Genomic DNA, 56,031 nt, shown 5'->3' with positions numbered 1-56,031 from the left:
GAGTGTCACGATATTTCCTTATCGCATTACCTTATCAGTTTTGACCTGCGCTCAGCGAAGTAGGCCTCAACGGCTTCATTATCAGTGATTTTTCCTTCATTAAGCGCTTTACGGCTCAAGTCCACTTTTTCCTGTAGCCACTGCTCATACTCTTTCTGATGAGTTTGCCGACTGACAAAATCACGCATGAAATCACGCAGCAACTGAGATGCTGTGCGATCGGCTGCTTTGGCAGCGCTGGCAAAGGCGATTTTTAATTCCTCATCCACTCGGATAACCACGGTAGATTCAGACATGATAATTACCTCGTATATACAACGTAAATTTTACTATATCACCGGTGGCTTATTGTTCAAGCAGGCAGAAACTGCTAGTACGAGGATCGGCGGAATCTGAAATTATTGGCTTTGCGGGCGTCTTGATGACGCCCTTTTTGTTTGTCCTTGACGGGGTTACGCCGCGCTTATAGCTTTATTGACATCAACAGGCGCTTTTCGCGCCGGGCCAGCGTCAAAGGAAAAGAAAATGAGTGAAGCACGGATTATCGCCAAAGCGATGAAAGACGGGAAACCGGTGCAGGATCTGGCGATCCTGCCCGCTTTGGCGAACCGCCATGGTCTGATTACCGGCGCGACCGGGACCGGTAAAACCGTGACGCTGCAAAGAATGGCCGAGCAGTTTTCGCGCATCGGCGTCCCGGTGTTCTTGTCGGACGTGAAGGGCGATCTGTCGGGGATTGGCGCGGAAGGCGTGCCCTCCGAAAAGCTGCAAGCGCGTCTGTCGGCGATCGGGGTTAGCGACTGGCAGCCGCAGGCCTGCACCCTCATTCCCTGGGACATCTACGGCGAGAAGGGTCACCCGATCCGCGCTACCGTTTCCGATCTGGGGCCGCTGCTGTTGGGGCGCTTGCTGGATCTGAACGATGTGCAAAGCGGCGTGCTGCAACTGGTATTCAAAATCGCCGACGACAATGCGCTGTTGTTGCTGGACATGAAAGACCTGCGTGCCATGGTGCAATACGTGGGCGACAACGCCAAACAATTCCAGACCCAGTACGGCAATATCTCTTCCGCCTCGGTCGGCGCTATCCAGCGCGGGCTGCTGACGCTGGAGGAGCAGGGCGCCAATCAGTTCTTCGGCGAGCCGATGCTGGACATCAACGACCTGATGAAAACCGACGCCAACGGCCACGGTATCATTAATCTGTTGGCGGCGGACAAGCTGATCAATCAGCCGAAACTCTATTCGGTGTTCCTGCTGTGGTTGCTGGCCGAATTGTTCGAACACCTGCCGGAAGTGGGCGATCCGGAACAGCCGAAGCTGGTGTTCTTCTTCGACGAAGCGCACCTGCTGTTCAATGACGCGCCGGCGGCGCTGCTGACCAAAATCGAGCAGGTGGTGCGCCTGATCCGCTCCAAAGGCGTCGGCATCTATTTTGTCACCCAAAATCCGTTGGATATCCCGGACAGCGTGCTTGGCCAGTTGGGCAACCGCGTGCAACATGCCCTGCGCGCCTTTACTCCTCGCGATCAGAAGGCGGTGAAAGCCGCAGCGCAAACCTTACGCGCCAACCCGGCTTTCGACGCGGAAACGGCGATCACCGAACTGGGCGTGGGCGAGGCGCTGGTGTCATTCCTCGACGAGAAAGGGCGGCCTAACGTGGTGGAGCGTGCGATGGTGATCGCGCCGGAGTCCAAAATGGGCATGCTGGGGGCTGAAGGGCTAAACAGCGCAATTAATAAGTCACCGCTGTATGGCCGCTACGAGGATATGGTCGATCGTGAATCGGCTTATGAGAAGCTGTCGTCGGAAGGGTTCGCCACCGTCGGCAGCCCGCAGCCGGGCCAGCCGGCGCAACAACCGCAGGCGCAGCAGCAGGCGGGCGGTGGCCTGATGGGCGGCTTGAACGAAATTCTGTTCGGATCCACCGGCCCACGCGGCGGCAAGCGCGACGGTATCGTCCAGACCGCCGCCAAGAGCATGGCGCGCGATCTCGGCCGTCAGATCCTGCGCGGCGTGCTGGGCTCGATCATGGGCGGCCGGAAAAAGTAAGCGGAAATTATCGATAGCGGCAGTATTGCAGGGGCGTTGTATACTGCGCCCGTGTAAATCGGGGCGAGATATTTGCCCCCTACGATGATGTCCGTTGGAAACACTATGCTGCTGTTGATCGATAACTACGACTCTTTTACCTATAACCTTTACCAGTACTTCTGCGAATTAGGCGCCGAGGTGCTGGTAAAGCGCAACGACGAGCTGCAACTGGCCGATATCGAACGGCTGGCGCCGCAGCATTTGGTGATCTCCCCTGGCCCCTGTACCCCGAACGAAGCCGGCATCTCGCTGGCCGCGATCCGTCATTTTGCCGGTAAATTGCCGATCCTCGGCGTTTGCCTGGGGCATCAGGCGCTGGGCCAGGCGTTTGGTGCAAAGGTGGTGCGCGCCCGTGAGGTGATGCACGGTAAAACCTCAGCGATCCGTCATCTCGACAGCGGCGTATTTCGCGGGCTGAACAACCCGTTGACCGTTACCCGCTACCACTCGTTGGTGCTGGAAGCCGCCACGCTGCCGGCCTGCTTTGAAGTCACCGCCTGGAGCGAGCGCGACGGCGTTCGTGATGAAATCATGGGTATCCGCCACCGTCAGCTGGCGCTGGAAGGGGTGCAGTTCCATCCGGAGAGCATCCTCAGCGAGCAGGGTCACCAACTGCTGGATAATTTCCTTAAAAGTTAATCAGTTAGTTTTTTTTTGCCGACGAAGACGATTTGCGTTTGCCCTTTATTGGTTTTTTATGCATATTTTGTGATTATATTTTCACTTGATGGCAGTGAAAATACCGAATCACTTTTAGGGCGGACCCCATAATGACCGAAAAATACCCAGTAAGCCGCAGCACTTTTGATCAGGTTATCTTGCCTGTTTATGCACCTGCCCAGTTTGTCCCGGTGAAGGGCAAAGGCAGCCGCGTATGGGACCAGCAGGGGAAAGAGTACATCGATTTCTCCGGCGGCATTGCGGTCACGGCGTTAGGGCACTGCCATCCAGTCTTGGTTGAAGCGCTGAAGCAGCAGGGTGAAACCTTGTGGCATACCAGCAACGTCTTCACCAACGAACCGGCGCTGCGGTTGGCCGGCAAACTGATTGATGCCACCTTCGCCGATCGGGTATTTTTCGCCAACTCAGGCGCGGAAGCCAATGAAGCGGCCTTCAAGCTGGCGCGTCACTACGCCATTAGCCGCCACAGTCCGTATAAAACCAAAATCATCGCGTTTTATAACGCCTTTCACGGCCGTACGCTGTTCACCGTTTCGGTGGGCGGGCAGGCCAAATATTCCGATGGTTTTGGCCCAAAACCGGCGGATATCGTGCACGTGCCGTTCAACGATCTGGCAGCGGTAAAAGCGGTGATGGACGATCACACCTGTGCGGTGGTGATGGAGCCGATCCAGGGCGAAGGCGGGATCACCCCGGTGGACGCCGAATTCCTCAAAGGCGTGCGTGAATTGTGCGATAAGCACCAGGCGCTGCTGGTGTTCGACGAAGTGCAAAGCGGTATGGGCCGCAGCGGCAAGCTGTTCGCCTATATGCATTATGGCGTGACGCCGGATATTCTCACCACCGCCAAAGCGCTGGGCGGCGGTTTCCCGGTCAGCGCCATGTTGACCACCGAAGAAATTGCCTCGGTGATGCAGGTGGGCACGCATGGCACCACTTACGGCGGTAATCCGCTGGCCTGTGCGGTGGCGGAAGCGGCGCTGGACGTGATCAATACCTCGGAAGTGCTGAATGGCATCGAACAACGTCATCATCTGTACGTGCAGGCTTTGCGGAATATCGGCGAGAAATACGGTATTTTCAGCGACATTCGCGGTATGGGCCTGCTGATTGGCGCAGAACTGACTCCACAGTATCAGGGTAAGGCGCGTGATTTCCTCACCGCCGCCGCCGCGCGTGGGCTGATGATCCTCAACGCCGGCCCTAATGTGATCCGCTTTGCGCCTTCTCTGGTTGTGGAGCTGAAAGACATCGACGATGGCATGGCGCTGTTTGAGCTGGCGGTGCAGGACGTGATTAACGCTTAATCTTATCTCGGGATGACAAGGGGCGCCGCAGGACGCCCTTATTGATCGCGCAGTTTACGTTTCAGCCAGATGCCGTGATGCGGGCGCTGGCGCCAGGCCAGCGACGAAATGGTGTGCATGACGCTCAGGTGGGACAGAATGCGGCGCAGGTGGCGCTCCATTTCGGTAACCGGCATTTCCGGGTGCAAATCCGGTGGCTGCATGATGCTGTTGCCGCTGCTTGGCCCGTCATACTCCAGCCGCTGCTGGCAGCTTTGCAGCGCTATCTCGCAGGTTTGCAGATACTCCTGCGCCAGCTTGGGCGTCAGCATATAGTGCTCGCGCGCCAGAATGGTCATCGCGTTCAGGTGTTCGACAATAAACTGACTGTGCGTTACCCACAGGCGCATATCCGCCAGATAGCTGGATTCAAACCCCGGCTCCTGCATTGCCTGATTCAATGAGGTGAACAGCGCGTTGTGCGCTTGGTTCACCTGCATGCGCGCATAGGCCAACGCGCTGGGATCGGGTTCCTGCTCTTCCAGCAGCAGGCGCAGTGCCTGTTGATCTTTCTCCAGCGCCTGATGGGCGTTCTTGCGCAGCAGGCCGCTTTGCCACTGTGGCCACAGCCAGATGGTGCCACCGAACACCAATACGCAGCCGATCAGGGTGTCTATAAGGCGAGGGATCAGGAAATGTGTGCCGTTCAGCGCCAGCAGTTGCAGGGTATAGACCGCCGTCACCGTAAAGCCAATCACCGCCAGCCCGTAGTTTTTACGCGAAACCAGATAGGCCGCCAGCGTAATGACCAGCATCACGCTCAGGGTCGCGCCCTCGGGCATTTGCAACTGCAGCAACCCGGCGGCGATCACCAGCCCGGCCAACGTGCCGAGCGCACGGTGCTGGATGCGAACCCGGGTGGCGTTGTAGCCGTTCTGGCTCACCAGCATGACGGTCAGCAGGATCCAATAAGGTTTTGGCAGATTGAAAATCATCCCCAGGCTGCTGCCTGCCGCCAACATCACTCCTAACCGTGCCGCATTGCGCAGGGCGTTGGATTTGAACGACAGGTAGCTGAACAGCGCCGGCCAGAACGGCAGGCGGTTTTGATTGGCCATCAGGTCGCGACGGTATAACGGATGCTGGGTGCGCAGCAGGCGAGCGATACGGCTGAAGTGGTAGTAACAGAATTGGCCCACCGGATTGTCGGGGTGCTGTGCGGCCACTTTTTCCAGTGCCGCCAGCTCGTTGACCATGCTGAAGCGCTGAGAGTATTGATGATAGAGAATATCGTGCGCCACCGTGCGCAGCCGGCCGGCAATCACCTGCGCATTGCGGCGGATAATCGCTTCGGCCTGGCTCTGCTCCACCAGTTTTTGCACTTCTTCCGGCAGGTGCAGGCTGACGGTAATGTGTTCTTGTAAATCCAGCGCGACCTGAAAGGTTCGCTGCAGGCGTTTTTGCTCGAGATTATTGGCGTGCGGCAAAAAGTTGAGCTGCTGATACAGCAGGCTGATCAGGTCCATCACTTTTTGCTGGCGCACCAGCAGTGGCGGTAACGCGGTTTGCGGATCGGTATGTTGGGTTAACAGGGAATACTTGGCTTCGAAGTAGTCCGCCAGTTCCAGATAAAGCTGGCTCAACGATTCGCGCATCGGCTGTTCTTTCCACAGCTTGAACCAGAACCAGGTGAACAGGCCGTACCAGGCGGTACCCACCACATACAGTAAGGGGGCGTACCACAGCGGCACCGTGCCGGCCATGCTGAGTGAAAAGATGGCGGCGATCAACGCGGCGGGGAGCAGGCGGGCATGTAACGGGCTGATCTCGCCGCTGACGCCGAGCAGCAGAGCCAGGCCGAGCATCAACGCCGGCAGCGGCAATTGCCACAACAACGCCTGCTGCAGCAACAGGCTGCTGAGTGCAAACAGTGAGCCGCCGACGATCAGGCGTTTGAAAAAACGTTTGTGGGGCGTGTCCAGCCCGGCGATGTTACAGCAGGCGGGAACCAGGGAAAACAGCAGGCCGAGTTGCAGGTGGCCGATCAGCAGGCCAAAGAGCACCGGCAGACACAGCACCAGCGTTTGCCGCAGTGCGTAATTGACTTCCGGGTGGTAAATCAGTCGACGCCACATGATCGGTCGGGGCATAAAAAAACGGCGCGAATCATCGCGCCGTTTTTTCAGTGATTAACGTGTGCCGTAAACGACAATGGTTTTGCCGTGGGCGGAGATCAGGTTTTGATCCTCCAGCATTTTCAGAATGCGGCCGACGGTTTCACGTGAACAACCGACGATCTGACCAATTTCCTGGCGGGTGATTTTGATCTGCATGCCGTCTGGGTGGGTCATGGCATCGGGCTGTTTCGCCAGGTTCAGCAGCGTTTGCGCGATGCGACCGGTAACGTCCAGGAAGGCGAGGTTACCCACTTTTTCTGAGGTCACTTGCAGGCGGCTTGCCATCTGCGCTGACAGGCGCATCAGGATATCCGGGTTGACCTGAATCAGTTGGCGGAATTTCTTGTAAGAAATCTCAGCCACTTCACAGGCGGTTTTCGCCCTGACCCAGGCGCTACGCTCCTGGCCTTCTTCAAACAATCCAAGCTCGCCGATGAAATCCCCCTGGTTAAGGTAGGACAGGATCATCTCTTTACCCTCTTCATCTTTAATCAGCACCGCGACGGAGCCTTTTACGATGTAGTAAAGCGTTTCGGCTTTTTCACCTTGGTGAATCAGCGTACTTTTGGATGGATATTTGTGGATATGGCAATGAGACAGGAACCATTCGAGTGTAGGGTCTGTTTGCGGTTTGCCGAGAACCATTCGCTGTTATCCTCTGTTGTTATCGCTGCCTTGTGTCACAGGGGTCAGAGTTCCCTGTAAAACGTGCTGTCGCCGTTGTTTTAAGGGTGGCTGGCAGCAGGTTTTGAGGCGTGTCATAAATATACGCTGTCGCTCTAGCATATTAACTTGCCGGGAGAGCTGCAAGCTACATTCTATTAACATACCGGTAAAGGAGCCTTTCTCTGGGAGTTTCCCTGAAATCAGTGTCCCGGAAAGATTTATTGCGGCTCTGTTTGTAGCACAGAGTGAGGCGGGTGTCTCGTGTTGTCTTGCTCGCACATGACCAGCATCAGGTTCCGTTGCCAGTTTCTATGCGAAAGCGTACTCTGATTTTAAGAAATTAATCGGAGTGACCAATATGCAGGCAAGAGTTAAGTGGGTGGAAGGGTTGACGTTTCTGGGGGAATCCGCGTCTGGCCATCAGGTGTTGATGGACGGCAACGCCGGCGATAAAGCCCCCAGCCCGATGGAAATGGTGCTGATGTCGGTGGGGGGATGCAGCGCTATCGACGTGGTGTCGATCCTGAAAAAAGGGCGTAATGACGTGCGTGATTGCGAGGTGAAATTGACCTCCGAACGGCGTGAAGAAGTGCCGCGCGTCTTTACCCATATCAACCTGCATTTTATCGTGACCGGCAAAGATCTGACCGACAATATCGTTGAACGTGCGGTGAACCTCTCCGCCGAGAAATACTGCTCGGTGTCGTTGATGCTGAACAAGGCTGCCAGCGTGACTCACAGCTTTGAAATCCGCGACGTAGCGTAACGCGTAAGAATAAAGGGGCGCGGCCAACTGCCGCGCTCCGACCCATTACCCGATTTTTTTGCCTTCCAGCAGTTGCTGCACCAGCGGCGCCATGATCAGCTCCATCGCCAGCCCCATTTTGCCGCCCGGCACCACCAGCGTATTGATGTGCGAGATAAAAGAGCCTTGCAGCATCGCCAGCAGGTAAGGGAAATCGATCTGATCCAGCCCGCGGAAGTGAATCACCACGAAGCTTTCATCCAGTGAAGGGATGGCTTTGGCGGCGAACGGGTTGGAGGTATCCACCGTCGGCACGCGCTGGAAGTTGATGTGGGTGCGCGAGAACTGCGGCGTGATGTAGTTGATATAATCCTCCATCGAACGCACCACCGAATCCATCACCGCTTCACGTGAATGCCCGCGCTCGCCGGTATCGCGGATCAGTTTTTGGATCCACTCCAGGTTAACGATCGGTACCACGCCGACCAGCAGATCGACATGTTTGGCCACGTCGGTATGTTCGGTAACCACGCCGCCATGCAACCCTTCATAGAACAGCACGTCGGTCGGCGCCGGCAGCGCTTCCCAAGGCGTAAAGGTGCCGGGGACCTGGTTATAGGGCACCGCTTCGTCGTAGGTATGAAGGTACTTGCGTGACCGTCCGGTGCCGTTCTTGCCGTACTCGATAAAGCTCTGTTGCAGCAGACCGAAGTCGTTGGCCTCAGGCCCGAAATAGCTGATATGACGACCCAGATCGCGCGCTTTGCGGATCGCCGCGTCCATTTCCGGCCGGGTATAGCGGTGGAAGCTGTCGCCTTCCAGCTCCGCCGCACGGATGTTCAACTGCTGGAATATCTTGCGGAACGCCACGCTGGTGGTGGTGGTGCCGGCGCCGCTGGAGCCGGTCACTGCGATAACGGGATGTTTGGCGGACATGGTGGTTGTCACTCCGTGTTAAATGCGCCGGCGTCAGAGTAGGGTTATTGGTCTGTTTGACGCCCTTTTCGCCAAGGGCAAAATTCCGCGCGCGGGTTTGCAATGGTTCATTGTTACCTGATTTTTTCCGTCAGTCATAGAACCGGCAGCCACTAATTTTCTTCCTGCCCGGCACGGAACTGCCCGCGCGGCATGATGTTGACGGTTTCATGCAGTTCTGACCATACCAGCAGGACCTCGCCGTTTTTCAACTGGCGGCGAACGTCTTCCACTTTCTGCTCCAGCGAACGTTCGTGTTCGCCGTAGTCGGTGCCTTCGCGCAGCACAAAGGATTCGATCAGGCTGTTCAGGGTCTCGGTTTCCAGTTCTTTCCAGGGGATAATCACGGTACGGGTTCCAGATAAGGGGAAAGCCAGGATGGAATGCGGTATTCCAGCCACATGTGGGGTTTGTTCAAACTGCCGCCGACAAAGCCGACGTGGCCGCCAAACTCGGTCAGCTGGTATTCAATGTTGCGCGGCAGGCCGGCGATGTCGGGGATCACTTCGTCGGTCATGAAGGGATCGTCTTTGGCATGGATGATCAGCAGCGGCGTCTGAATTGCCGGTAACAGCGGCAGCGCGCTGCAACGGCGGTAGTAATCGGTGGCGTCGCTAAAGCCGTGGACGCGTGAGGTTATGACATCGTCAAAGTCGCGGATACGGCGCAGCGCCAGGAGTTGCGGCAGCTTGAGCGGCAGGGTGTCGGGGTAGTGCAGCAGCTTGCGGGTGGCGTTTTGTTTCAACTGCCCGAGCAGATAGTGCTGATAAACGCGCGAAAACCCTTGATCCATTCGCAACGAACAAGGCTCCAGCATCAAGGGTGCAGACACGATCACCGCCGCCTGCAACAGGCTGTCTGCCCCTTGCTGCGCCAGGTAGCAGGCCAGCATGTTGCCGCCGAGCGAGACGCCAACCGCCGCCGTCGGCACTTCGCCGTGAGTGGCGCGCAGCCACCGCAGAAAAAAGCGTGCATCCTCCGTTTCGCCGGAGTGATAGATGCGCTGTTTGCGGTTCGGTACGCCGCTGCAACCGCGAAAATGCATAACCACCCCCAGCCAGCCTTTTTCACGCCAGGCGTTGAGCAGGCCATGGGCATAAGGGCTGTAGAAGTTGCCTTCCAGCCCATGGAACAGCACCACGCGTGGCTTGCCGGCGGCCTGCGCCGGATCTTCGCTCCAGGCGAGATCGACAAAATCGCCGTCGGGCAATTCCAGCCGCTGCCAGTGCGGTTTCAACCGCACGCGGCGGCGCACCAGCCGTGGCAGCAGCGTTTGCAAATGTGGGTTACTGGCGCCGGTCAAAGGGCGAAAGGATTCATGCATAACCTGAGTAAAAATCTTATTGGCGGCTATTGTCTGATCAATAGCGCACTGTTAGCTTCAATACCATGAGTTAACAATAATACTGCAAAAAACGCCCCGGGTGAGGAGCACCCGCTTCATGGAACCGAGTTTATTTCTTTCGCTGTTAGGCTTCCTGTGGGTTGCTGCGATCACGCCTGGTCCCAACAATATGTTACTGACCACCTCCGGCGCCAATTTTGGCTTTATGCGCTCACTGCTGCTGATGATGGGCATTATGCTCGGCATGCAAAGCATTTTGCTGCTGGTGGCATTCGGCGTCGGCAGCCTGATTTTGGTTTACCCTGCGCTGCACCTGATCCTGAAAGTCCTCGGTAGCCTGTACCTGTTATGGTTGGCGTGGAAAGTCGCTACCGCCGCCTATGAAAAGCTGGAAACCGACGTGGCGCCGCCGCAGCCTATACGGTTGTATCAGGGCTGGCTGTTGCAGTTCCTCAACCCCAAGGCCTGGCTGATGGCATTGGGTGCGGTGGCGAGCTTCAGTCTGGCGGGCGATAAATATAACGCTTCTATTATGGCTATTTCGCTGGGTATTTTCGTGGTGAATGTCGTAGCCGGGGTGATTTGGCTGGGGTTTGGTACGGTGATTGGCCGCTTGCTGCGTAGCAAAAAGGCCTGGATCCTCTTTAACCTTTCCATGGGGCTGTTAACCGCGGCCTGTGTGTTACTTATCTGGCATTAAGGAATTGCGGATGACGGAAAATTATTTCCACGTAGTGGCGTTTACCGGCGAAGGCTTACGCGGCAATCCGGCGGGCGTATGCCTGCTGAAGCAACCCTTGTCGACTGCCGAGATGCAGGTCATTGCCAATGAGTTGTGCCTGCCGGAAACCAGCTTTGTCTGGGACGATGGCGATATGGCGGCTATTCGCTGGTTCACCCCGCAGCGTGAGGTGGATCTCTGCGGCCACGGCACGCTGGCGGCGGCGCATGTGATGTTCAGCGCGGTGAATCCGGCGCTGCAGGATATCCGGTTTCGCTCGGCCGGCGGTGAGCTGTACGTTAAGCGTGATGCCAGCGACGGCGAGCGGTTGATCCTGGATTTCCCTTCACGATTACCGCAAAAGGTGGCAGAGCCGGCTGGGCTGGCAGCGCTGCTCGGCGTGAAACCGCAGGACGTGTGGCAGGCTACCGCGTTGTTGGTGCTGCTGGAAAATGAAGCCCAGGTGCGGGCGTTGCAGCCGGACATCCCGGCGTTAATCGCGCTGGCCGGCCGCGCGGTCATCGTCAGTGCCCCGGGTGAAAAGGTAGATTTTGTCTCGCGTTATTTTACCCTCGACGGCGGCGAAGACCCGGTGACCGGCTCCGCGCACTGCACGCTGGCCCCTTATTGGGCTGCACGCCTGGGGCGCCATAAGCTGCATGCCCGGCAGATTTCCGCCCGCGGCGGTGAGCTGTTTTGCGAATGGAAAGGCGATCGCACTTTGATTGGCGGCTATGCACGGTCGTTTTTACGGGGTGAGTTATCGTTTTGAATGTCATGGCATATTCCTCAAGGTAATAACGAGGTTTTTTTTATTCTTTTATCGCTTGTCGCCGCTCGGATAAAACTGTCAGCAACTGAACAGACTTTTATCAACGGAGCGGATCATGGCGAGCAAACTCTTTTCATTACGCGGCGTAACGCTGCTGGTGTTATCGCTCGGCGCGGCCAGTGCGCAGGCGGTCGACGTTACCGTGGCGTATCAAACCTCGGCGGAACCGGCCAAAGTGGCGCAGGCGGAAAACAGCTTTGCCAAACAGTCCGGTGCCACCGTTGACTGGCGCAAATTCGACAGCGGCTCCAGCGTGTTGCGCGCATTGGCTTCCGGCGACGTGCAGATCGGCAATATCGGCTCCAGCCCTCTGGCGGTAGCCGCCAGCCAGAAACTCCCTATCGAAGTGTTCCTGATCGCCTCGCAGCTCGGCAGTTCCGAAGCGCTGGTGGTGAAAAAGGACATTAAGGGCCCGCAGGATCTGATCGGTAAACGCATTGCGGTGCCCTTTATCTCCACCACCCACTACAGCCTGCTGGCTTCTCTCAAGCATTGGGGCATCAAGCCTGAACAGGTCAAGATCCTAAATCTGCAGCCGCCGGCCATCGCCGCCGCCTGGCAGCGCGGTGATATCGACGGTGCCTACGTCTGGGCGCCGGTGGTCAACGAGCTGGCCAAACAGGGCAAGGTACTGACCGATTCCGCACAGGTTGGGGAGTGGGGGGCGCCGACGCTCGACGTCTGGGTGGTGCGCAAGGACTTCGCCGAAAAACACCCGGAGGTGGTGACCGCCTTTGCCGCCAGCGCGTTGAATGCCCAGAAAGCCTATCTGGCACAGCCGGAGCAGTGGCTGAAGGACAAAAGCAATCTCGGTACGCTGTCCCGTCTGAGTGGCGTGCCCGAGGATCAGGTGCCGGTGCTGGTGAAGGGCAACACCTATCTGCCGGTGGCTGAGCAGATTACCCAACTTGGTCAGCCGGTGGACAAGGCGATTCGCGATACTGCCGAGTTCCTCAAACAGCAGGGCAAAATCCCGCAGGTCGACAGCGATTACAGCGCCTATGTGACCGACCGCTTTGTGAAACAGGTGCAGGCTGCGCCGCAGTCGTAGAGGAGCCGCATGCTAAACGTTAACCACCTTTCAGCAGACTACCAGGGGCGCCCCGCACTGCGCGACGTCTCGTTCCAGATTGCCGCCGGGCAACTGGTGGTGGTGCTCGGCCCGTCGGGCTGCGGCAAAACCACGCTGCTGAATTTGATCGCCGGGTTTATCGAGCCTTCAGCTGGCAGCATCACGCTGGATGGAACGTCCGTTAACGGCCCAGGAGCCGAGCGGGGCGTGGTGTTCCAGCATGAGGGCTTACTTCCGTGGCGCAACGTGGTGGATAACGTCGAGTTTGGCCTGCAGTTGGCGGGTATCGGTAAACAGCAGCGCCGCGAGGTGGCGCAGCAGATGTTGCAACGCGTGGGGTTGGCGGGTTACGAACAGCACTTTATCTGGCAACTTTCCGGCGGCATGCGCCAGCGGGTGGGCATTGCCCGCGCGCTGGCCGCCGATCCGCGCTTGTTGCTGCTGGACGAGCCGTTTGGTGCGCTGGATGCTTTCACCCGCGAGCAGATGCAGGAACTGCTGCTGACCATTTGGCGTGATACCGGCAAGCAGGTATTGCTGATCACCCACGATATTGAAGAGGCGGTTTTCCTCGCCAGCGAACTGTTGCTGTTGTCGCCGGGGCCGGGGCAGGTGGTGGAGCGCCTTTCGCTGAACTTCGGCCAGCGCTACGCCAACGGCGAGGCATGTCGGTCGATCAAATCCGATCCTGAATTTATCGCGCAGCGCGAATATGTGCTGGGCAAAGTGTTCCAACAGCGCGAGGCATTGCTATGAGCCTGCATTCCGCCCTCAAAGGCGTTGCCCAATCGCAGGTTGCGGCGCCGCGTCGTTTTCGCATACCGCGTAACCTCTTGCTGAGCGGTACTACCTTGCTGGTGGCATTGGCTGTCTGGTGGGGCGTGACCGCACTGAACCTGATCAGCCCGCTATTTCTACCGGCGCCGCAGCAGGTGTTGCACCAGTTGCTGGTCATCGCCAGCCCGCAGGGCTTTATGGACGCTACGCTGTGGCAACACCTGGCGGCCAGCCTGGGACGCATTCTGGTGGCGCTGCTGGCGGCGGTGATTATCGGCGTTCCGGTGGGTATCGCCATGGGGCTGAACGACACGGTGCGCGGCATTCTCGACCCGCTGATTGAGATTTACCGCCCGGTGCCGCCGCTGGCCTATCTGCCGCTGATGGTAATTTGGTTCGGCATCGGCGAAACCTCGAAAATTCTGCTTATTTACCTGGCGATCTTCGCCCCGGTTGCGCTGTCTGCCGTCGCCGGCGTACACAGCGTGGCACAGGTACGGGTGCGCGCCGCTCGCGCTTTAGGCGCCAACCGCTGGCAGGTGCTGCGTTTTGTGGTGTTGCCGAGCGCGCTGCCGGAGATTTTGACCGGCATCCGCATTGGGCTGGGCGTCGGTTGGTCGACGCTGGTGGCTGCAGAACTGATCGCCGCTACGCGTGGTCTGGGATTTATGGTGCAATCCGCCGGTGAGTTTCTGGCCACCGATGTGGTGTTGGCCGGGATCGGCGTGATTGCGATTATTGCATTTGGGCTGGAGCTGGGGCTGCGCGCCTTGCAGCGCCGATTGACCCCGTGGCATGGAGTACAGCAATGAACGAACGTCTGAAGATTACCCCGCTGGGGCCCTACATCGGCGCGTTGGTGGAAAACGTCGTACTGGCGCGGCCGTTGGGCGACGGCCAGTTTGAGCAGCTTTACCATGCATTGCTCAAACACCAGGTGCTGTTCTTCCGCAATCAGCCGATCACACCGCTGCAGCAGCGTGATTTGGCCGGGCGCTTCGGCGATCTGCACATCCATCCGGTTTACCCGCACGCCACCGACGTGGAAGAGATCATCGTGCTGGATACTCATGACGATAACCCGCCGGACAACGACAACTGGCATACCGACGTCACCTTTATCGAAAACCCGCCGCAGGGGGCGATACTGGCGGCGAAGACGTTGCCGTCTTTCGGTGGCGATACCTTGTGGGCCAGCGGCATCGCGGCCTATGAAGCGTTGTCTGAACCCTTCCGGCAACTGCTGGCCGGGTTGAAGGCGGAGCATGACTTCACCAAGTCATTCCCGGAGCATAAGCATTTGTCGAGCGAAGAGGAGCACCAGCGCTGGCAGGTGGCGAAGCAGAAAAACCCGCCGCTGCTGCACCCGGTGGTGCGCACCCATCCGGTAAGCGGGCGGCAGGCGCTGTTCGTCAACGAAGGTTTCACTACGCGGATTGTGGATCTGGCGCCGAAGGAGAGCGAGGCATTGCTGAACTTCCTGTTCGCCCACATCACCAAGCCGGAATTCCAGGTGCGCTGGCGCTGGCAGGAGGATGACATCGCGATCTGGGATAACCGCGTGACGCAGCATTACGCCAACGCGGATTACCTGCCGCAGCGGCGCATCATGCACCGTGCGACCATTTTAGGGGATAAACCTTTTTACAAGGCGTGAGGCCGTGGGCGCAGCGCGCTGCGCTCCTACAATTCAAACTCGCTTGTCAGCCGTTCCAACTGCTCCTGCGCATCCAGCCAGGTCATTTCCGTTTCTTCCAGAGCGGATTTGGTCTGGCTTTGTTTTTGCAGGCACTCGGTCAGATCGGCCTTGCGGCTGATGTCATACAGCGCAGAGTCCGCCAGTTTCTCTTCTACCGCCGCCAGTTCGGCGCCCAGTTTTTCCATCTGCTGCTCCAGCTTGGCGATTTGCTTGCGCAGCGGCTGAGTCTGGGTGCGGAATTCGGCTTCGCGACGTTTCTGATCTTTACGCGCCTGTGCGCTGTTGCCGTTGTTTTCTTTCTCCGGCGCATCCTGCTGGTTTTCCTGCCGTTGCAGGTCGCTCAGCCATTGCTGGTAGTCGTCCAGATCGCCTTCGAAAACTTCGACCTGGCCATCGTGCACCAGATAGAGGTCGTCGGTGGTGGAGCGCAGCAGATGGCGGTCGTGCGAGACCACCACCAGTGCGCCTTCGAAATCGATCAGCGCTTCGGTCAACGCCTGGCGCATGTCCAGATCCAGGTGGTTGGTCGGTTCGTCGAGCAGCAGCAGGTTAGGGCGTTGCCAGACGATCAGCGCCAGCACCAGCCGTGCCTTTTCGCCGCCGGAGAAACGCTCGGTGGCCTCGGTGACCTTGTCGCCCTGGAAGCCGAAACCGCCCAGGTAGTCGCGCAGTTGCTGTTCCAGCACCCGGGGAGCGATGCGGCTCAGGTGTTGCAGCGGCGATTCGTCGGCGCGCAAGAACTCCAACTGATGCTGGGCGAAGTAGCCCAGTTTGATGCCCTTCGCCAGGCCAATCTCACCGCTCAGCGGTTCCAGCGTGCCGGCCAGCATTTTGATCAAGGTAGATTTACCGGCGCCATTACGGCCCAGCAGGCCAATGCGCGAACCGGGCACCAGGTTGAGCTTGATCGATTTCAGGATCACTTTTTCGCCGTAGCCGGCGCTGACCTTCTCCATGCGCAGCAACGGGTTCGGCAAGCTTTCCGGCTGGCGGAAGCTGAAGCTGAACGGGTTATCGACGTGGGCCGGGGCGATAAGCTCCATGCGTTCGAGCATTTTAATGCGGCTCTGCGCCTGTTTGGCCTTGGTGGCCTGCGCACGGAAGCGATCGATATAACTTTGCAGGTGCGCCACTTTCTCCTGCTGGTGCTGATACAGCGACTGCTGCTGCGCCAGTTTGGTCGAGCGTTGACGCTCGAACGAGGAGTAGTTGCCGGTATATTCGTTGATGGTCTCTTGTTCGATATGCAGGATTTTATCGACGATCGGATCCAGGAAGTCGCGGTCATGGGAAATCAGCACCAGCGTGCCCGGATAGCCCTTCAGCCAGCGTTCCAGCCAAATCACCGCGTCCAGATCCAGGTGGTTGGTCGGTTCGTCGAGCAGCAGCAGATCAGAACGGCAGACCAGCGCCTGCGCCAGGTTCAAACGCATGCGCCAGCCGCCCGAGAAAGCGCGCACCGGGCTTTGCAGCTGTTCGTTGGAGAAGCCGAGACCGTGCAGCAGGCTGGCGGCGCGGGGGCGGATGGTCCAGGCGTCGATGGCGTCCAGTTTGCCGTGCAGCGTGGCGATGGCGTGGCCGTCGTTTTTCTCGTTCGCCAATTGCAATTCGGCTTCAAGCTGGCGGAATTCGCGGTCGCCGTCGATAACATACTCAATGGCCGGCACGTCCAGCGCCGGCGTTTCCTGGTTGACCCAGGCCAGCGCCCAGTTAGTGGGGAAGGTATGAGTACCACCGTCCGCGGCGATTTCGCCTTTCAGCAACGCCAGCAGCGTGGATTTGCCGCAGCCGTTTTTACCCACCAGGCCGACTTTCTGACCTGGATTAACCGTCGCCGTGGCGTTGTCCAACAGGACGCGGGTGCCGCGTCGGATTTGTAGCGAGGAGAATACAATCATAAAGCGCCGTATGTTCAGAGTATGTTAAATTGAGAGGATTCTAAGTTAACAGGACACAGACTGTCCTATTATTAGTCTTTGCGAAGCATGGTAACGGAAAACCGCTATCCTGACGACGCTTTGGAGGGGAATGATGTCGCAGCCGCCCAAGGTCTTGCTGCTGTATGCCCATCCGGAATCCCATGACTCGGTCGCGAATCGGGTTTTGCTTCGACCGGCGCAGCAGTTGGAACATGTCACCGTGCACGATTTATACGCGCACTATCCTGACTTTTTTATTGATATTCACCACGAACAACAGCTGCTGCGTGAACATCAGGTCATTGTTTTTCAACATCCACTCTATACCTACAGTTGCCCGGCATTGCTGAAAGAATGGCTGGATCGCGTGCTGTCGCGCGGTTTTGCCAGCGGTATGGGCGGCAATGCGTTGGCAGGCAAATACTGGCGTTCGGTGATCACCACCGGAGAACCTGAAGGCGCCTACCGCACCGGCGGTTATAACCGTTATCCGATGGAAGATATCCTGCGCCCGTTCGAACTGACCGCCGCCATGTGCCATATGCACTGGCTGACGCCGATGCTGGTGTATTGGGCGCGTCGGCAGAAGCCGGAAGTGCTGGAAAGCCACGCTACGGCCTATGGCGACTGGCTGCGTAACCCGTTGCCGCAGGGAGGAAGGTGATCATGGAAGGCTCGACGTTACTGACCGCAATTTTACTGTTCCTGTTCGCCGCCGTGGTCACGGTGCCCATCGCCCGCCGTCTGGGGATTGGTGCGGTGCTGGGCTATTTGATCGCCGGCATTGCCATCGGCCCCTGGGGATTGGGCTTTATCCGCGATGTGGATGAGATCCTGCACTTTTCCGAGTTGGGCGTGGTGTTCTTGATGTTCATCATCGGGCTGGAACTGAACCCGACCAAACTTTGGGAACTGCGGCGTTCGATATTCGGCGTGGGTGCCGGGCAGGTATTGATCACCGCCGCGGTGTTGGGGGCGCTGCTTTATCTGACCCATTTCGCCTGGCAGGCCGCCGTTATCGGCGGGATCGGGCTGGCGATGTCATCGACGGCGATGGCGTTGCAGCTGATGCGCGAGAAGGGCATGAACCGCAATGAAGGCGGCCAGTTAGGGTTCTCGGTGCTGCTGTTCCAGGATATGGCGGTGATCCCGGCGCTGGCGCTGATCCCTATCCTGGCCGGCGCCGGTGGCACCAGCGACGACTGGGCGGAAATCGCGATCAAGGTCGCGGCGTTCGGCGGCATGCTGATCGGCGGGCGTTTCCTGCTGCGGCCGTTGTTCCGCTATATCGCCTCTTCCGGGGTGCGCGAAATTTTCACCGCCGCCGCACTGTTGGTGGTCTTGGGGGCGGCGTTGTTTATGGATACGCTCGGCCTGTCGATGGCGCTTGGCACCTTTATCGCCGGTGTGCTGTTGGCGGAGAGCGAATATCGCCATGAGCTGGAGATTGCCATCGAGCCGTTCAAAGGGCTGCTGCTGGGGCTGTTCTTTATCTCGGTGGGGATGGCGCTGAATATCGGCGTGCTCTATACCCATCTGGTCGAAGTGCTGCTGGGTGTGGTGCTGTTGGTGGCGATCAAGTCAGGGGTGCTGTACTCGCTGTCGCGCATCTTTGGCCTGCGCAGTTCGGTGCGTTTGCAGTTCGCCGGCGTGCTCAGCCAGGGCGGAGAGTTTGCCTTCGTGCTGTTTTCCGCCGCGGGGGCGCAGAAGGTGTTGCAGTCTGATCAACTCGCCTTGCTGTTGGTGGTGGTGACCTTGTCGATGATGACCACGCCCCTTCTGATGCAGATTATCGATCGCATCCTGGCCCGCCGTTACAACGCCCGGGATGAAGACGAAGAAACGCCGTATGTGGAGGACGACGATCCGCAGGTGATCATTGTCGGTTTCGGCCGGTTCGGCCAGGTGATCGGCCGCCTGTTGATGGCCAACAAGATGCGTATTACCGTATTGGAGCGCGATGTCAGCGCAGTCGGCGTGCTGCGTCGCTACGGCTACAAAGTGTATTACGGCGATGCCACCGAACTCGAACTGCTGCGTGCGGCCGGCGCGGCGAAGGCCAAGTCGATTGTAATCACCTGCAATGAGCCGGAAGACACCATGGAAATCGTGCGTTTGTGCCAACAGCACTTCCCGGAGTTGAGCATCCTGGCGCGCGCACGCGGCCGCGTGGAGGCGCACGAACTGCTGCAGGCCGGGGTCAAGCAGTTCAGCCGCGAAACCTTCTCCAGCGCACTGGAACTGGGACGCAAGGCGCTGATGGAATTGGGTATGCATCCTCATCAGGCCTATCGCGCGCAGCAGCACTTTCGCCGGCTGGACATGCGCATGCTGCGTGAACTGATGCCGCCGCATCATGGCGATGTGGCGCAGATTTCCCGCGTGAAAGAGGCGCGGCGCGAGCTTGAAGAACTTTTCCATCGCGAAATGCAAAAAGAGAGTCGCCAGTTCGACGGCTGGGATGAATACGAATAATTTGGAGCACAGAAGATGTCCGCAACACGTAAAAGATTTATCGCCGGGGCGGTCTGCCCGAGCTGTAAGGCTATGGATACGCTGGCAGTTTGGCGCGAAGACCAGGTCGAAGTGGTGGAGTGCGTCAAGTGCGGCCATCACCAGCGGCAGACCGAACAACAGGTGGAAAAGCACGTCCGGCCGCAGGAGCAGGTCATCGGTATTTTCCATCCGGAGTAGCGTTATCGGGCGCGTTTTTTTATGCTGAAGGGTACAGCGGGGCAGATTTCCGATACAATCTGTCCGGTAAAGGCGCGGCACCCGATGATGGGCTGCGTCCAAGTGTCCAACGGTAGGAGATATCATGAAAGTAGCAAAAGACTTGGTGGTCAGCCTGGCTTACCAAGTACGTACAGAAGACGGTGTTTTGGTTGATGAGTCTCCGGTGAGCGCGCCGCTGGACTATCTGCACGGGCATGGTTCTCTGATTGCAGGTCTGGAAAAAGCACTCGAAGGCCACGAAGCAGGCGATCGTTTTGACGTTAATGTCGGCGCCAACGATGCGTACGGCAACTACGACGAAAACCTGGTGCAGCGCGTGCCGAAAGACGTCTTTATGGGCGTTGACGAGTTGGAAGTTGGCATGCGTTTCCTGGCTGACACCGATCAGGGCCCGGTTCCGGTCGAAATCACCGAAGTGGACGGCGATCACGTAGTGGTTGACGGTAACCACATGCTGGCGGGTCAGAACCTGAACTTCAACGTGGAAGTTGTCGCGATCCGCGAAGCTACCGCTGAAGAACTGGCGCACGGTCACGTACACGGCGAGCACGATCACCACCACGAGCACGGTGACGGTTGCTGCGGCGGTCATGGCCACGATCACGATCATGACCATGCGCATGACCATGATCAGGCTAAGAAAGGCGGTTGCGGTAACGGCGGTTGCGGCTGCCACTAATCGCGGCGCAGCAACAGCAAGAAAGGGCAGCCCTGGGGCTGCCCTTTTTTATGGGTTATCAATAATGCGGCGGTGGCGTCTCTTCCGACTGCGAGGCAATCATCGACGTTTGGGTCGAGCGCAGTTTATCGGTCAGCACGCGCAGGTGTTCCTGCAATTTCAGCATTTCAAGCTGGTGCTGCACCACGGTTTGGTTGAGCTCTTCAATGGTGACTTCCTGGAAGGCCTGACGGCTTTCCAATTCCTCAAGCCGCAGTAACAGGCTTTGGGTATCGGCGTTGTGCATGATGCTACCTCTGACGCGGTTTAATCCTGAATCTGGCACTATGTTAACAGCTGCCGCCGGCTTTGCGCTGCGCTATTTCGCCCCCCGCAGAGCGAGGGATAACCGCAGGCGGCCGCGCCCTGTGTAAAGTGCTGAAAAATAGAGCGCTTATCGCGGCTGTTTTTGTTACCGTTATCGTATCGGGTGGAAGAATAATCTGATTTATCATGCGGGTAGCACATTAAAGGAAACTTCTCCTTAAACCTGGAGTCACACTTTGACTCGATTGGTTACCTGTGTGACTGTTTTGTTTTCTTTCAGGCAGCTATAGTAGCCCGGTTATCTTACTTAATGACTGTTTGGGGCACAGCTTCAGACACTGGAGAAATGGATGAAATCTTTGTTTAAAGTCACGCTTCTGGCAACCACCATGGCTTTTGCTCTGAATGCGACTCAGGTTATGGCTGCTGATGCGGCTAAACCGGCCGAAGCCGCTAAACCAGCGGACGCTGCAGCGGCACCAAGCACCGGCAAGTTCAAGAACGATGACGAGCAAGCGGCTTACGCACTGGGCGCATCCCTGGGCCGTTACATGGACAACTCGCTGAAAGAGCAAGAAAAGTTGGGTATCAAACTGGACAAAGATCAGTTGATCTCAGGCGTTCAGGATGCTTTTGCCAACAAGAGCAAGTTGAACGATGCGGACATCGAAAAAACTCTGCAGAGCTTTGAAGCGCGCGTGAAGGCTTCTGCTCAGGCGAAGATGGAACAAGACGCTAAAGACAACGAAACGAAAGGCGCCAAGTACCGTGAGACCTTCGCCAAAGAAAAAGGCGTGAAGAAAACCGAATCTGGCCTGCTGTACAAGGTAGAGAAACCGGGTGCGGGTGAAGCGCCTAAAGACAGCGACACCGTGGTAGTGAACTACAAAGGCACCCTGACCGACGGCACCGAGTTTGACAATTCCTATACCCGTGGTGAGCCGCTGTCATTCCGTCTGGACGGCGTGATCCCAGGCTGGACTGAAGGCCTGAAACACCTCAAGAAAGGCGGCAAAATCAAGCTGGTAATTCCACCGGCACTGGCCTACGGTAAAACCGGCGTTCCGGGCATTCCGGCTAACTCCACTCTGGTATTCGACGTTGAGCTGCTGGATGTGAAAGCTGCGCCGAAAGCAGACGCCAAGGCTGAAAAACCGGCTGACGCAGCGGCGGATGCCAAAGCGCAATAAGCCTGTCTGATTGCCATCACCGCCGCGAATCTTCTTCGCGGCGGTGTTCATTTCAGCGTCTCTGATTAATGCCGGATGAGGCGTAACTTTTACTTTCCCTCCCACTGATTGCTTGACGCCTGCCGGGCATCGGGCTTAACGTCAATACCACGCGCAAACGCAAGGACTTTACTCTGGCAGTTTTGCTAGACTAATAATCCGGACTTATGAGTCATGCGCCTGCCCCTTAGGGCGTGTACCTAAAACTGTTCCCGGCCGCGTGTTGGCTTGCGGACGCCCGTCGTGCTGTTTCATGCTGATACCAGCCTGCCTGCCCTGTGGATCCTCAAGGGTATGCCGCCTGTGGAAGAGGGAGCCTGCACGAGCCGTTTTAGCTGCGCCCCCTGGCACAGGCGATCTTTGAGGGTGGTATTTTCGATGTCAAATTCGCTTTTATCCAGCGAAGTCAGCGAACTTGATTTGCTGAATGAACGTCCGTTTAGCCAGACGGATCATGAAATCCTGAAGTCTTATGAAGCCGTGGTCGATGGGCTAGCTATGCTGATCGGCGGTCACTGCGAGATCGTGCTGCACGCGCTGGAAGATTTGAAATGCTCGGCGGTGCGTATTGCCAACGGCGAGCATACCGGGCGGCAGATAGGTTCGCCGATCACCGACCTGGCGCTGCGGATGCTGCATGATATGGCCGGCGATGACAGCAGTGTGTCGAAGGCCTATTTCACACGCGCCAAGAGCGGCGTGCTGATGAAGTCGGTCACTATCGCCATCCGTAATCGCGAGCAGCGGGTGATCGGCCTGTTGTGCATCAACATGAACCTCGATGTGCCGTTCTCCCAGGTAATGCAGACTTTCATGCCGCCGGAAACCCAGGAAGTGGCTCCCTCAGTCAACTTTGCCTCTTCCGTGGACGATCTGGTGGCGCAGACGCTGGAGTTCACCATCGAGGAGGTCAATGCCGATCGCAATGTCTCCAACAATGCCAAAAATCGCCAGGTGGTGCTGAATCTTTACGAAAAAGGCATTTTTGATATCAAAGATGCGATTAATCAGGTGGCGGATCGCCTGAATATTTCCAAGCACACCGTGTATCTGTATATCCGCCAGTTCAAAAGCGGTGACCTGCTGGGAACCGAGCGCTGATGCTGGATTACTGTCTTTTGGTCACCGGCCCGGCGTATGGCACCCAGCAGGCCAGCAGCGCCTATCAGTTCGCACAAGCTCTGCTGGCGAAAGGGCATCGGCTCTCCAGCGTGTTTTTCTACCGTGAAGGGGTGCTGAATGCCAACCAACTGACATCCCCTGCCAGCGATGAGTTCGATCTGGTGCGCGGCTGGGCGCAGCTGGCGCAGCAGCACGGTATTGCGCTCAACGTTTGTGTGGCCGCTGCGTTGCGGCGCGGCGTGACCGATGAACAGGAAGCTGCACAGCAGGGGCTGGAAACGGCTAATCTGCAACCTGGCTTTACCCTTAGCGGGTTGGGTTCGTTGGCTGAGGCGGCGCTAAGTTGTGACCGTCTGGTGCAGTTCTGAGAGAATTTATGAAACGAGTCGCTTTTGTTTTTACCCAAGGCCCGCATGGCGGCACCGGCGGCAGGGAAGGGCTGGATGCGCTGTTGGCGACTTCGGCGCTGAGCGAAGATCTGGGCGTGTTTTTTATCGGCGATGGCGTATTGCAGCTATTGCCGGGGCAGCAGCCGGAAAAAATTCTGGCGCGCAACTATATCGCCACCTTTGGCGTGCTGCCGCTGTATGACGTCGAGCAGTGTTATTTGTGCCAGGCATCTTTGCAGGAGCGCGGTCTGAGTCAGGTGACCGACTGGGTGCTGGAGGCCGAGGTGCTGGCACCGGATGCGCTGCGTCAACAGTTGGCCGGTTATGACGCGGTAATGACTTTTTAGGACATTCGGATGCTGTATACCCTTAGCCACTCTCCCACTCAATGCGATTTGCCGGCATTGTTACGCTTGACCACACAAGGCGACGACCTGCTGCTGATACAGGATGGCGTACTGGCCGGGTTGGCCGGCAGCGCGCACCTTGAATTATTGCTTAATGCCCCCATATCACTTTATGCGCTGCAGGATGACCTGGAAGCCAGAGGTCTGACTGGTCATTTTTCACACAAAATCACTGTCATCGGCTATAATCACTTCGTTGAATTAACCGAAAAACATCGAAGCCAAATGGCTTGGTGATGAGAGTGATGTTGTATATTTCTTGACACCTCTACCGCTCAGCCATAAAATTCTGCGGCCTCGTACTTTGCCAGTAGTGCATACGAGGGGATTTATCACATGTTTACGAAGCAACAAACGAAGCAAAACCAGGAGCTTTTTTAATGGCAACAATTAATCAGCTGGTTCGCAAACCACGCTCTGTGAAGGCTGCTAAAAGCAACGTTCCAGCGCTGGAAGCTTGCCCGCAGAAACGTGGTGTATGTACCCGCGTATATACCACCACCCCGAAAAAACCAAACTCCGCGCTGCGTAAAGTATGCCGTGTGCGTTTGACTAACGGTTTCGAAGTGACTTCCTACATCGGTGGTGAAGGTCACAACCTGCAGGAACACTCCGTGATCCTGATCCGTGGCGGTCGTGTTAAAGACTTGCCAGGTGTGCGTTACCACACCGTCCGTGGTGCACTTGACTGCTCCGGTGTTAAAGACCGTAAGCAAGCTCGTTCCAAGTACGGCGTGAAGAAGCCAAAGGCTTAATGGTTCTCCGTTAAGTAAGGCCAAACATTTTCACTTTAATGTCAAAATAAACTCGTAGAGTTTTGGACAATCCTGAATTAACAACGGAGTATTTCCATGCCACGTCGTCGCGTAATAGGCCAACGTAAAATCCTGCCAGATCCTAAGTTCGGATCCGAGCTGTTGGCCAAATTTGTAAATATCCTGATGGTAGACGGTAAAAAATCTACTGCAGAAGCTATCGTGTATACCGCGCTGGAGACCCTGGCTCAGCGTTCTGGTAAAAATCACCTGGAAGCTTTCGAAGTAGCTCTCGACAACGTTCGCCCGACTGTAGAAGTTAAGTCGCGCCGCGTTGGTGGTTCTACTTATCAGGTACCAGTTGAAGTCCGCCCGGTCCGTCGTAATGCTCTGGCAATGCGTTGGATCGTTGATGCTGCTCGTAAACGCGGTGATAAATCCATGGCTCTGCGCTTGGCGAACGAACTTTCTGATGCAGTTGAGAACAAAGGTTCTGCTGTTAAGAAACGTGAAGACGTTCACCGTATGGCAGAAGCCAACAAGGCGTTCGCCCACTACCGCTGGTAATTGCCACGCAGTAGTTATGCTAACCAAGCGGGCGCTTCAAGAAGCCAACCCGCTTGGGTTAACCGAACTTGAACGCCTAAGGCAATAGAGGAATCAAATGGCTCGTACAACACCCATTGAGCGCTATCGTAACATCGGTATCAGCGCTCACATCGACGCCGGTAAGACGACCACTACCGAACGTATTCTGTTCTACACCGGTGTAAACCACAAAATCGGTGAAGTTCATGACGGCGCTGCCACCATGGACTGGATGGAGCAGGAGCAGGAGCGTGGTATTACCATCACTTCTGCAGCGACTACCGCTTTCTGGTCTGGTATGGCCAAGCAGTTTGAGCCGCACCGCGTAAACATCATCGACACCCCAGGACACGTTGACTTCACCATCGAAGTAGAACGTTCCATGCGTGTTCTTGATGGCGCTGTAATGGTTTACTGTGCTGTTGGTGGTGTTCAGCCACAGTCTGAAACTGTATGGCGTCAGGCTAACAAATATAAAGTTCCACGCATCGCGTTCGTTAACAAAATGGACCGCATGGGTGCTAACTTCCTGAAAGTTGTTGGTCAGATCAAATCCCGTCTGGGCGCGAATCCAGTTCCATTGCAACTGGCCATCGGCGCAGAAGAGAAATTCACCGGTATCGTTGACCTGGTGAAAATGAAAGCAGTCAACTGGAACGATGCTGACCAGGGCGTGACCTTCGAATACGAAGAGATCCCTGCGGACATGCAAGCGCTGGCCGAAGAATGGCACCAGAACCTGGTTGAATCTGCAGCTGAAGCTTCAGACGAGCTGATGGAAAAATACCTGGGCGGCGAAGAGCTGACCGAGGAAGAAATCAAGAAAGCTCTGCGTCAGCGCGTGCTGAACAACGAGATTATTCTGGTTACCTGTGGTTCTGCCTTTAAAAACAAAGGCGTGCAGGCAATGCTGGATGCGGTTATCGAATACCTGCCGGCACCAACTGACGTACCTGCAATCAACGGTATCCTCGACGACGGTAAAGATACGCCGGCTGAGCGTCATGCTAATGATGATGAGCCATTTGCTGCACTGGCGTTCAAAATTGCTACCGACCCATTCGTGGGTAACCTGACATTCTTCCGCGTGTACTCCGGTATCGTTAACTCCGGTGACACCGTGTTGAACTCAGTGAAGGCTGCACGTGAGCGTCTGGGCCGTATCGTTCAGATGCACGCTAACAAGCGTGAAGAGATCAAAGAAGTTCGTGCAGGCGACATCGCTGCAGCGATCGGTCTGAAAGACGTGACTACCGGTGACACTCTGTGTGATCCAAACCACGTGATCATTCTGGAGCGTATGGAGTTCCCTGAGCCGGTAATCTCCGTTGCAGTTGAACCAAAAACCAAAGCTGACCAGGAAAAAATGGGTCTGGCTCTGGGCCGTCTGGCGAAGGAAGATCCATCATTCCGCGTGTGGACTGACGAAGAATCAGGTCAGACTATCATCGCAGGTATGGGTGAACTTCACCTGGACATCCTGGTTGACCGTATGCGTCGTGAATTTAACGTTGAAGCGAACGTGGGTAAACCACAAGTTGCTTACCGTGAAGCCATTCGCGCGAAAGTTACCGACATCGAAGGTAAACACGCCAAGCAGTCTGGTGGTCGTGGTCAGTATGGTCATGTTGTTATCGACATGTACCCACTGGAGCCGGGCTCAAATCCGAAAGGCTACGAGTTCATCAATGACATTAAAGGTGGTGTGATCCCAACGGAATACATCCCTGCCATTGATAAAGGCCTCCAGGAGCAGCTTAAGTCTGGTCCACTGGCCGGTTACCCGGTTGTTGACCTCGGTGTGCGTCTGCATTTCGGTTCTTTCCACGATGTTGACTCCTCCGAATTGGCGTTTAAACTGGCTGCGTCTATCGCCTTTAAAGATGGCTTTAAGAAAGCGAAACCTGTTTTGCTTGAGCCGATTATGAAGGTTGAAGTTGAAACGCCGGAAGAGAACACCGGTGACGTTATCGGTGACCTTAGCCGTCGCCGTGGTCAACTGAAAGGTCAGGAATCCAACGCTACTGGCGTTCAGATTCACGCTGAAGTTCCGTTGTCCGAGATGTTCGGATACGCAACTCAACTGCGTTCTCTGACCAAAGGCCGTGCTTCTTACTCCATGGAGTTCTTGAAGTACGATGATGCGCCGAACAACGTCGCTCAGGCCGTTATCGAAGCCCGTGGTAAATAAGCTTTCGGGTTTAACACATTGATCAGTGCTCTCTCCATGAGGGGAGAGCATAAGAGTAAGGAATATAGCCGTGTCTAAAGAAAAATTTGAACGTTCCAAACCGCACGTTAACGTTGGTACTATCGGCCACGTTGACCACGGTAAAACTACCCTGACTGCAGCAATCACCACCGTTCTGGCTAAAACCTACGGCGGTTCTGCACGTGCTTTCGACCAGATCGATAACGCGCCAGAAGAAAAAGCTCGTGGTATCACCATCAACACTTCTCACGTTGAATATGACACCCCAAGCCGTCACTACGCGCACGTTGACTGCCCAGGGCACGCCGACTACGTTAAAAACATGATCACCGGTGCTGCTCAGATGGACGGCGCAATCCTGGTTGTTGCTGCGACTGACGGCCCAATGCCTCAGACCCGTGAGCACATCCTGCTGGGTCGTCAGGTTGGCGTTCCTTTCATCATCGTATTCATGAACAAATGCGACATGGTTGATGATGAAGAGCTGCTGGAACTGGTAGAAATGGAAGTTCGTGAACTTCTGTCTGCTTACGACTTCCCTGGTGATGACCTGCCGGTTGTTCGTGGTTCAGCGCTGAAAGCACTGGAAGGCGAACCAGAGTGGGAAGCTAAAATCATCGAGCTGGCCGGTTTCCTGGATTCTTACATCCCAGAACCAGAGCGTGCTATCGACAAGCCGTTCCTGCTGCCAATCGAAGACGTATTCTCCATCTCCGGTCGTGGTACCGTTGTTACCGGTCGTGTTGAGCGCGGTATCGTTAAAGTTGGCGAAGAAGTTGAAATCGTGGGTATCAAAGACACCGTTAAGTCTACCTGTACCGGCGTTGAAATGTTCCGCAAACTGCTGGACGAAGGCCGTGCTGGTGAGAACGTGGGTGTTCTGCTGCGTGGTATCAAGCGCGAAGATATCGAACGTGGTCAGGTCCTGGCTAAACCAGGTTCAATCAAGCCACACACCAAGTTTGACTCAGAAGTGTACATCCTGAGCAAAGAAGAAGGTGGTCGTCATACTCCATTCTTCAAAGGCTACCGTCCACAGTTCTACTTCCGTACAACTGACGTGACCGGTACCATCGAACTGCCAGAAGGCGTAGAGATGGTAATGCCAGGTGACAACGTGAACATGGTTGTTACCCTGATCCACCCAATCGCGATGGACGACGGCCTGCGTTTCGCAATCCGTGAAGGCGGCCGTACTGTTGGCGCTGGTGTTGTTGCTAAAGTTATCGCTTAATCGCTGATAACATTTGACGCGACACGCGGTAAAAGGGCATCATTTGATGCCCTTTTTCTACGCTGTGAACTAGAACCTATCTCATCAGCGATTTTGCAGTCATAATCATTGGTGAGATGGGCTCTTAAACCGTATTGACTGAGATACGTCATAGCGTAAAACACCGAAATGCTGCCGAAGCAGCATCTGATCGGTTTGGTTTGCCTTGCGGTGTGAGGCAAAGTTGTCTGTTCTGAATTCATTGTGACAGGTTGGTTTATGAGTGCGAATACCGAGGCTCAAGGGAGCGGGCGCGGCCTGGAAGCGGCTAAGTGGCTGATCGTCGCCGTTCTGTTGGTTGTGGCTATTGTCGGTAATTATTACTACCGTGATTTCAGTCTGCCATTACGTGCGCTGGCTGTTGTAGTGGTTATCGCCGTTGCAGGCGCAATAGCGCTGATGACCACCAAAGGCAAAGCTACCGTTGCGTTTGCGCGCGAAGCGCGTACTGAAGTGCGCAAAGTGATTTGGCCAACTCGTCAGGAAACGCTACATACCACGTTGATCGTTGCCGCGGTAACTGCCGTGATGTCGCTGATTCTGTGGGGGCTGGATGGTATTCTGGTCCGTCTGGTATCGTTTATTACTGGCCTGAGGTTCTAAAATGTCTGAAGCTCCAAAAAAACGTTGGTACGTCGTTCAGGCGTTTTCCGGTTTTGAAGGTCGCGTTGCGCAATCGCTGCGTGAACATATCAAACTGCACGATATGGAAGAGCTGTTCGGCGAAGTGATGGTCCCTACGGAAGAAGTTGTTGAAATCCGTGGTGGTCAACGTCGTAAAAGCGAGCGCAAATTCTTCCCGGGCTATGTGTTGGTTCAGATGGTGATGAATGACGCCAGCTGGCACTTGGTGCGCAGTGTTCCTCGCGTAATGGGTTTCATCGGCGGCACCTCTGACCGTCCGGCACCGATCAGCGATAAAGAAGTAGATGCGATTATGAACCGCCTGCAGCAGGTTGGTGATAAGCCGCGTCCTAAAACGCTGTTCGAACCGGGTGAACTGGTCCGCGTTAACGATGGTCCATTTGCTGATTTCAACGGTGTCGTTGAAGAAGTGGACTACGAGAAGAGCCGCCTGAAAGTTTCTGTTTCCATCTTTGGGCGTGCAACGCCGGTGGAACTGGATTTTGCTCAGGTTGAAAAAGGCTGATCAATTAATCAGCAATAAGTGGCTTTTTGCCGCTTGTCAGAGGCGCGAAATTGAACTATAATTTCGCGCCTTTTGTTTTTATAGGCCTTGCTCGTTGAGCGGGGTGAAACACGGGGAGCCTCTTGTGAGGCGTTATTACCCAAACCGAGGAATTGTAAATGGCCAAGAAAGTACAAGCCTACGTTAAGCTGCAAGTTGCAGCCGGTATGGCGAACCCAAGTCCGCCAGTTGGTCCAGCTCTGGGTCAGCAAGGCGTTAACATCATGGAATTCTGTAAGGCGTTCAATGCTAAGACTGACAGCGTTGAGAAAGGTCTGCCGATTCCGGTTGTTATTACTGTTTATTCTGACCGCTCCTTCACTTTCGTTACCAAAACCCCGCCAGCAGCAGTTCTGCTGAAAAAAGCGGCTGGTATCAAGTCTGGTTCAGGCAAGCCGAACAAAGACAAAGTAGGTAAAGTGACTAGTGCTCAGGTACGTGAAATCGCAGAAACCAAAGCTGCGGACATGACTGGTTCCAACGTTGAAGCGATGACTCGCTCCATCGAAGGTACTGCTCGTTCCATGGGCCTGGTAGTGGAGGATTAAGAAATGGCTAAGCTGACCAAGCGCATGCGCGTGATCCGTGACAAAGTTGATGCTACTAAACAGTATGACATCACCGAAGCTGTTGCTCTGCTGAAAGAGCTGGCCACTGCTAAATTCGTAGAAAGCGTTGACGTTGCTGTTAACCTCGGCATCGACGCTCGTAAATCTGACCAAAACGTTCGTGGCGCTACCGTTCTGCCAAACGGCACCGGTCGTTCCGTTCGCGTTGCCGTATTTGCCCAAGGCCCTAACGCTGAAGCAGCTAAAGCTGCTGGTGCAGAGCTGGTAGGTATGGAAGATCTGGCAGACCTGATCAAGAAAGGCGAAATGAACTTCGACGTTGTTATTGCTTCTCCAGATGCAATGCGCGTTGTTGGTCAACTGGGCCAGATCCTGGGTCCACGTGGCCTGATGCCAAACCCGAAAGTGGGTACCGTTACTCCGAACGTTGCTGAAGCAGTGAAAAACGCTAAAGCAGGCCAGGTTCGTTACCGTAACGACAAAAACGGCATCATCCATACCACGATCGGTAAGGTTGATTTCGAGTCAGACAAGCTGAAAGAAAACCTGGAAGCTCTGCTGGTTGCGCTGAAAAAGGCAAAACCATCTCAGGCTAAAGGCGTGTACATCAAGAAAGTTAGCCTCTCCACCACCATGGGTGCTGGCGTTGCTATCGATCAAAGCGGCCTGACTGCTGTAGCGAACTAATCGCCTTGCGATTATCGCTTTGACTTGGGGTTAAGATTTGTCTAGAATCTTATCCCCCAAGGTTTCGCTATTGGTAATAGCCATCAGCGGAACAAAGATTTTTCGGTTGGAGCCTGGCCTATCCAGGCCTCCGTCCAAGACCGCAGGTGTATCGAAAGGTACTTAATCCTTCCTGCGTAGACGGTGACAGAGCCTAAAGAAAATTTTAAATTGTCTTTGCTGGATTCTGCTCACCGTGTTTGAACGCTCTCACCGCGTGATTTATCACCAGGTGTAGAGTGATGTGAGTGCCGGGGATTTCCCCCGGCTAAATCCAGGAGCAAAAAGCTAATGGCATTAAATCTTCAAGACAAACAAGCGATTGTTGCTGAAGTCAACGAAGTAGCCAAAGGCGCGCTGTCTGCGGTTGTTGCGGATTCCCGTGGCGTTACCGTTGATAAAATGACTGAACTGCGTAAAGCAGGTCGTGAAGCTGGCGTTTACATGCGTGTTGTTCGTAACACCCTGATGCGTCGCGTAGTTGAAGGCACTCCGTTCGAATGCCTGAAAGACACGTTTGTCGGTCCTACCTTGATTGCATTTTCTCATGAACACCCGGGCGCTGCTGCTCGTCTGTTCAAAGATTTCGCGAAAGCGAATGCAAAGTTCGAGATTAAAGCTGCGGCCTTTGAAGGTGAGCTGATCCCTGCGGCACAAATTGACCGCTTGGCAACTCTGCCTACTTACGATGAAGCAATCGCACGCCTGATGGCAACCATGAAAGAAGCCGCTGCTGGCAAATTGGTTCGCACTCTGGCTGCACTGCGCGATCAGAAAGAAGCGGCATAAGCCCTCTCTCTTATCCGTTGCTTACGTATTTAAACTATTTCTGAATTTTAGGAACTTTTGTTATGTCTATCACTAAAGACCAAATTATCGAAGGCGTTGCAGCTCTGTCTGTAATGGAAATCGTTGAACTGATCGCCGCTATGGAAGAGAAGTTCGGTGTTTCTGCTGCTGCTGTAGCTGCAGGTCCTGCTGCTGCTGCTGAAGTTGTTGAAGAAAAAACTGAATTCGACGTTGTTCTGTCTGCTATCGGCGGCAACAAGGTTGCAGTTATCAAAGCAGTACGTGGCGCAACCGGTCTGGGCCTGAAAGAAGCCAAAGACCTGGTAGAATCTGCTCCAGCAGTACTGAAAGAAGGCATCAGCAAAGACGACGCTGAAGCACTGAAAAAAGCTCTGGAAGAAGCTGGCGCTTCTGTTGAAGTTAAGTAAGTTTAACTTCTCAGAGTGCAGTCTGACTTAACAGACTGATGGCTGGTGACTTTTTGGTCGCCAGCCTTTTTGCGCTGTAGGGCGTCAGTAGAGTTTCACACTGTTTGGCTACTGGCTAACCCCAATATTTCTTTCTATCGACGACTTAATATATTGCCCTCCCTGCAGCAGCCGAATCTGCCGCACAGTGCGATGAAATGATTTAAGCGTGATAGAAACGAGTATTGCGGAAAGTGTTCCCGCTTTCCGATCCACAAAATGGTGTTGCATGAACCGTCCTCTATCCGGACGGACAGATTGGGTCACTGATCAGCGAGCTGAGGAACCCTATGGTTTACTCCTATACCGAGAAAAAACGTATTCGTAAGGATTTTGGTAAGCGTCCACAAGTTCTGGACATACCATATCTCCTTTCTATCCAGCTTGACTCGTTCCAGAAGTTTATCGAGCAAGACCCAGAAGGGCAGTACGGCCTTGAAGCCGCATTCCGTTCTGTTTTCCCTATCCAGAGCTACAGTGGCAATTCGGAGCTGCAATACGTTAGCTACCGTCTTGGTGAGCCGGTGTTCGACGTCAAAGAGTGCCAGATCCGTGGTGTGACGTATTCTGCACCGCTGCGCGTAAAACTGCGCCTGGTAATCTATGAGCGCGAAGCTCCGGAAGGTACGGTCAAAGACATCAAGGAACAAGAAGTCTATATGGGCGAAATTCCGCTCATGACCGAAAACGGTACCTTTGTGATCAACGGTACTGAGAGGGTTATCGTATCTCAGCTTCACCGTAGTCCTGGCGTATTCTTTGACAGCGATAAGGGTAAAACCCACTCCTCGGGTAAAGTGCTGTACAACGCACGTATCATCCCTTACCGCGGTTCATGGTTGGATTTCGAGTTTGACCCGAAAGACAACCTGTTCGTGCGTATTGACCGTCGCCGTAAACTGCCTGCGACCATCATTCTGCGCGCGCTGCAATTCACCACTGAGCAGATCCTTGACCTGTTCTTTGCGAAAGTTGTGTTCGAGATCCGTGATAACAAGCTGCAGATGGAGCTGGTTCCAGAGCGTCTGCGTGGTGAAACTGCTTCGTTTGATATCGAAGCCAACGGCAAGATCTACATTGAGAAAGGCCGTCGTATCACCGCTCGTCATATCCGTCAGCTCGAAAAAGACGAAATTCAGAGTATTGAAGTACCGGTTGAGTACATTGCGGGCAAAGTGGTCGCGAAGGACTATATCGATACCAATACCGGTGAGCTGATCTGCGCGGCCAACATGGAGCTGTCGCTGGATTTGCTGGCCAAACTGAGCCAGTCAGGCCACAAACGTATCGAAACGCTGTTCACCAACGATCTGGATCACGGTGCGTATATCTCTGAGACTCTACGTGTCGACCCAACCAGCGATCGTCTGAGCGCACTGGTAGAAATCTACCGCATGATGCGCCCTGGTGAGCCGCCAACGCGCGAAGCTGCCGAAAGCCTGTTCGAGAACCTGTTCTTCTCTGAAGACCGCTACGATCTGTCTGCGGTTGGCCGTATGAAGTTCAACCGTTCCTTGCTGCGCGACGAGATCGAAGGTTCGGGCATCCTGAGCAAAGACGACATCATTGAAGTGATGAAGAAGCTCATCGATATCCGTAACGGTAAAGGCGAAGTGGACGATATCGACCACTTGGGCAACCGTCGTATCCGTTCCGTCGGCGAAATGGCTGAGAACCAGTTCCGTGTAGGCCTGGTGCGTGTTGAGCGTGCGGTTAAAGAACGTCTGTCCCTGGGCGATCTGGACACCCTGATGCCTCAGGACATGATCAACGCCAAGCCGATTTCGGCTGCGGTGAAAGAGTTCTTCGGCTCCAGCCAGCTGTCTCAATTTATGGACCAGAACAACCCGTTGTCCGAGATTACGCACAAACGTCGTATCTCTGCATTGGGCCCAGGCGGTCTGACCCGTGAACGCGCCGGCTTCGAAGTTCGAGACGTACACCCGACTCACTATGGTCGCGTGTGTCCAATCGAAACGCCGGAAGGTCCAAACATCGGTCTGATCAACTCCTTGTCCGTGTACGCACAGACCAACGAGTATGGCTTCCTGGAAACCCCGTACCGCCGCGTGCGTGACGGTCTGGTTACCGATGAAATCAACTACCTGTCTGCTATTGAAGAAGGCAACTTCGTTATCGCTCAGGCGAACTCCAACCTGGATGATGACGGCCGCTTCGAAGAAGACCTGGTCACCTGTCGTAGTAAAGGCGAATCAAGCCTGTTTAGCCGCGATCAGGTTGACTACATGGACGTATCAACCCAGCAGGTTGTCTCCGTTGGTGCTTCACTGATTCCATTCCTGGAACACGATGACGCCAACCGTGCATTGATGGGTGCGAACATGCAACGTCAGGCGGTTCCGACTCTGCGTGCTGACAAGCCGCTGGTAGGTACCGGTATGGAACGTGCGGTTGCGGTTGACTCCGGTGTTACTGCCGTAGCCAAACGTGGCGGCGTGATCCAGTACGTGGATGCTTCCCGTATCGTTATCAAAGTTAACGAAGACGAGATGCTCGCGGGCGAAGCAGGTATCGATATTTATAACCTGACCAAGTACACCCGTTCTAACCAGAACACCTGCATCAACCAGATGCCGTGTGTGAACCTGGGTGAGCCAATCGAGCGCGGCGACGTGCTGGCAGATGGCCCGTCCACGGATCTGGGTGAACTGGCGCTGGGCCAGAACATGCGCGTGGCGTTCATGCCTTGGAACGGCTACAACTTCGAAGACTCCATCTTGGTGTCCGAGCGTGTGGTTCAGGAAGATCGCTTCACGACCATCCACATCCAGGAACTGGCGTGCGTGTCTCGCGACACCAAGCTGGGGCCTGAAGAGATCACTGCCGACATCCCTAACGTGGGTGAAGCTGCGCTCTCCAAACTGGATGAATCCGGTATCGTGTATATCGGTGCTGAAGTGACCGGTGGCGACATTCTGGTAGGTAAGGTAACGCCGAAAGGTGAAACCCAGCTGACGCCAGAAGAGAAGCTGCTGCGCGCGATCTTCGGTGAGAAAGCGTCTGACGTTAAAGACTCTTCTCTGCGTGTACCAAACGGCGTTTCCGGTACGGTTATCGACGTGCAGGTCTTCACCCGCGATGGCGTGGACAAAGACAAGCGTGCGTTGGAAATCGAAGAAATGCAGCTGAAGCAGGCGAAGAAAGACCTGACTGAAGAACTGCAGATCCTGGAAGCTGGCCTGTTTGCACGTATCCATGCGGTGCTGGTTGCCGGTGGCGTTGAAGCTGAGAAGCTGAGCAAGCTGCCACGCGATCGCTGGCTGGAACTGGGCCTGACCGACGAAGAGAAGCAAAACCAGCTGGAACAGCTGGCAGAGCAGTACGACGAGCTGAAATCCGACTTCGAGAAGAAGCTGGACGCCAAGCGTCGTAAGATCACCCAAGGCGACGATCTGGCACCAGGCGTGCTGAAAATCGTTAAGGTTTATCTGGCCGTTAAGCGTCAGATTCAACCGGGTGACAAGATGGCAGGCCGCCACGGTAACAAGGGTGTTATCTCCAAGATCAACCCGATCGAAGATATGCCTTACGATGAAAACGGCACGCCGGTTGACATCGTACTGAACCCGCTGGGCGTACCATCACGTATGAACATCGGTCAGATCCTGGAAACCCACTTGGGTATGGCTGCGAAAGGCATTGGTGAGAAGATCAACCAAATGCTGAAGCAGCATCAGGAAGTGGCCAAGCTGCGTGAGTTCATTCAGAAGGCTTACGATCTGGGCGACAATGTCTGCCAGAAAGTTGACCTGAACACTTTCACCGACGACGAAGTACTGCGTCTGGCAGAGAACCTGAAAAAAGGTATGCCAATCGCCACGCCGGTGTTTGATGGTGCGAAAGAGAGTGAAATCAAGCAACTGCTGGAAATGGGCGGAATCCCAACTTCTGGTCAGATTACGCTGTTCGATGGCCGTACCGGTGAGCAGTTCGAGCGCCAGGTTACCGTTGGCTATATGTACATGCTGAAACTGAACCACTTGGTTGACGATAAAATGCACGCCCGTTCAACCGGTTCGTACAGCTTGGTTACTCAGCAGCCGCTGGGTGGTAAGGCGCAGTTCGGTGGTCAACGCTTCGGTGAGATGGAAGTGTGGGCACTGGAAGCATACGGCGCAGCTTATACCCTGCAGGAAATGCTCACCGTTAAGTCGGATGACGTTAACGGCCGTACCAAGATGTACAAAAACATCGTGGATGGCGATCACCGCATGGAACCAGGCATGCCGGAGTCCTTCAACGTACTGTTGAAAGAAATCCGCTCGCTCGGTATCAACATCGAACTGGAAGACGAGTAATCGTTTTTCCGGCTCAGGCTCCCGGCCTTAGGGAGCCTGAGGGTGGTTGTTCAGGTCACACGGGCGCGCGATTTGTCAGCGTGCGCCCAACAGGTTTAACTCCGACAGGAGCCAATCCGTGAAAGACTTATTGAAGTTTCTGAAAGCGCAAACTAAGACCGAAGAGTTTGATGCGATCAAGATTGCTCTGGCATCGCCAGATATGATCCGTTCGTGGTCGTTCGGTGAAGTTAAGAAGCCGGAAACCATTAACTACCGTACGTTCAAACCAGAACGTGACGGCCTTTTCTGCGCCCGTATCTTTGGGCCGGTAAAAGACTATGAGTGCCTGTGCGGTAAGTACAAGCGCTTAAAACACCGCGGCGTGATCTGTGAGAAGTGCGGCGTTGAAGTGACCCAAACCAAAGTGCGCCGTGAGCGCATGGGCCACATCGAGCTGGCTTCACCGACTGCGCACATCTGGTTCCTGAAATCGCTGCCTTCGCGCATCGGTTTGCTGCTGGATATGCCGCTGCGTGACATCGAACGTGTACTGTACTTCGAATCCTATGTGGTTGTTGAAGGCGGTATGACCAACCTCGAGCGTCGTCAGATCCTGACTGAAGAGCAGTATCTGGATGCGTTGGAAGAGTTCGGTGACGAATTCGACGCCAAGATGGGTGCGGAAGCCATTCAGGCCCTGTTGAAAAACATGGATCTGGAAGCGGAATGCGAGCAGCTGCGTGAAGAGCTGAACGAAACCAACTCCGAAACCAAGCGTAAGAAGCTGACCAAGCGTATCAAGCTGCTGGAAGCGTTCGTGCAGTCTGGCAACAAGCCAGAGTGGATGATCCTGACCGTGCTGCCGGTACTGCCGCCGGATCTGCGTCCGCTGGTTCCGCTGGATGGTGGCCGTTTCGCGACTTCAGATCTGAACGATCTGTACCGCCGCGTTATCAACCGTAACAACCGTCTGAAACGCCTGCTGGATCTGGCCGCGCCTGACATCATCGTGCGCAACGAAAAGCGTATGCTGCAAGAAGCGGTAGATGCCCTGCTGGATAACGGCCGTCGCGGTCGTGCGATCACCGGTTCCAACAAACGTCCTCTGAAATCTTTGGCCGACATGATCAAAGGTAAGCAGGGTCGTTTCCGTCAGAACCTGTTGGGTAAACGTGTTGACTACTCCGGTCGTTCTGTAATCACCGTAGGTCCATACCTGCGTCTGCATCAGTGCGGTCTGCCTAAGAAAATGGCGCTGGAGCTGTTCAAACCGTTCATCTACGGCAAGCTGGAACTGCGTGGCCTGGCCACGACCATCAAAGCCGCCAAGAAAATGGTTGAGCGCGAAGAAGCTGTCGTTTGGGACATCCTGGACGAAGTTATCCGCGAACACCCGGTACTGCTGAACCGTGCGCCAACCCTGCACCGTTTGGGTATCCAGGCGTTTGAACCGGTTCTGATCGAAGGCAAGGCAATCCAGCTGCACCCGCTGGTTTGTGCGGCATATAACGCCGACTTCGATGGTGACCAAATGGCTGTACACGTACCGTTGACGCTGGAAGCCCAGCTGGAAGCGCGTGCGTTGATGATGTCTACCAACAACATCCTGTCACCTGCGAACGGCGAGCCAATCATCGTTCCTTCTCAGGACGTTGTACTGGGTCTGTACTACATGACCCGTGACTGTGTTAACGCCAAAGGCGAAGGCATGGTGCTGAGCGGCCCGAAAGAAGCGGAACGTATTTACCGCGCCGGTCTGGCCTCTCTGCATGCGCGTGTCAAAGTGCGTATCACTGAAGAGATCAAAAACACCGAAGGCGAGTCTGTACATCAGACTTCGATCGTCGACACTACCGTTGGTCGCGCCATCCTGTGGATGATCGTGCCAAAAGGTCTGCCGTACGCGATCGTTAACCAGCCTTTGGGCAAGAAAGCGATCTCCAAGATGCTGAACACTTGTTACCGCATCCTGGGCCTGAAGCCGACCGTTATCTTTGCTGACCAAATCATGTATACCGGTTTTGCCTATGCTGCCCGTTCAGGCGCTTCAGTAGGTATCGATGACATGGTTATCCCGGCCAAGAAAGCGGAGATCATCGAAGAAGCGGAAACCGAAGTTGCCGAAATCCAGGAGCAGTTCCAGTCTGGTTTGGTCACCGCCGGTGAACGTTACAACAAAGTGATCGATATCTGGGCTGCGGCGAACGAACGTGTTGCTAAAGCGATGATGGAAAACCTGTCGGTTGAAGACGTGGTTAACCGTGACGGCGTTGTGGAACAGCAAGTTTCCTTCAACAGCATCTTTATGATGGCCGACTCCGGTGCGCGTGGTTCCGCCGCTCAGATTCGTCAGCTGGCCGGTATGCGTGGTCTGATGGCGAAGCCGGACGGTTCCATCATCGAAACGCCAATCACCGCGAACTTCCGTGAAGGTCTGAACGTACTCCAGTACTTCATCTCCACTCACGGTGCTCGTAAAGGTTTGGCGGATACCGCACTGAAAACGGCTAACTCCGGTTATCTGACCCGTCGTCTGGTTGACGTGGCGCAGGATCTGGTGGTTACCGAAGACGACTGTGGTACTCACAACGGCATCACGATGACTCCGGTTATCGAAGGTGGCGACGTTAAAGAGCCACTGCGTGAACGCGTTCTGGGCCGTGTAACTGCAGAAGATGTCATCAAGCCGGGTACGGCGGACATTCTGGTTCCACGCAACACGCTGCTGCATGAGAAGACCTGTGACCTGTTGGAAGAGAACTCTGTCGACAGCGTTAAAGTCCGTTCCGTAGTTAGCTGTGAAACCGACTTTGGTGTGTGTGCAAACTGCTATGGTCGCGACCTGGCACGTGGTCACATCATCAACAAAGGCGAAGCTATCGGCGTTATCGCGGCACAGTCAATCGGTGAGCCGGGTACACAGCTGACGATGCGTACGTTCCACATCGGTGGTGCGGCATCTCGTGCGGCTGCTGAATCCAGCATCCAGGTGAAAAACAAGGGTACGCTGAAGCTGAGCAATGTGAAGTTCGTTATGAACGCCACAGGCAAGCTGGTGATCACCTCTCGTAACACCGAACTGAAGTTGATCGACGAATTCGGCCGTACCAAAGAACGCTATAAAGTGCCTTACGGTTCTGTCATGGGCAAAGGTGACGGTGCAGAAGTTAACGGCGGCGAAACCGTTGCTAACTGGGATCCGCACACCATGCCAGTTATCACCGAAGTGAGTGGTTTCATTCGCTTTGCTGATATGGTTGATGGCCAGACCATTACTCGCCAGACCGACGAACTGACCGGTTTGTCTTCTCTGGTCGTTCTGGACAGCGCAGAGCGTACCGGTAGCGGTAAAGACCTGCGTCCGGCACTGAAAATCGTTGATGCCAAAGGCGACGACGTATTGATCCCAGGTACTGATATGCCTGCTCAATACTTCCTGCCAGGTAAAGCGATTGTGCAGTTGGAAGACGGCATTCAGATCGGTGCGGGTGATACCCTGGCGCGTATTCCTCAGGAATCCGGCGGTACCAAGGATATTACCGGTGGTCTGCCACGCGTTGCGGACCTGTTCGAAGCTCGTCGTCCGAAAGAGCCGGCAATCCTGGCTGAGATCAGCGGGATTATCTCGTTCGGTAAAGAGACCAAAGGCAAACGTCGCCTGGTAATCTCTCCGCTGGACGGCAGCGACGCATACGAAGAGATGATTCCAAAATGGCGTCAGCTCAACGTGTTTGAAGGCGAAATTGTGGAGCGTGGCGACGTTGTTTCTGACGGCCCAGAGTCTCCGCACGACATTCTGCGTCTGCGTGGTGTGCATGCGGTTACCCGCTACATCACCAACGAAGTGCAGGAAGTTTACCGTCTGCAAGGCGTTAAGATTAACGATAAACACATCGAAGTTATCGTTCGTCAGATGCTGCGTAAAGGCACCATCGTTAGTGCTGGTAGCACCGAGTTCCTGGAAGGCGAGCAGGCTGAAGTGTCTCGCGTTAAGATTGCCAACCGTCAACTTGCTGCCGCAGGCAAAATCGAGGCAACCTTCTCACGCGATCTGCTGGGTATCACCAAGGCTTCCTTGGCGACCGAGTCCTTCATCTCCGCAGCATCGTTCCAGGAAACGACGCGCGTTCTGACCGAAGCGGCTGTTGCCGGTAAGCGTGATGAACTGCGCGGCCTGAAAGAGAACGTCATCGTGGGCCGTCTGATCCCAGCCGGTACCGGTTACGCTTATCACCAGGATCGTATGCGCCGTAAAGCACAGGGTGAAGTGCCGGTTGTTCCGCAGGTAAGCGCGGAAGAAGCGACAGCTAACCTGGCTGAATTGCTGAACGCAGGTAACCTGGGCGGTAACGACGAGTAATCGTTGATATGCCTTGGGGGCCGGTACGCCGGACCTTGCCAGATAAACCGCCCCTTCGGGGGCGGTTTTTTTTCGCCCGTATCACACGCCGGCAAAACCCTTGACCTGTTGATACTGCCGGACGCTTGCTACCACCACGTCCGGTGCGACCACACCTTCTCGCCCTAAAATCACCGCCCGCGAGGTGCCCTGAGCGACGATCCGGTCGCCAACGCTGAAAGTATGGGTGGCATAGAAATAGCGTTCGTCCCAGTGGGTAATGCTCATGCTGACCTGATAGCGCTGGAACGGCTGCAGCGCCTTTTTGTAATCCATGGTGTGCTGGCTGATGATCGGTGACCAGCGTCGTTTAAGCATCAACGCCATCAGGCCGGTGCGGATAAACAAATCGACCCGGTTCAGGTCGCATACCGTCATGTAGCGGCCATTGTTCATATGCAGATTAAGGTCGATGTCATTCAGCCAAACTCGGGTCGCCAGCTGGTTGGTCAAAGCGTCCATCGACATACGCGGTTTCCAGCACGATGAGAGTAAAACCCAGATCAGTCGCAGATACAGATTCATAGTGGTTATCTCGCAGAGTTATCAGACCGCGTCGGCGATCAGACTTTAAATGTGGTCCAACCAGTTTATTTTGTCAAAAGACCGGCGAGATGAATGCGGGAGGAGTCAAATATTAGGAGGTCCCGGAGTCGCGCGGGAGGGTATCCGGCGCGATCCGGGGGTTGGTAAGCAGAGCCGTTGAGAAAATAGCGGCTCCGGCTGGTGCCGGATTCGGAAGCCAGCATCGCCACTATAGCCGCGCTGATTTCCCATACCAGCAGCCTCTGCAGGCTTTGCGCGGTGCTTCCATGGCATTTCCAACGGTGCTGCAAAGATTGCAAATTACTGCGTGTTACGCCCCAGATATCCGTCCCAGTCTTTCCATACCGGCTGCAAACCGGCGTCGCTGATAGCTTGCGACACCTGTTGCGGTGTGCGGCCGTCGTGTGGTTCGAACTGTTCCAGTTCAGGCGGCACATCGTCGGCATAGCCGCCGGGTTGGGTTTTGGAGCCGGCGCTGACGCTGTTGATCGCTACCGGGATCATATGATCACGGAAGAACGGCGACTCGCGTGTCGACAGAGACAGCTCTACGTCAGGAGCGAAAAGGCGAAAGGCGCAGATTAACTGTACGAGTTGCGGTTCGCTCATGATTGATGCCGGTTCGATGCCGCCGGCGCAGGGACGCAGGCGCGGGAATGAAATTGAGTAGCGGCTCTGCCAGTATGTTTGCTGGAGATAGAACAGGTGTTCGGCCAACATGTAGCAATCGGTGCGCCAGCTATTGGAAAGCCCGATTAGCGCGCCAAGGCCGATCTTGTCGATCCCCGCGCGGCCGAGACGATCCGGCGTGGCCAGCCGCCAGTGAAAGTCCTGTTTCTGGCCGCGCAGGTGATGTTGTTGGTAAGTGGAAGGATGATAGGTTTCCTGGTACACCAGCACACCATCCAACCCCAGCGTTTTCAGCTCGGCATATTCCTCCTGCGCCAACGGCTGCACCTCCATCATCAGCGAGCTGAAGTGGGTGCGGATCGCCGGAATATGATCGCGAAAATAGTTCATGCCGACCTTGGTCTGGTGTTCGCCGGTGACCAGCAACAGGTGCTCGAAACCCAATGCCTTAATCGCCAGGCATTCGCGCTCGATCTCGGTAGCATTGAGCGTTTTGCGTTTGATGTGGTTACCCATCGAGAAACCGCAATAGGTGCAGTCGTTGGCGCACAGGTTGGACAGGTACAGCGGCACGTAGAAGCCGACCACGTTGCCAAAGCGTTGGCGCGTCAGCTGTTGTGCACGCTGCGCCAGCGGCTCCAGGTAGGGCGCAGCTGCGGGTGAGATCAACGCCATAAAGTCTTCACGCGTCAATTTTTCCGCATTGAGCGCCCGTTCGACATCCAGCGCAGTTTTACCGTTGATGCGCAGCGAGATATCGTCCCAATCGAGCTGTTGCCAGCGGCTACTGAAATCATCTGCCATCACAACGCCTCCCCAGGTTGGCTAAGGAAGGCGGTCAGTGGGCTGGAGGCCACTGCATTGCGGCTGCGGCCACCCAACCCGGCCTGGCGAGCCAGCTCACCGGCTTCCAATGCCAAACGGAACGCGCGTGCCATTTGTACCGGGTCGCGCGCCACGGCGATTGCCGTATTCACCAGCACCGCATCGGCGCCCAGTTCCATCGCCTCCAGCGCATGGCTTGGCGCACCGATGCCGGCATCGACCACCACCGGCACTTTGGCCTGTTCGATAATGATTTCCAGGAAGTCGCGGGTCCGCAGCCCGCGATTGGAGCCTATCGGTGCGCCGAGCGGCATCACCGCTGCGCAGCCCACCTCTTCCAACCGTTTACACAACACCGGATCGGCGCCGCAGTAGGGCAATACCACAAAGCCCTCTTTAACCAGCGTTTCAGCCGCTTTCAAGGTTTCAATCGGGTCCGGCAGCAGATATTTCACGTCGGGATGAATTTCCAGTTTTACCCAATGGGTGCCAAGCGCCTCACGCGCCAGTCGGGCGGCAAACACGGCTTCAGCGGCGGTTTTGGCGCCCGAAGTATTGGGTAACAGGCGCACGCCCAACTGTTGAAGTGGCGCAAGAATGGCATCGTTGCCGCCGCGCAGGTCAACGCGCCTCATCGCCATGGTCACTAGTTGCGAGCCGGAGGCTTGCAGCGCGTCCAGCATCAGCGCAGGGGTGGCGAATTTTCCGGTGCCGGTAAACAGGCGTGAGGTAAAGGTGGTATCGGCGATTTGCAGCATGTCAGCCTCCGGCAATCGCTTGAAACAGCAGGATGTCATCACCGTCCTGCACCTGGTGGTTAGCCCAATCGGCGCGCGGGATGATAGTTTGGTTAATCGCCAGTGCGGTGCCTGGCTGGTGGCGTTCCAACTGCTCAAGCAGGGCGGTGACGCTCAGTGGTTGCGCCAGTTCCAGCGGTTGGTCATTCAGCCGGATTTTCATGCCGCGCCTCCGCATACCGGGCAGGTGCTGGCCTGGCTGAGCTGCAATGTACTCCAGCTTTGCTGCTTGCCGTCGAATAGCCGCAACTTGCCGCTGAGCGACGAGGGCATGCCCGCCAGCATTTTTATCGCCTCGAGCGCCTGCAGGGTGCCAATGACGCCAACTACCGGGCCGAGCACGCCTGCGGTGCGGCAGTTGCGTTGCGGTTCGGTTTGCTCCGGGTACAGACAGGCGTAGCAGCCGTGGGCATAGGGCGGTTCAATCACCAGCAACTGGCCGCTGAAGCCGACCGCGCTGCCGCTGATCAGCGGTTTGCCGGCGGCGATACAGGCGGCGTTCACCTCATGGCGGGTTGTCATGTTATCGCTGCAATCCAGGATCAGATCGGCGCGCTCCACGGCATCTTGCAAGGTTTTTCCCTGCAGACGCTGTTCCAGCGCGATGGATTCCACCTGCGGATTCAGCGCCTGCAACTGACGCTGCGCCAGAGCGGCTTTGCTTTTGGAGACGTCGGTACTGCGGTAGAGGATCTGACGCTGCAGGTTGGTGATATGCAGCGTATCGTCATCGGCCAACAGCAGCGTGCCGACGCCGGCAGCGGCCAGATAGAGTGCGGCGGGGGAACCTAGTCCCCCCAGTCCGACCAGCAAAACCGACGCCTGTTTAAGCTTTTCCTGGCCTTGCGGGCCCACGTCCTCCAGCAGCAGCTGGCGGCTGTAGCGCAGAAATTCTTGATCGTTAAGCATCGAATCACTCCTTGCCTTCGATCAGTTGCAAAAGCTGCGCGGTGGCCACACGCCAGTCCAGAGCCTTGGTGATAGCGCTGACTACGGCTACACTGCCGACGCCGCAATCCAGCACTGCCGCCACGCGATCAATCCCGATCCCGCCGATCGCTACCGTTGGGTAGTCACCCAGCCCGGCGACATGGCGTTTCAGCTCAGCCAGGCCTTGAGGTGCGGAAGGCATCTCTTTGGTTTGGGTTGGGAAGATGTGTCCCAGCGCGATATAGGAGGGTTTAACTGCGATTGCCCGGGCTAATTCGGTATCGTCATGGGTGGAAACGCCAAGCCGTAATCCTGCCCGATGGATCGCCGCCAGATCGGTGGTATCCAAATCTTCCTGACCGAGGTGCACGCCATAGGCGCCGTGCTTAATCGCCAGTTGCCAGTAGTCGTTGATAAACAGCCGGGCGTGATATTGCTTGCCGAGGGCTATGGCGGCGGCGATATCATCCTCGACTCGCTCATCCGGCAAATCCTTGATGCGCAGTTGGATCGTGGTTACGCCCGCCTCCAGCAGGCGGGCAATCCATTCAACGCTGTCGACGACCGGGTATAACCCCAACCTGTGCGGCGTGGCGGGGAAAGGCGTGGCGATATCAGTCATTGTTCATCTCCTCCTGCAGGTTACCGACGCTGTGGTACAGCTCGCTGCCCCGTGAACGGAACTCGGCCGACATCTTCTCCATACCGGTTAGCTGCACCTCTATCGGCTTGGCTGCTTCCTGCGCGGCGGCGTAGTCGCGCACCTCTTGCGAGATCTTCATCGAGCAGAACTTCGGCCCGCACATTGAGCAGAAATGGGCGATTTTGCCGGACTCCTGCGGCAGGGTTTCGTCGTGATAGGCACGGGCGGTGGCGGGATCGAGCGCCAGATTGAACTGATCTTCCCAGCGGAATTCGAAGCGAGCTTTGGACATGGCGTTATCACGGATTTGCGCACCTGGGTGGCCTTTGGCCAAGTCAGCAGCGTGGGCGGCGATCTTGTAGGTGATCAATCCCTGCTTCACGTCTTCTTTGTTCGGCAGGCCCAGGTGTTCCTTCGGCGTTACGTAGCACAGCATGGCGCAGCCGAACCAGCCGATCATCGCGGCCCCTATGCCGGAGGTGAAGTGGTCATAACCGGGTGCGATATCGGTGGTCAATGGGCCTAAGGTATAGAACGGCGCTTCATGGCAGTGTTCCAGCTCTTCGGTCATGTTGCGGCGGATCATCTGCATCGGCACGTGACCTGGGCCTTCGATCATCACTTGCACGTCATATTCCCAGGCGATTTTTGTCAGTTCGCCCAGCGTGTGCAGCTCAGCGAACTGCGCTTCGTCGTTGGCGTCCTGAATCGAACCGGGGCGCAGGCCGTCACCCAGCGACAGCGATACGTCGTAGGCGGCACAGATTTCACAAATTTCGCGGAAGTGTTGATACAGGAAGTTTTCCTGATGATGCGACAGGCACCACTTGGCCATGATCGAACCGCCACGAGAGACGATGCCGGTCAGGCGTTTGGCGGTCATCGGCACATAACGCAGCAGCACACCGGCGTGGATGGTGAAGTAGTCGACGCCTTGCTCCGCCTGCTCCAGCAGCGTATCGCGGAACATTTCCCAGGTCAGGTTCTCGGCCACGCCGTTCACTTTTTCCAGCGCCTGATAGATAGGCACCGTGCCGATCGGCACCGGGCTGTTACGCAGGATCCATTCACGGGTTTCATGGATATAGCGGCCGGTGGACAAATCCATCACGGTGTCTGCGCCCCAGCGGGTTGACCACACCAGCTTCTCCACTTCTTCTTCGATCGACGAAGTCACTGCCGAATTGCCGATATTGGCATTGACCTTCACCAGGAAGTTACGGCCGATGATCATCGGTTCGGATTCCGGGTGGTTGATGTTAGCGGGAATGATGGCGCGGCCGGCGGCCACTTCCTGGCGAACGAATTCCGGCGTGATGTTTTGCGGCAGGTTGGCGCCCCAGCTTTGACCGGGATGCTGGTGGCGCAGCACTTCGCCGCGGATACGCTCGCGGCCCATGTTTTCGCGGATGGCGATGAATTCCATTTCTGGGGTGACGATGCCGGCGCGAGCGTAGTGCAACTGGGTGACGCATTTGCCCGGCTGCGCCTTGCGCGGCAGCGGCAGATGTTCGAAGCGCAGATGATCCAACCCTTCGTCTGCCAGACGCTGCTGAGTGAACCCTGAACTGACGCCTTTGAGGGCTTCGGTATCGCCACGTTCTTCGATCCAGCCGGCGCGCAGTTTCGCCAGGCCGCGATGCACATCGAGCTCGGATTGCGGATCGCCGTACGGGCCGGCGGTGTCATATACCGGGATAGCTTCGTTCTGCTCGTATTGCGGGTTGTCTTTGTCACCGCCAATCAGCGTCGGGCTGAGCTGGATTTCGCGCATCGGGACCCGCACATCGCTGCGCGAGCCTTGCAGATAGATGCGGTGTGAATTGGGAAAGGATACGCCTTGCAGAGTGTCGATAAACTGCTGGGCTTCTTCGCGCTGTTCTTTACGGGCGCGCGGTTTTTTAACGTTAGACATAGCAAATTCCTACCAGTGTGATGAGTGGGGAAAATTGCTTGTCTGGAGCTCGGAGGGAGTAATGATACTGGCCGGCAAGGCGGAGGTATCCCCGTTCGGGAAGCCCTGCCAGTGGCGATAGATTACTCTTGTTCCCTTCGCGGGTATTAACCCGATCAGGTTCCGCGGATCCCGAATTAACGGTCTCAGCCTGGCCAATTTGATGAGCAAATCAGCGCTAGGCACTCCGACAAGATGCCCTCCAGTATAGGAGGGTTAATAAAAAAAACTACAAAATTCTAACGCGTCTGATCCACCGCTTTATCCGGCAGAGGTTGCTGCGAGGCTTTGGTCGCCAGTTGGATCAGCTTATCTTCCAGGGCAAAGCGTGCCTCAAGTGTTTCACCGATATCCGAGAGCGCCCGGTGGAATTCCATGCACACGTCCTGATCGATATCTACTTCGGTATAGCGATCGTGGAAAGTCATGATCTGCTCGGTATTGACCCAAAGTTTGGGATAGATGTTTACCGATAGCGACATTTTCGGACTGGGTGCGGCTTCCACTTGTTTGATAATTCTGTCATAGATATGAAAATGCCCGGCAGAGAGATAATCCACCAAATTATGGCAAAAGTTCTCCAGCGCTTTTTCATTCAGCGGCGTATGCTTTTCTTTGTTCGGTTTGATGCCCACGAGGGTGCAATAGGCGACGAGCAACTGCTTGCGCGCCTGAAGCCATTGATCAACTAATTCATTACTACCACCAACGCGCTGAGTCAGGCTTTCCAAACGGTTGAGCATGTTTGACTCCGTAAGTAATAAAAAGTAACAGTAAGTTATTAAAATGTAACAAGGCCGATTTGTAGAGTGCCAGTGAAGCTGAGGTTGTGCAACAACGATATGGAACTTGCATTAACGGGTAATGAAAATGGCTGGTGGATCGTCAGCCATGAAAGCAAACTTTGGTTACCGCGCGGTGAATTGCCGTTCGGTTCGGCGTCGTCGTTTTCCCTGCAGGGGCGAATGGCGCGCACCATTGGTGAATGGGAAGGGCTGCCGGTGTGGTTGGTGCGCCAGACGATGCCGCAGGATATGGGCTCGGTGCGTCAACTGCTCGAACTCGATCGCGGGTTGTTTCAGCTTGCCGGGCGCGGCGTGCAACTGGCCGATTTTTACCGCTCTCATCGCTTCTGCGGTTATTGCGGCCATGAGATGCACCTGAGCCGTACCGAGAGCGCCTGCTTGTGCGGTCACTGTCGGGAGCGTTACTACCCGCAGATTGCACCCTGCGTGATCGTCGCTATTCGGCGTGACGATGAGATCCTGCTGGCGCAGCATGTGCGTCATCGCGGCGGCATTCATACTGTGCTGGCCGGTTTTGTCGAGGTCGGCGAAACGCTGGAGCAAGCGGCCGCACGCGAGGTGATGGAAGAAAGTAATATTGAAATCAAAAACCTGCGTTATGTGACTTCTCAACCCTGGCCGTTCCCGCATTCGCTGATGATGGCCTTTATGGCCGATTACCACCGCGGTGAGATTCGTCACGATCCGAAAGAGCTGCTGAACGCCGGCTGGTACCGTTATGACCAGTTGCCGCTGTTGCCGCCACCCGGCACCGTGGCGCGCCGCCTGATAGAGGACACCGTAGCCTTATGCCGTGAGCAATAAATCGCTACAATAACGGCAGATGAATAAGGGAGCCCTATGATGAATGAGTTGAAGAACGATCGTTACCTGCGCGCGTTGCAACGTATGCCGGTGGATGTGACCCCCGTATGGATGATGCGTCAGGCCGGTCGTTATTTGCCGGAGTACAAAGCTACCCGCGCTCAAGCCGGCGATTTCATGTCGCTGTGCAAGAATGCGGAGTTGGCCTGTGAGGTTACGCTGCAACCGCTGCGCCGCTATGCGCTGGATGCCGCCATCCTGTTCTCCGATATCCTCACCATTCCCGATGCTATGGGGCTGGGCCTGTATTTCGAAGCCGGTGAAGGCCCACGCTTCTCTTCACCCATCACCAGCCGTGCCGACGTGGACAAACTGCCGGTGTTCGATCCGGAAGTGGAACTGGGCTATGTGATGAACGCGGTACGCACCATCCGTCGCGAACTGAAAGGCGAAGTGCCGCTGATTGGCTTCTCCGGCAGCCCGTGGACGCTGGCGACCTATATGGTGGAAGGCGGCAGCAGCAAAGCCTTCACCAAGTTGAAAAAAATGATGTACGCCGAACCGGCCACGCTGCATTTGCTGCTGGATAAGCTGGCGGACAGCGTCATTTTGTATCTTAACGCCCAGATTAAAGCCGGTGCGCAGTCGGTGATGGTGTTCGATACCTGGGGCGGCGTGCTGACCGGCCGTGACTATCGTGAATTCTCGCTGCACTACATGCACAAGATTGTCGACGGGTTGCTGCGTGAAAACGACGGCCGCCGCGTGCCGGTCACGTTATTCACCAAAGGCGGCGGCCAGTGGCTGGAGGCGATGGCGGCGACCGGTTGTGACGCGCTGGGTCTGGACTGGACTACCGATATTGCGGATGCGCGCCGTCGCGTAGGCGACAAAGTTGCGCTGCAGGGGAATATGGATCCGTCCATGCTGTATGCGTCGCCTGAACGCATCGGTCAGGAAGTGGAAACCATTCTCGCCGGTTTCGGCCACGGCGAAGGCCACGTGTTCAACCTGGGCCATGGTATTCATCTGGACGTACCGCCGGAAAATGCCGGCGTGTTTGTGGAAGCCGTTCACGCTCAATCGGCGAAATACCATCGTTAAGGAAAGGATGTGATCGATACCCAAGCCCTGCGCGCAGAGCAGTTGCGGCTCGCGTCTGAAGTCATCCGCCACGATGACTTTCTGGTCGATACGCCGGCTTTTATCGCCGGCGCTGACGTGGGTTTTGAGCAGGAAGGTGCGGTGACGCGAGCCGCCATCGCCATCCTGCGGTATCCGTCGCTGGAACTGGTGGAATACCAGATTGCCCGCGTGGCTACCACCATGCCTTATATTCCCGGTTTTCTTTCATTCCGCGAATACCCCGCGTTGCTTGCCGCGTGGGAGCAATTGCAACAGAAGCCAGAGCTGGTTTTTGTCGACGGCCATGGTATCTCGCATCCGCGCCGCCTGGGCGTTGCCAGCCACTTTGGGTTGTTGGTCAACGTGCCGACCATCGGCGTGGCAAAGAAGCGCCTGTGCGGTAAATTCGCCCCGCTTGATGTTGCCGCCGGTGCGCTGGCGCCGCTGGAGGATAAAGGCGAACAGCTTGGCTGGGTGTGGCGGAGCAAGGTACGTTGCAACCCGTTGTTTATCGCCACCGGCCACCGCGTCAGCACCGACAGCGCACTGGCCTGGGTACAGCGCTGTATGGCGGGTTACCGTTTACCGGAACCCACTCGTTGGGCCGATGCCATCGCTTCGCGCCGGCCGGCCTTCCAGCGCTGGCTGCAACAGCATCCAGAGGTGCCGCAATGACCGATTTCGGGTACACTGCGGCGCAGATAACGCGTAAGAGAGTGAACAATGCTACGTAACCCGATTCATTTACGTCTGGAAAAGCTTGAAAGCTGGCAACATTTGACCTTTATGGCCAGTTTGTGCGAGCGTATGTATCCGAATTACCAGATGTTCTGCCTGCAGACCGAGTTCGGCGATCCGGCCATTTACCGCCGCATTCTGGATTTGGTGTGGGAAACCCTGGTGGTGAAGGATGCCAAGGTCAACTTTGACAGCCAACTGGAGAAGTTGGAAGAGGCGATACCCTCGGCAGAAGATTACGATCTTTACGGCGTTTACCCGGCGATTGACGCCTGTATCGCATTAGGGGAACTGATCCATTCGCGGCTCAGCGGGGAGACGCTGGAGCACGCCATTGCCATCAGCGAAACGTCAATTCGCACCGTGGCGATGTTGGAAATGACTCAGGCCGGTAAAGAAATGACCGACGATGAGTTGAAGGTTCTGCCTGCGGTAGAGGAAGAATGGGACATTCAATGGGAAATTTTCCGCCTGTTGGCTGACTGCGAAGAGCGTGATTTAGAGCTGATCAAAGGGTTACGTTCGGACCTTCGCGAGGCCGCGGTAAGTAACATCGGGATAAATTTAACGCAATAAGGCAAGAAAACGTGATTTAACGCCTGATTTGTCATGCCTTAAGGCTTCACATCCGCACCCTGTCTGGTCTACATTTGGGGGGCGTAAAAAAAGTGGCTATCGGTGCGTGTATGCAGGAGGGTGCTGTCAATCGGCATATCCGTCGCACTCGATGCTTTGCAAACGATAAACACACTGTAAGGATAACTTATGAACAAGACTCAACTGATTGATGTAATCGCGGACAAGGCTGACCTTTCCAAAGCACAAGCTAAACTGGCTCTGGAATCCACCCTGGCTGCTATTACTGAGTCTCTGAAAGAAGGTGATGCGGTACAATTGGTTGGTTTCGGTACTTTCAAGGTAAACCATCGTAGCGAGCGCACTGGCCGCAACCCACAGACTGGTAAAGAAATCAAAATCGCAGCTGCCAACGTGCCTGCGTTCGTTTCTGGTAAAGCACTGAAAGACGCAGTTAAGTAATACTGCGTGTTGGTGAAAAGATTAAACAGAGGGGCGATGGCGCCCCTTTTGTTTGTCCGTCAGGCGCTGCTGGCCATTGGCATTGCCGGTGGCCTAAGCGCCTGCAGCAGTCATTCCGATCCCCCCACCTTTAGCGCCAGCGGCTATGTGGCTGACCAGGGCGTTATGCGTCTGTGGCGTAAAGACGACGACCAGCAACGCCCACAGGTGCTGATGAGTGTCTACAGCCCTTATCGCGGGCCAGGCACGGTCACCACCCTGTACGAATACCAGAACGGCGAACTGCGCCAGATTAAGCGCACTGACGCCGATCGCGACCAAGACTCCATTCAATTGCGCTTTGCCGATGACGGCACGGTGAGCTTTATGCAACGCCAATTGGCTACGCGGCGTGAGCAGTTGACCGGCGATGAGATCGCCTTGTATCAATATCAGGCGCGGCGGGTTCTTGAACTGAGCGAGGCGTTGCGCGTCGGTAAGGTGAAGCTGATACAAGGGCGTTGGCAGCAGGGCGTGGTGCAAACCTGTGATGGGCAATCAATCAAACCGGGGCTGGATAATAATGCGGAAGCCTGGATCGCGCGGCGTGCCCGCAACAGCGGCCAACCGGTGAATATAGCCTGGTTGGATGCACCTGAAGGACGCGAACTGTTGCTGGTGGCGAACGACGATTTTTGCCGCTGGGAACCGAAAGAAGATACGCTATAAAAAAAGGGCTCTGTATGCAGAGCCCCGTTGGATTGTGGTGCGACGTTCAGATCATTTGCCGCGGGCAATCGCGCGATAGCCTATATCGTTGCGACAGAAACTGCCCTGCCACTGAATGCCTTTCGCCAACTGGTATGCGCGTTGCTGCGCTTCCGCCACCGTTGCACCCAGCGCCGTCACGCACAGTACGCGCCCACCGTTAGTGACAACATCCTCGCCTTGCATGCGCGTACCGGCATGGAACACTTTGCCGTCGACACTTTCCTGCTGCGGTAAGCCCTGAATCACGTCACCGTTGCTGTAGTCGCCCGGGTATCCACCGGCCGCCAGGACCACGCCCAAAGCAGGGCGATCGTCCCACTCCGAGGTTTTCTCGCCCAGCTTGCCTTCCGCCCCGGCCAGACACAGTTCAACCAGATCGGAACGCAGACGCAGCATGATGGGCTGCGTTTCCGGATCGCCGAAGCGGCAGTTGAACTCAATCACCTTCGGCTGGCCGTCTGCAGAAATCATCAGCCCGGCGTACAGGAAGCCGACGTAGGTATTACCTTCCGCGGCCATACCACGTACCGTTGGCCAGATGACCTGATCCATTGCGCGCTGGTGGATTTCATCAGTGACCACTGGGGCAGGGGAATAGGCGCCCATACCGCCGGTGTTAGGGCCGGTATCGCCATCACCAACGCGTTTGTGATCCTGGCTGGTGGCCATCGGCACCACGTTCTCGCCGTCGACCATCACGATAAAACTGGCTTCTTCACCGTCAAGGAACTCTTCCACCACGATACGGTGGCCCGCGTCGCCAAAAGCGTTGCCGGCCAGCATGTCCTGCACTGCGTCTTCCGCTTCCTGCAGTGTCATGGCGACGATGACGCCTTTACCGGCGGCAAGGCCATCAGCCTTAATGACGATGGGCGCGCCTTTGCTGCGTACGTAGGCCAGCGCCGGTTCAACGTCGGTAAAGTTCTGGTATTCGGCGCTCGGAATGTTATGGCGCGCCAGGAAGTCTTTGGTAAAGGCTTTAGAGCCTTCCAACTGTGCGGCTGCCTGGGACGGGCCAAAGATTTTCAGGCCGGCGGCCTGGAAGGCGTCAACCACGCCAATCACCAGCGGCGCTTCCGGCCCAACAATGGTCAGACCGATGTCATGGCTCTGCGCAAAGGCAACCAGCGCCGGAATATCGGTGGCGGAGATTGCTACGTTTGCCAGGTTTGGTTCCAGCGCAGTACCGGCGTTGCCCGGTGCGACGTAAACGTTGTCTGCCAGCGGTGACTGAGCGACCTTCCATGCCAGCGCATGTTCACGCCCGCCGTTGCCGATAATTAAAATGTTCATCAGGTACTCCGTGCAGAGCGTGCGCCGTGGCGCACGCGGCAAAAGGGATTAGTGGCGGAAGTGGCGCATGTCGGTGAAGATCATCGCAATGCCGTGCTCGTTGGCGGCGGCAATCACTTCGTCGTCGCGGATTGAACCGCCAGGCTGGATCACGCAGGTGATGCCAACCGCCGCAGCGGCATCGATGCCGTCACGGAACGGGAAGAAGGCGTCGGATGCCATGGCGGAACCTTTCACTTCAAGCCCTTCGTCAGCCGCTTTGATTCCGGCGATTTTGGCGGAGTAAACGCGGCTCATCTGGCCGGCGCCTATACCGATAGTCATGTTATCGCGCGCATAAACGATGGCGTTGGATTTCACGAACTTGGCTACTTTCCAGCAGAACAACGCATCACGCAGTTCCTGAGCGCTTGGCTGACGTGCGGATACCACGCGCAGATCGCCCTCGGTAACCATACCCAGATCGCGATCCTGCACCAACAGGCCGCCGTTGACGCGTTTGAAGTCCAGAGCGGCAACGCGCTGCTGCCACTGGCCGCAGGCCAGCACGCGCACGTTTTGCTTGGCGGCCAACAGAGTGCGGGCTTCCTGGCTGATGCTCGGTGCAATGATCACTTCCACGAACTGGCGGCTAATGATGGCTTGTGCGGTCGCGGCATCCAGCTCACGGTTGAAGGCGATGATACCGCCAAACGCCGAGGTTGGGTCGGTCTGGTAGGCGCGCTCGTAGGCCGCCAGAATATCGTCGCCGATCGCCACGCCGCATGGGTTGGCGTGCTTGACGATCACGCAGGCCGGCTCACCGAACTCTTTCACGCATTCCAGCGCGGCGTCGGTATCGGCGATGTTGTTATAGGACAGTGCCTTGCCCTGCAACTGGTCTGCGGTAGCGACAGAAGCTTCCTGAACGTTCTCTTCTATATAGAAGGCAGCTTGCTGGTGGCTGTTTTCGCCGTAGCGCATATCCTGCTTCTTGATGTAGTTAAGGTTCAGGGTGCGTGGGAAACGGCCGGCAGGTTGTTCAGTATCACCGTGATAGGCCGGAACCAGTGCGCCGAAGTAGTTGGCGATCATGCTGTCGTAGGCGGCGGTATGCTCGAAGGCTTTAATCGCCAGATCGAAACGGGTGGCGTATTGCAGCGAGCCATCGTTGTTATCCATCTCGGTAATGATGGCGGCGTAGTCGCTGCTCTTCACCACGATGGCGACGTCTTTATGGTTCTTGGCTGCGGAGCGCACCATGGTCGGGCCGCCGATATCGATATTCTCGACGGCGTCTTCCAGCGAGCAATCCGGGCGCGCGACTGTCTGGGCGAACGGATAAAGGTTAACGACCACCATGTCGATCGGCTTGATGTCGTGCTGGCCCATGATCGCATCGTCCTGACCGCGGCGGCCCAGAATGCCACCGTGTACTTTGGGATGCAGGGTCTTAACTCGTCCGTCCATCATTTCCGGGAAACCGGTGTAGTCGGAAACTTCGGTAACAGGCAGGCCGGCATCTGCCAGCAAGCGGGCGGTGCCGCCGGTGGAGAGTAGTTCGACGCCACGCTGGGAAAGCGCTTCGGCGAATTCAACGATACCGGCTTTGTCGGAGACGCTGAGCAGAGCCCGGCGGATTGGACGAGGTTGTTGCATGGTTTTATCCCTTGGCTTTGGAGTCGCAATAAAGAGCGTTACGTGAATTTCCACCTGCTTCTCTCTATAAGGAAAGGATTTTCTCTCTATAGAGGAGCAATCGGGCACAGATTCAGGTAACGACCTTATAAAAGAGGGAGCGTTTCGTCGCGAGGAATTGTAGCGAAAACGTTTGCGCGGTGCTCGTAAATTTTCCGCGCAAATGGGTTCTGTGGATAAAGTTGTGCACAACAGGGTATAAGGACGGGTTTTGCTGTGGAATGCAGCAAACGATCGTTTTTGTCGAAAATACCTGTTGCGGCCTGCGAGGAACTCCCTATAATGCGCCTCCATCGACACGGAACATGTGAACAACTTCACAGAGTCTCCGGGGTTCGAAGAGAAAAAAC

The 56,031-nt window shown here is 56.0% G+C and carries 56 protein-coding genes and 1 riboswitch (1 of these 57 only partly in view); of the genes, 37 read left to right on the top strand and 19 right to left on the bottom strand.

What is annotated here, in order from left to right; genetic code table 11:
* Window positions 1-9 carry the 5' end (the start) of a type II toxin-antitoxin system RelE/ParE family toxin gene (locus tag ACUTQW_RS20650; protein ID WP_037433752.1) on the bottom strand. 270 nt of this gene lie to the left of the window's left edge, so 9 of the gene's 279 nt are visible here — the first part of the coding sequence; it begins with the start codon at window positions 7-9; its stop codon lies off the left edge, out of view.
* A gap of 17 nt (window positions 10-26) precedes the next feature.
* Window positions 27-296 (bottom strand): hypothetical protein, encoded by a 270-nt coding sequence (locus ACUTQW_RS20645; protein ID WP_004951261.1) that lies wholly within the window; start codon window positions 294-296, stop codon window positions 27-29.
* Between the two features lie 229 nt (window positions 297-525).
* On the opposite strand from ACUTQW_RS20645, the gene ACUTQW_RS20640 reads away from it, so the two are divergent.
* The 3 genes from ACUTQW_RS20640 (at window position 526) to argD (ending at window position 4,082) form a co-directional block, all read left to right on the top strand.
* On the top strand, window positions 526-2,052 hold the full coding sequence (locus ACUTQW_RS20640) for a helicase HerA-like domain-containing protein (protein WP_037433749.1): 1,527 nt from the start codon (window positions 526-528) through the stop codon (window positions 2,050-2,052).
* A gap of 105 nt (window positions 2,053-2,157) precedes the next feature.
* The gene (locus ACUTQW_RS20635; RefSeq protein WP_006328493.1) at window positions 2,158-2,733 is read left to right on the top strand and encodes an aminodeoxychorismate synthase component II; all 576 of its coding nucleotides are present in this window, start codon (window positions 2,158-2,160) and stop codon (window positions 2,731-2,733) included.
* 131 nt (window positions 2,734-2,864) lie between these two features.
* Entirely contained in the window at window positions 2,865-4,082 is a 1,218-nt protein-coding gene (argD, locus tag ACUTQW_RS20630; RefSeq protein ID WP_445654959.1) for a bifunctional acetylornithine/succinyldiaminopimelate transaminase, read from the top strand.
* 38 nt (window positions 4,083-4,120) lie between these two features.
* Here the strand turns inward: argD and ACUTQW_RS20625 are convergent, their stop codons facing one another.
* Complete coding sequence (locus tag ACUTQW_RS20625; RefSeq protein WP_064799286.1) at window positions 4,121-6,196, bottom strand: YccS/YhfK family putative transporter; 2,076 nt, start codon at window positions 6,194-6,196, stop codon at window positions 4,121-4,123.
* A 54-nt stretch (window positions 6,197-6,250) separates the two neighbouring features.
* Window positions 6,251-6,883, bottom strand: a complete 633-nt coding sequence (crp, locus tag ACUTQW_RS20620) for a cAMP-activated global transcriptional regulator CRP (protein WP_004090925.1) — start codon at window positions 6,881-6,883, stop codon at window positions 6,251-6,253.
* Window positions 6,884-7,262: 379 nt separating this feature from the next.
* Here crp and ACUTQW_RS20615 point away from each other — a divergent pair, with 379 nt between their 5' ends.
* Entirely contained in the window at window positions 7,263-7,670 is a 408-nt protein-coding gene (locus ACUTQW_RS20615) for an OsmC family protein (protein ID WP_004951254.1), read from the top strand.
* A 45-nt stretch (window positions 7,671-7,715) separates the two neighbouring features.
* Here the strand turns inward: ACUTQW_RS20615 and ACUTQW_RS20610 are convergent, their stop codons facing one another.
* The 3 genes from ACUTQW_RS20610 to ACUTQW_RS20600 form a co-directional block, all read right to left on the bottom strand.
* Window positions 7,716-8,585 (bottom strand): phosphoribulokinase, encoded by an 870-nt coding sequence (locus tag ACUTQW_RS20610; RefSeq protein WP_004951251.1) that lies wholly within the window; start codon window positions 8,583-8,585, stop codon window positions 7,716-7,718.
* Between the two features lie 152 nt (window positions 8,586-8,737).
* Window positions 8,738-8,971 (bottom strand): YheU family protein, encoded by a 234-nt coding sequence (locus ACUTQW_RS20605; RefSeq protein ID WP_006328487.1) that lies wholly within the window; start codon window positions 8,969-8,971, stop codon window positions 8,738-8,740.
* The gene (locus ACUTQW_RS20600; protein WP_020439915.1) at window positions 8,968-9,948 is read right to left on the bottom strand and encodes a hydrolase; all 981 of its coding nucleotides are present in this window, start codon (window positions 9,946-9,948) and stop codon (window positions 8,968-8,970) included. The genes ACUTQW_RS20605 and ACUTQW_RS20600 overlap by 4 nt, the downstream gene beginning before the upstream one ends.
* A 118-nt stretch (window positions 9,949-10,066) precedes the next feature.
* On the opposite strand from ACUTQW_RS20600, the gene ACUTQW_RS20595 reads away from it, so the two are divergent.
* The 6 genes from ACUTQW_RS20595 (at window position 10,067) to tauD (ending at window position 15,028) form a co-directional block, all read left to right on the top strand.
* Window positions 10,067-10,669 carry a LysE family translocator gene (locus ACUTQW_RS20595; RefSeq protein ID WP_006328485.1) on the top strand — a complete coding sequence of 201 codons (603 nt, stop codon included), beginning with the start codon at window positions 10,067-10,069 and terminating at the stop codon, window positions 10,667-10,669.
* Window positions 10,670-10,679: 10 nt separating this feature from the next.
* On the top strand, window positions 10,680-11,462 hold the full coding sequence (locus tag ACUTQW_RS20590) for a PhzF family phenazine biosynthesis protein (protein ID WP_006328484.1): 783 nt from the start codon (window positions 10,680-10,682) through the stop codon (window positions 11,460-11,462).
* A gap of 115 nt (window positions 11,463-11,577) precedes the next feature.
* Window positions 11,578-12,573, top strand: a complete 996-nt coding sequence (gene tauA, locus ACUTQW_RS20585; RefSeq protein WP_004951241.1) for a taurine ABC transporter substrate-binding protein — start codon at window positions 11,578-11,580, stop codon at window positions 12,571-12,573.
* A gap of 9 nt (window positions 12,574-12,582) precedes the next feature.
* The gene (gene tauB / locus ACUTQW_RS20580) at window positions 12,583-13,350 is read left to right on the top strand and encodes a taurine ABC transporter ATP-binding subunit (RefSeq protein WP_006328482.1); all 768 of its coding nucleotides are present in this window, start codon (window positions 12,583-12,585) and stop codon (window positions 13,348-13,350) included.
* A complete protein-coding gene (gene tauC / locus ACUTQW_RS20575) occupies window positions 13,347-14,183 on the top strand; it encodes a taurine ABC transporter permease TauC (protein WP_445654958.1) in 837 nt (278 codons plus the stop codon). Before tauB ends, tauC begins: the two co-directional genes overlap by 4 nt.
* Complete coding sequence (tauD, locus tag ACUTQW_RS20570; RefSeq protein ID WP_004951234.1) at window positions 14,180-15,028, top strand: taurine dioxygenase; 849 nt, start codon at window positions 14,180-14,182, stop codon at window positions 15,026-15,028. Before tauC ends, tauD begins: the two co-directional genes overlap by 4 nt.
* 26 nt (window positions 15,029-15,054) lie before the next feature.
* On the opposite strand, the gene ACUTQW_RS20565 is transcribed toward tauD, so the two are convergent.
* A complete protein-coding gene (locus ACUTQW_RS20565; RefSeq protein WP_006328475.1) occupies window positions 15,055-16,968 on the bottom strand; it encodes an ABC transporter ATP-binding protein in 1,914 nt (637 codons plus the stop codon).
* Between the two features lie 133 nt (window positions 16,969-17,101).
* Between ACUTQW_RS20565 and kefG the strand changes: the two genes are divergently transcribed.
* The 4 genes from kefG to slyD all read left to right on the top strand — a co-directional run bounded on the left by kefG (window position 17,102) and on the right by slyD (window position 20,404).
* Complete coding sequence (kefG, locus tag ACUTQW_RS20560) at window positions 17,102-17,653, top strand: glutathione-regulated potassium-efflux system ancillary protein KefG (protein WP_006328470.1); 552 nt, start codon at window positions 17,102-17,104, stop codon at window positions 17,651-17,653.
* A 2-nt stretch (window positions 17,654-17,655) separates the two neighbouring features.
* Window positions 17,656-19,464, top strand: coding sequence for a glutathione-regulated potassium-efflux system protein KefB (gene kefB, locus ACUTQW_RS20555; protein ID WP_004951226.1), 1,809 nt, complete (start codon window positions 17,656-17,658; stop codon window positions 19,462-19,464).
* A 15-nt stretch (window positions 19,465-19,479) separates the two neighbouring features.
* Window positions 19,480-19,683, top strand: coding sequence for a YheV family putative zinc ribbon protein (locus ACUTQW_RS20550; protein ID WP_004951224.1), 204 nt, complete (start codon window positions 19,480-19,482; stop codon window positions 19,681-19,683).
* A gap of 124 nt (window positions 19,684-19,807) precedes the next feature.
* Window positions 19,808-20,404 carry a peptidylprolyl isomerase gene (slyD, locus tag ACUTQW_RS20545; protein ID WP_004951222.1) on the top strand — a complete coding sequence of 199 codons (597 nt, stop codon included), beginning with the start codon at window positions 19,808-19,810 and terminating at the stop codon, window positions 20,402-20,404.
* A gap of 58 nt (window positions 20,405-20,462) precedes the next feature.
* Here slyD and ACUTQW_RS20540 read toward each other — a convergent pair whose 3' ends face one another.
* The gene (locus ACUTQW_RS20540; RefSeq protein WP_004951219.1) at window positions 20,463-20,690 is read right to left on the bottom strand and encodes a SlyX family protein; all 228 of its coding nucleotides are present in this window, start codon (window positions 20,688-20,690) and stop codon (window positions 20,463-20,465) included.
* Between the two features lie 370 nt (window positions 20,691-21,060).
* Here ACUTQW_RS20540 and fkpA point away from each other — a divergent pair, with 370 nt between their 5' ends.
* From fkpA to rpoC, 17 genes are all read left to right on the top strand, one after another.
* Window positions 21,061-21,900 (top strand): FKBP-type peptidyl-prolyl cis-trans isomerase, encoded by an 840-nt coding sequence (fkpA, locus tag ACUTQW_RS20535; RefSeq protein ID WP_004951215.1) that lies wholly within the window; start codon window positions 21,061-21,063, stop codon window positions 21,898-21,900.
* 417 nt (window positions 21,901-22,317) lie between these two features.
* The gene (locus tag ACUTQW_RS20530; RefSeq protein ID WP_004951212.1) at window positions 22,318-23,040 is read left to right on the top strand and encodes a helix-turn-helix transcriptional regulator; all 723 of its coding nucleotides are present in this window, start codon (window positions 22,318-22,320) and stop codon (window positions 23,038-23,040) included.
* Window positions 23,040-23,429 carry a sulfurtransferase complex subunit TusD gene (gene tusD, locus ACUTQW_RS20525; RefSeq protein ID WP_004951209.1) on the top strand — a complete coding sequence of 130 codons (390 nt, stop codon included), beginning with the start codon at window positions 23,040-23,042 and terminating at the stop codon, window positions 23,427-23,429. Before ACUTQW_RS20530 ends, tusD begins: the two co-directional genes overlap by 1 nt.
* Before the next feature lie 8 nt (window positions 23,430-23,437).
* Complete coding sequence (tusC, locus tag ACUTQW_RS20520; RefSeq protein WP_006328468.1) at window positions 23,438-23,797, top strand: sulfurtransferase complex subunit TusC; 360 nt, start codon at window positions 23,438-23,440, stop codon at window positions 23,795-23,797.
* Between the two features lie 9 nt (window positions 23,798-23,806).
* Entirely contained in the window at window positions 23,807-24,094 is a 288-nt protein-coding gene (tusB, locus tag ACUTQW_RS20515) for a sulfurtransferase complex subunit TusB (protein WP_004951202.1), read from the top strand.
* Window positions 24,095-24,237: 143 nt separating this feature from the next.
* Window positions 24,238-24,612 carry a 30S ribosomal protein S12 gene (gene rpsL / locus ACUTQW_RS20510; protein ID WP_004930426.1) on the top strand — a complete coding sequence of 125 codons (375 nt, stop codon included), beginning with the start codon at window positions 24,238-24,240 and terminating at the stop codon, window positions 24,610-24,612.
* Window positions 24,613-24,708: 96 nt separating this feature from the next.
* Window positions 24,709-25,179, top strand: a complete 471-nt coding sequence (gene rpsG / locus ACUTQW_RS20505; RefSeq protein ID WP_004951199.1) for a 30S ribosomal protein S7 — start codon at window positions 24,709-24,711, stop codon at window positions 25,177-25,179.
* 97 nt (window positions 25,180-25,276) lie between these two features.
* Window positions 25,277-27,391, top strand: coding sequence for an elongation factor G (gene fusA, locus ACUTQW_RS20500; RefSeq protein WP_004951196.1), 2,115 nt, complete (start codon window positions 25,277-25,279; stop codon window positions 27,389-27,391).
* 70 nt (window positions 27,392-27,461) lie between these two features.
* Window positions 27,462-28,646, top strand: coding sequence for an elongation factor Tu (gene tuf, locus ACUTQW_RS20495; RefSeq protein ID WP_013811124.1), 1,185 nt, complete (start codon window positions 27,462-27,464; stop codon window positions 28,644-28,646).
* 258 nt (window positions 28,647-28,904) lie between these two features.
* The gene (gene secE, locus ACUTQW_RS20490; RefSeq protein WP_006323134.1) at window positions 28,905-29,288 is read left to right on the top strand and encodes a preprotein translocase subunit SecE; all 384 of its coding nucleotides are present in this window, start codon (window positions 28,905-28,907) and stop codon (window positions 29,286-29,288) included.
* Window position 29,289: 1 nt separating this feature from the next.
* Window positions 29,290-29,835 (top strand): transcription termination/antitermination protein NusG, encoded by a 546-nt coding sequence (gene nusG / locus ACUTQW_RS20485; protein ID WP_004953928.1) that lies wholly within the window; start codon window positions 29,290-29,292, stop codon window positions 29,833-29,835.
* Window positions 29,836-29,993: 158 nt separating this feature from the next.
* Complete coding sequence (rplK, locus tag ACUTQW_RS20480; protein ID WP_006323135.1) at window positions 29,994-30,422, top strand: 50S ribosomal protein L11; 429 nt, start codon at window positions 29,994-29,996, stop codon at window positions 30,420-30,422.
* Window positions 30,423-30,425: 3 nt separating this feature from the next.
* Entirely contained in the window at window positions 30,426-31,130 is a 705-nt protein-coding gene (gene rplA / locus ACUTQW_RS20475) for a 50S ribosomal protein L1 (RefSeq protein ID WP_004953932.1), read from the top strand.
* Window positions 31,131-31,460: 330 nt separating this feature from the next.
* Window positions 31,461-31,958, top strand: coding sequence for a 50S ribosomal protein L10 (gene rplJ / locus ACUTQW_RS20470; RefSeq protein WP_006323136.1), 498 nt, complete (start codon window positions 31,461-31,463; stop codon window positions 31,956-31,958).
* 62 nt (window positions 31,959-32,020) lie between these two features.
* On the top strand, window positions 32,021-32,386 hold the full coding sequence (gene rplL / locus ACUTQW_RS20465; protein ID WP_006323137.1) for a 50S ribosomal protein L7/L12: 366 nt from the start codon (window positions 32,021-32,023) through the stop codon (window positions 32,384-32,386).
* Window positions 32,387-32,715: 329 nt separating this feature from the next.
* A complete protein-coding gene (gene rpoB / locus ACUTQW_RS20460) occupies window positions 32,716-36,744 on the top strand; it encodes a DNA-directed RNA polymerase subunit beta (protein ID WP_004953940.1) in 4,029 nt (1,342 codons plus the stop codon).
* A 118-nt stretch (window positions 36,745-36,862) separates the two neighbouring features.
* Entirely contained in the window at window positions 36,863-41,086 is a 4,224-nt protein-coding gene (gene rpoC, locus ACUTQW_RS20455; protein WP_004953943.1) for a DNA-directed RNA polymerase subunit beta', read from the top strand.
* An 81-nt stretch (window positions 41,087-41,167) separates the two neighbouring features.
* On the opposite strand, the gene ACUTQW_RS20450 is transcribed toward rpoC, so the two are convergent.
* The 8 genes from ACUTQW_RS20450 to ACUTQW_RS20415 form a co-directional block, all read right to left on the bottom strand.
* Window positions 41,168-41,593, bottom strand: coding sequence for a thioesterase family protein (locus tag ACUTQW_RS20450; protein WP_006323139.1), 426 nt, complete (start codon window positions 41,591-41,593; stop codon window positions 41,168-41,170).
* A gap of 378 nt (window positions 41,594-41,971) precedes the next feature.
* Window positions 41,972-43,105: a 2-iminoacetate synthase ThiH gene (gene thiH / locus ACUTQW_RS20445; protein ID WP_445654957.1), complete on the bottom strand. Its 1,134-nt coding sequence runs from the start codon at window positions 43,103-43,105 to the stop codon at window positions 41,972-41,974.
* Window positions 43,105-43,884 (bottom strand): thiazole synthase, encoded by a 780-nt coding sequence (locus tag ACUTQW_RS20440; RefSeq protein ID WP_004953953.1) that lies wholly within the window; start codon window positions 43,882-43,884, stop codon window positions 43,105-43,107. The genes thiH and ACUTQW_RS20440 overlap by 1 nt, the downstream gene beginning before the upstream one ends.
* 1 nt (window position 43,885) lies before the next feature.
* Window positions 43,886-44,086: a sulfur carrier protein ThiS gene (gene thiS, locus ACUTQW_RS20435; RefSeq protein ID WP_004953956.1), complete on the bottom strand. Its 201-nt coding sequence runs from the start codon at window positions 44,084-44,086 to the stop codon at window positions 43,886-43,888.
* Window positions 44,083-44,832: a HesA/MoeB/ThiF family protein gene (locus ACUTQW_RS20430; RefSeq protein ID WP_006323151.1), complete on the bottom strand. Its 750-nt coding sequence runs from the start codon at window positions 44,830-44,832 to the stop codon at window positions 44,083-44,085. Before ACUTQW_RS20430 ends, thiS begins: the two co-directional genes overlap by 4 nt.
* Before the next feature lie 4 nt (window positions 44,833-44,836).
* Window positions 44,837-45,475, bottom strand: a complete 639-nt coding sequence (gene thiE, locus ACUTQW_RS20425; RefSeq protein ID WP_006323152.1) for a thiamine phosphate synthase — start codon at window positions 45,473-45,475, stop codon at window positions 44,837-44,839.
* A complete protein-coding gene (gene thiC, locus ACUTQW_RS20420) occupies window positions 45,468-47,411 on the bottom strand; it encodes a phosphomethylpyrimidine synthase ThiC (RefSeq protein ID WP_004953962.1) in 1,944 nt (647 codons plus the stop codon). The genes thiE and thiC overlap by 8 nt, the downstream gene beginning before the upstream one ends.
* A 115-nt stretch (window positions 47,412-47,526) precedes the next feature.
* A riboswitch (TPP riboswitch) is annotated at window positions 47,527-47,650 on the bottom strand.
* 39 nt (window positions 47,651-47,689) lie between these two features.
* The gene (locus tag ACUTQW_RS20415) at window positions 47,690-48,193 is read right to left on the bottom strand and encodes an Rsd/AlgQ family anti-sigma factor (RefSeq protein ID WP_004953964.1); all 504 of its coding nucleotides are present in this window, start codon (window positions 48,191-48,193) and stop codon (window positions 47,690-47,692) included.
* Between the two features lie 99 nt (window positions 48,194-48,292).
* On the opposite strand from ACUTQW_RS20415, the gene nudC reads away from it, so the two are divergent.
* The 6 genes from nudC to ACUTQW_RS20385 all read left to right on the top strand — a co-directional run bounded on the left by nudC (window position 48,293) and on the right by ACUTQW_RS20385 (window position 52,669).
* Entirely contained in the window at window positions 48,293-49,060 is a 768-nt protein-coding gene (gene nudC / locus ACUTQW_RS20410) for an NAD(+) diphosphatase (RefSeq protein ID WP_006323154.1), read from the top strand.
* Window positions 49,061-49,099: 39 nt separating this feature from the next.
* On the top strand, window positions 49,100-50,164 hold the full coding sequence (gene hemE / locus ACUTQW_RS20405; protein ID WP_006323156.1) for a uroporphyrinogen decarboxylase: 1,065 nt from the start codon (window positions 49,100-49,102) through the stop codon (window positions 50,162-50,164).
* A 9-nt stretch (window positions 50,165-50,173) separates the two neighbouring features.
* Complete coding sequence (nfi, locus tag ACUTQW_RS20400; RefSeq protein ID WP_006323158.1) at window positions 50,174-50,860, top strand: deoxyribonuclease V; 687 nt, start codon at window positions 50,174-50,176, stop codon at window positions 50,858-50,860.
* 48 nt (window positions 50,861-50,908) lie between these two features.
* On the top strand, window positions 50,909-51,499 hold the full coding sequence (locus tag ACUTQW_RS20395; protein ID WP_004953973.1) for a YjaG family protein: 591 nt from the start codon (window positions 50,909-50,911) through the stop codon (window positions 51,497-51,499).
* Window positions 51,500-51,688: 189 nt separating this feature from the next.
* On the top strand, window positions 51,689-51,961 hold the full coding sequence (gene hupA / locus ACUTQW_RS20390) for a nucleoid-associated protein HU-alpha (RefSeq protein ID WP_004929874.1): 273 nt from the start codon (window positions 51,689-51,691) through the stop codon (window positions 51,959-51,961).
* Between the two features lie 36 nt (window positions 51,962-51,997).
* Entirely contained in the window at window positions 51,998-52,669 is a 672-nt protein-coding gene (locus ACUTQW_RS20385; protein WP_020438310.1) for a DUF1481 domain-containing protein, read from the top strand.
* A gap of 51 nt (window positions 52,670-52,720) precedes the next feature.
* Here the strand turns inward: ACUTQW_RS20385 and purD are convergent, their stop codons facing one another.
* The gene (purD, locus tag ACUTQW_RS20380) at window positions 52,721-54,004 is read right to left on the bottom strand and encodes a phosphoribosylamine--glycine ligase (protein ID WP_006323160.1); all 1,284 of its coding nucleotides are present in this window, start codon (window positions 54,002-54,004) and stop codon (window positions 52,721-52,723) included.
* A gap of 48 nt (window positions 54,005-54,052) precedes the next feature.
* A complete protein-coding gene (purH, locus tag ACUTQW_RS20375) occupies window positions 54,053-55,642 on the bottom strand; it encodes a bifunctional phosphoribosylaminoimidazolecarboxamide formyltransferase/IMP cyclohydrolase (RefSeq protein ID WP_006323161.1) in 1,590 nt (529 codons plus the stop codon).
* Window positions 55,643-56,031: the final 389 nt, after the last annotated feature.

This window comes from Serratia sp. TSA_7, from assembly GCF_052692135.1.
The sequence above is the reverse complement of the archived record's forward strand: the minus strand, read 5'-3'. Positions and strand labels throughout refer to the sequence as shown.

Excerpts from the sequence above, each read along its gene's own strand:
- ACUTQW_RS20645 (WP_004951261.1), bottom strand. The coding sequence starts at position 296 with ATGTCTGAATCTACCGTGGTTATCCGAGTGGATGAGGAATTAAAAATC.
- ACUTQW_RS20640 (WP_037433749.1), top strand. The coding sequence starts at position 526 with ATGAGTGAAGCACGGATTATCGCCAAAGCGATGAAAGACGGGAAACCG.
- ACUTQW_RS20635 (WP_006328493.1), top strand. The coding sequence starts at position 2,158 with ATGCTGCTGTTGATCGATAACTACGACTCTTTTACCTATAACCTTTAC.
- argD (WP_445654959.1), top strand. The coding sequence starts at position 2,865 with ATGACCGAAAAATACCCAGTAAGCCGCAGCACTTTTGATCAGGTTATC.
- ACUTQW_RS20625 (WP_064799286.1), bottom strand. The coding sequence starts at position 6,196 with ATGTGGCGTCGACTGATTTACCACCCGGAAGTCAATTACGCACTGCGG.
- crp (WP_004090925.1), bottom strand. The coding sequence starts at position 6,883 with ATGGTTCTCGGCAAACCGCAAACAGACCCTACACTCGAATGGTTCCTG.
- ACUTQW_RS20615 (WP_004951254.1), top strand. The coding sequence starts at position 7,263 with ATGCAGGCAAGAGTTAAGTGGGTGGAAGGGTTGACGTTTCTGGGGGAA.
- ACUTQW_RS20610 (WP_004951251.1), bottom strand. The coding sequence starts at position 8,585 with ATGTCCGCCAAACATCCCGTTATCGCAGTGACCGGCTCCAGCGGCGCC.
- ACUTQW_RS20600 (WP_020439915.1), bottom strand. The coding sequence starts at position 9,948 with ATGCATGAATCCTTTCGCCCTTTGACCGGCGCCAGTAACCCACATTTG.
- ACUTQW_RS20595 (WP_006328485.1), top strand. The coding sequence starts at position 10,067 with ATGGAACCGAGTTTATTTCTTTCGCTGTTAGGCTTCCTGTGGGTTGCT.
- ACUTQW_RS20590 (WP_006328484.1), top strand. The coding sequence starts at position 10,680 with ATGACGGAAAATTATTTCCACGTAGTGGCGTTTACCGGCGAAGGCTTA.
- tauA (WP_004951241.1), top strand. The coding sequence starts at position 11,578 with ATGGCGAGCAAACTCTTTTCATTACGCGGCGTAACGCTGCTGGTGTTA.
- tauB (WP_006328482.1), top strand. The coding sequence starts at position 12,583 with ATGCTAAACGTTAACCACCTTTCAGCAGACTACCAGGGGCGCCCCGCA.
- tauC (WP_445654958.1), top strand. The coding sequence starts at position 13,347 with ATGAGCCTGCATTCCGCCCTCAAAGGCGTTGCCCAATCGCAGGTTGCG.
- tauD (WP_004951234.1), top strand. The coding sequence starts at position 14,180 with ATGAACGAACGTCTGAAGATTACCCCGCTGGGGCCCTACATCGGCGCG.
- ACUTQW_RS20565 (WP_006328475.1), bottom strand. The coding sequence starts at position 16,968 with ATGATTGTATTCTCCTCGCTACAAATCCGACGCGGCACCCGCGTCCTG.
- kefG (WP_006328470.1), top strand. The coding sequence starts at position 17,102 with ATGTCGCAGCCGCCCAAGGTCTTGCTGCTGTATGCCCATCCGGAATCC.
- kefB (WP_004951226.1), top strand. The coding sequence starts at position 17,656 with ATGGAAGGCTCGACGTTACTGACCGCAATTTTACTGTTCCTGTTCGCC.
- ACUTQW_RS20550 (WP_004951224.1), top strand. The coding sequence starts at position 19,480 with ATGTCCGCAACACGTAAAAGATTTATCGCCGGGGCGGTCTGCCCGAGC.
- slyD (WP_004951222.1), top strand. The coding sequence starts at position 19,808 with ATGAAAGTAGCAAAAGACTTGGTGGTCAGCCTGGCTTACCAAGTACGT.
- ACUTQW_RS20540 (WP_004951219.1), bottom strand. The coding sequence starts at position 20,690 with ATGCACAACGCCGATACCCAAAGCCTGTTACTGCGGCTTGAGGAATTG.
- fkpA (WP_004951215.1), top strand. The coding sequence starts at position 21,061 with ATGAAATCTTTGTTTAAAGTCACGCTTCTGGCAACCACCATGGCTTTT.
- ACUTQW_RS20530 (WP_004951212.1), top strand. The coding sequence starts at position 22,318 with ATGTCAAATTCGCTTTTATCCAGCGAAGTCAGCGAACTTGATTTGCTG.
- tusD (WP_004951209.1), top strand. The coding sequence starts at position 23,040 with ATGCTGGATTACTGTCTTTTGGTCACCGGCCCGGCGTATGGCACCCAG.
- tusC (WP_006328468.1), top strand. The coding sequence starts at position 23,438 with ATGAAACGAGTCGCTTTTGTTTTTACCCAAGGCCCGCATGGCGGCACC.
- tusB (WP_004951202.1), top strand. The coding sequence starts at position 23,807 with ATGCTGTATACCCTTAGCCACTCTCCCACTCAATGCGATTTGCCGGCA.
- rpsL (WP_004930426.1), top strand. The coding sequence starts at position 24,238 with ATGGCAACAATTAATCAGCTGGTTCGCAAACCACGCTCTGTGAAGGCT.
- rpsG (WP_004951199.1), top strand. The coding sequence starts at position 24,709 with ATGCCACGTCGTCGCGTAATAGGCCAACGTAAAATCCTGCCAGATCCT.
- fusA (WP_004951196.1), top strand. The coding sequence starts at position 25,277 with ATGGCTCGTACAACACCCATTGAGCGCTATCGTAACATCGGTATCAGC.
- secE (WP_006323134.1), top strand. The coding sequence starts at position 28,905 with ATGAGTGCGAATACCGAGGCTCAAGGGAGCGGGCGCGGCCTGGAAGCG.
- nusG (WP_004953928.1), top strand. The coding sequence starts at position 29,290 with ATGTCTGAAGCTCCAAAAAAACGTTGGTACGTCGTTCAGGCGTTTTCC.
- rplK (WP_006323135.1), top strand. The coding sequence starts at position 29,994 with ATGGCCAAGAAAGTACAAGCCTACGTTAAGCTGCAAGTTGCAGCCGGT.
- rplA (WP_004953932.1), top strand. The coding sequence starts at position 30,426 with ATGGCTAAGCTGACCAAGCGCATGCGCGTGATCCGTGACAAAGTTGAT.
- rplJ (WP_006323136.1), top strand. The coding sequence starts at position 31,461 with ATGGCATTAAATCTTCAAGACAAACAAGCGATTGTTGCTGAAGTCAAC.
- rplL (WP_006323137.1), top strand. The coding sequence starts at position 32,021 with ATGTCTATCACTAAAGACCAAATTATCGAAGGCGTTGCAGCTCTGTCT.
- rpoB (WP_004953940.1), top strand. The coding sequence starts at position 32,716 with ATGGTTTACTCCTATACCGAGAAAAAACGTATTCGTAAGGATTTTGGT.
- ACUTQW_RS20450 (WP_006323139.1), bottom strand. The coding sequence starts at position 41,593 with ATGTCGATGGACGCTTTGACCAACCAGCTGGCGACCCGAGTTTGGCTG.
- thiH (WP_445654957.1), bottom strand. The coding sequence starts at position 43,105 with ATGGCAGATGATTTCAGTAGCCGCTGGCAACAGCTCGATTGGGACGAT.
- ACUTQW_RS20440 (WP_004953953.1), bottom strand. The coding sequence starts at position 43,884 with ATGCTGCAAATCGCCGATACCACCTTTACCTCACGCCTGTTTACCGGC.
- thiS (WP_004953956.1), bottom strand. The coding sequence starts at position 44,086 with ATGAAAATCCGGCTGAATGACCAACCGCTGGAACTGGCGCAACCACTG.
- ACUTQW_RS20430 (WP_006323151.1), bottom strand. The coding sequence starts at position 44,832 with ATGCTTAACGATCAAGAATTTCTGCGCTACAGCCGCCAGCTGCTGCTG.
- thiE (WP_006323152.1), bottom strand. The coding sequence starts at position 45,475 with ATGACTGATATCGCCACGCCTTTCCCCGCCACGCCGCACAGGTTGGGG.
- thiC (WP_004953962.1), bottom strand. The coding sequence starts at position 47,411 with ATGTCTAACGTTAAAAAACCGCGCGCCCGTAAAGAACAGCGCGAAGAA.
- ACUTQW_RS20415 (WP_004953964.1), bottom strand. The coding sequence starts at position 48,193 with ATGCTCAACCGTTTGGAAAGCCTGACTCAGCGCGTTGGTGGTAGTAAT.
- nudC (WP_006323154.1), top strand. The coding sequence starts at position 48,293 with ATGGAACTTGCATTAACGGGTAATGAAAATGGCTGGTGGATCGTCAGC.
- hemE (WP_006323156.1), top strand. The coding sequence starts at position 49,100 with ATGAATGAGTTGAAGAACGATCGTTACCTGCGCGCGTTGCAACGTATG.
- ACUTQW_RS20395 (WP_004953973.1), top strand. The coding sequence starts at position 50,909 with ATGCTACGTAACCCGATTCATTTACGTCTGGAAAAGCTTGAAAGCTGG.
- hupA (WP_004929874.1), top strand. The coding sequence starts at position 51,689 with ATGAACAAGACTCAACTGATTGATGTAATCGCGGACAAGGCTGACCTT.
- ACUTQW_RS20385 (WP_020438310.1), top strand. The coding sequence starts at position 51,998 with ATGGCGCCCCTTTTGTTTGTCCGTCAGGCGCTGCTGGCCATTGGCATT.
- purD (WP_006323160.1), bottom strand. The coding sequence starts at position 54,004 with ATGAACATTTTAATTATCGGCAACGGCGGGCGTGAACATGCGCTGGCA.
- purH (WP_006323161.1), bottom strand. The coding sequence starts at position 55,642 with ATGCAACAACCTCGTCCAATCCGCCGGGCTCTGCTCAGCGTCTCCGAC.